The organism is Pseudomonas brassicacearum subsp. brassicacearum, assembly GCF_008801605.1.
Lineage (GTDB): Bacteria > Pseudomonadota > Gammaproteobacteria > Pseudomonadales > Pseudomonadaceae > Aquipseudomonas > Aquipseudomonas brassicacearum.
Map to the genome: position 1 here is coordinate 1 of NZ_VZPJ01000004.1, position 56,711 is coordinate 56,711.

At 61.2% G+C, this 56,711-nt stretch carries 54 protein-coding genes and 2 tRNA genes; 33 read left to right on the forward strand and 23 right to left on the reverse strand.

The features are described from left to right. Nucleotides 1-240 precede the first annotated feature (240 nt). Nucleotides 241-2,037, reverse strand: coding sequence for a methyl-accepting chemotaxis protein (locus F7R20_RS11045; protein ID WP_003201658.1), 1,797 nt, complete (start codon nt 2,035-2,037; stop codon nt 241-243). A gap of 291 nt (nt 2,038-2,328) precedes the next feature. Between F7R20_RS11045 and F7R20_RS11050 the strand changes: the two genes are divergently transcribed. Then, nucleotides 2,329-4,452, forward strand: coding sequence for a TonB-dependent siderophore receptor (locus F7R20_RS11050; RefSeq protein ID WP_003201660.1), 2,124 nt, complete (start codon nt 2,329-2,331; stop codon nt 4,450-4,452). Nucleotides 4,453-4,520: 68 nt separating this feature from the next. Here the strand turns inward: F7R20_RS11050 and F7R20_RS11055 are convergent, their stop codons facing one another. From F7R20_RS11055 to ribBA, 8 genes are all read right to left on the reverse strand, one after another. Beyond that, a complete protein-coding gene (locus F7R20_RS11055; RefSeq protein WP_003201662.1) occupies nt 4,521-5,528 on the reverse strand; it encodes an acyltransferase family protein in 1,008 nt (335 codons plus the stop codon). A 227-nt stretch (nt 5,529-5,755) separates the two neighbouring features. Then, nucleotides 5,756-6,799 (reverse strand): LLM class flavin-dependent oxidoreductase, encoded by a 1,044-nt coding sequence (locus tag F7R20_RS11060; RefSeq protein ID WP_003201664.1) that lies wholly within the window; start codon nt 6,797-6,799, stop codon nt 5,756-5,758. Between the two features lie 29 nt (nt 6,800-6,828). Further along, nucleotides 6,829-7,314 carry a flavin reductase family protein gene (locus F7R20_RS11065; RefSeq protein WP_003201665.1) on the reverse strand — a complete coding sequence of 162 codons (486 nt, stop codon included), beginning with the start codon at nt 7,312-7,314 and terminating at the stop codon, nt 6,829-6,831. Between the two features lie 44 nt (nt 7,315-7,358). Next, on the reverse strand, nt 7,359-8,510 hold the full coding sequence (locus tag F7R20_RS11070) for an ABC transporter ATP-binding protein (protein WP_003201667.1): 1,152 nt from the start codon (nt 8,508-8,510) through the stop codon (nt 7,359-7,361). Nucleotides 8,511-8,527: 17 nt separating this feature from the next. Continuing rightward, nucleotides 8,528-9,337: an ABC transporter permease gene (locus F7R20_RS11075; RefSeq protein WP_003201669.1), complete on the reverse strand. Its 810-nt coding sequence runs from the start codon at nt 9,335-9,337 to the stop codon at nt 8,528-8,530. A gap of 6 nt (nt 9,338-9,343) precedes the next feature. Next, the gene (locus F7R20_RS11080; RefSeq protein WP_013693316.1) at nt 9,344-10,288 is read right to left on the reverse strand and encodes an ABC transporter permease; all 945 of its coding nucleotides are present in this window, start codon (nt 10,286-10,288) and stop codon (nt 9,344-9,346) included. After that, nucleotides 10,273-11,298, reverse strand: a complete 1,026-nt coding sequence (locus tag F7R20_RS11085; RefSeq protein ID WP_003201673.1) for an ABC transporter substrate-binding protein — start codon at nt 11,296-11,298, stop codon at nt 10,273-10,275. The genes F7R20_RS11080 and F7R20_RS11085 overlap by 16 nt, the downstream gene beginning before the upstream one ends. 364 nt (nt 11,299-11,662) lie before the next feature. Continuing rightward, on the reverse strand, nt 11,663-12,772 hold the full coding sequence (gene ribBA / locus F7R20_RS11095; RefSeq protein ID WP_003201676.1) for a bifunctional 3,4-dihydroxy-2-butanone-4-phosphate synthase/GTP cyclohydrolase II: 1,110 nt from the start codon (nt 12,770-12,772) through the stop codon (nt 11,663-11,665). 81 nt (nt 12,773-12,853) lie between these two features. Between ribBA and F7R20_RS11100 the strand changes: the two genes are divergently transcribed. Beyond that, a complete protein-coding gene (locus F7R20_RS11100; RefSeq protein ID WP_003201678.1) occupies nt 12,854-13,147 on the forward strand; it encodes a DUF1330 domain-containing protein in 294 nt (97 codons plus the stop codon). Between the two features lie 6 nt (nt 13,148-13,153). Here F7R20_RS11100 and F7R20_RS11105 read toward each other — a convergent pair whose 3' ends face one another. From F7R20_RS11105 to F7R20_RS11135, 7 genes are all read right to left on the reverse strand, one after another. Then, on the reverse strand, nt 13,154-13,717 hold the full coding sequence (locus tag F7R20_RS11105; protein ID WP_003201681.1) for an NUDIX hydrolase: 564 nt from the start codon (nt 13,715-13,717) through the stop codon (nt 13,154-13,156). Nucleotides 13,718-13,719: 2 nt separating this feature from the next. Continuing rightward, on the reverse strand, nt 13,720-14,472 hold the full coding sequence (locus tag F7R20_RS11110) for a GntR family transcriptional regulator (RefSeq protein ID WP_003201683.1): 753 nt from the start codon (nt 14,470-14,472) through the stop codon (nt 13,720-13,722). A 60-nt stretch (nt 14,473-14,532) separates the two neighbouring features. Further along, complete coding sequence (locus F7R20_RS11115; protein WP_003201685.1) at nt 14,533-14,937, reverse strand: carboxymuconolactone decarboxylase family protein; 405 nt, start codon at nt 14,935-14,937, stop codon at nt 14,533-14,535. A gap of 133 nt (nt 14,938-15,070) precedes the next feature. Beyond that, entirely contained in the window at nt 15,071-15,556 is a 486-nt protein-coding gene (locus F7R20_RS11120) for a flavin reductase family protein (RefSeq protein ID WP_003201687.1), read from the reverse strand. A 12-nt stretch (nt 15,557-15,568) separates the two neighbouring features. Continuing rightward, a complete protein-coding gene (locus tag F7R20_RS11125; protein ID WP_003201689.1) occupies nt 15,569-17,050 on the reverse strand; it encodes an aldehyde dehydrogenase in 1,482 nt (493 codons plus the stop codon). Then, entirely contained in the window at nt 17,047-17,880 is an 834-nt protein-coding gene (locus tag F7R20_RS11130) for an alpha/beta fold hydrolase (protein ID WP_003201690.1), read from the reverse strand. The genes F7R20_RS11125 and F7R20_RS11130 overlap by 4 nt, the downstream gene beginning before the upstream one ends. A 45-nt stretch (nt 17,881-17,925) precedes the next feature. After that, nucleotides 17,926-18,516 carry an amino acid synthesis family protein gene (locus F7R20_RS11135; RefSeq protein WP_003201692.1) on the reverse strand — a complete coding sequence of 197 codons (591 nt, stop codon included), beginning with the start codon at nt 18,514-18,516 and terminating at the stop codon, nt 17,926-17,928. 203 nt (nt 18,517-18,719) lie between these two features. On the opposite strand from F7R20_RS11135, the gene F7R20_RS11140 reads away from it, so the two are divergent. From F7R20_RS11140 to F7R20_RS11155, 4 genes are all read left to right on the forward strand, one after another. Further along, complete coding sequence (locus tag F7R20_RS11140) at nt 18,720-20,207, forward strand: hypothetical protein (protein WP_003201695.1); 1,488 nt, start codon at nt 18,720-18,722, stop codon at nt 20,205-20,207. A 503-nt stretch (nt 20,208-20,710) separates the two neighbouring features. Beyond that, nucleotides 20,711-22,120, forward strand: a complete 1,410-nt coding sequence (locus F7R20_RS11145; protein ID WP_003201697.1) for a circularly permuted type 2 ATP-grasp protein — start codon at nt 20,711-20,713, stop codon at nt 22,118-22,120. Nucleotides 22,121-22,123: 3 nt separating this feature from the next. Continuing rightward, nucleotides 22,124-23,074: an alpha-E domain-containing protein gene (locus F7R20_RS11150; protein ID WP_003201699.1), complete on the forward strand. Its 951-nt coding sequence runs from the start codon at nt 22,124-22,126 to the stop codon at nt 23,072-23,074. Beyond that, complete coding sequence (locus F7R20_RS11155) at nt 23,071-23,868, forward strand: transglutaminase family protein (protein ID WP_003201701.1); 798 nt, start codon at nt 23,071-23,073, stop codon at nt 23,866-23,868. Before F7R20_RS11150 ends, F7R20_RS11155 begins: the two co-directional genes overlap by 4 nt. 203 nt (nt 23,869-24,071) lie before the next feature. Here F7R20_RS11155 and F7R20_RS31625 read toward each other — a convergent pair whose 3' ends face one another. After that, nucleotides 24,072-24,653, reverse strand: a complete 582-nt coding sequence (locus tag F7R20_RS31625; RefSeq protein WP_170291492.1) for a hypothetical protein — start codon at nt 24,651-24,653, stop codon at nt 24,072-24,074. A gap of 116 nt (nt 24,654-24,769) precedes the next feature. Between F7R20_RS31625 and F7R20_RS32290 the strand changes: the two genes are divergently transcribed. The 20 genes from F7R20_RS32290 (at nt 24,770) to nudC (ending at nt 48,613) form a co-directional block, all read left to right on the forward strand. Then, nucleotides 24,770-25,372 (forward strand): transposase, encoded by a 603-nt coding sequence (locus tag F7R20_RS32290; protein ID WP_003201705.1) that lies wholly within the window; start codon nt 24,770-24,772, stop codon nt 25,370-25,372. A 68-nt stretch (nt 25,373-25,440) separates the two neighbouring features. Next, the gene (locus F7R20_RS11170; protein WP_377588945.1) at nt 25,441-27,003 is read left to right on the forward strand and encodes a ShlB/FhaC/HecB family hemolysin secretion/activation protein; all 1,563 of its coding nucleotides are present in this window, start codon (nt 25,441-25,443) and stop codon (nt 27,001-27,003) included. Between the two features lie 17 nt (nt 27,004-27,020). Beyond that, nucleotides 27,021-28,820: a DUF2341 domain-containing protein gene (locus F7R20_RS11175; protein ID WP_003201708.1), complete on the forward strand. Its 1,800-nt coding sequence runs from the start codon at nt 27,021-27,023 to the stop codon at nt 28,818-28,820. Nucleotides 28,821-28,830: 10 nt separating this feature from the next. Beyond that, nucleotides 28,831-29,256: an ExbD/TolR family protein gene (locus F7R20_RS11180; RefSeq protein WP_003201710.1), complete on the forward strand. Its 426-nt coding sequence runs from the start codon at nt 28,831-28,833 to the stop codon at nt 29,254-29,256. Nucleotides 29,257-29,258: 2 nt separating this feature from the next. Beyond that, nucleotides 29,259-29,963 carry an energy transducer TonB family protein gene (locus F7R20_RS11185; protein WP_003201712.1) on the forward strand — a complete coding sequence of 235 codons (705 nt, stop codon included), beginning with the start codon at nt 29,259-29,261 and terminating at the stop codon, nt 29,961-29,963. 38 nt (nt 29,964-30,001) lie between these two features. After that, complete coding sequence (locus F7R20_RS11190) at nt 30,002-31,693, forward strand: putative porin (RefSeq protein ID WP_003201714.1); 1,692 nt, start codon at nt 30,002-30,004, stop codon at nt 31,691-31,693. Nucleotides 31,694-31,708: 15 nt separating this feature from the next. Further along, nucleotides 31,709-32,356 carry a hypothetical protein gene (locus tag F7R20_RS11195; protein WP_013693324.1) on the forward strand — a complete coding sequence of 216 codons (648 nt, stop codon included), beginning with the start codon at nt 31,709-31,711 and terminating at the stop codon, nt 32,354-32,356. Nucleotides 32,357-32,378: 22 nt separating this feature from the next. Continuing rightward, nucleotides 32,379-32,858 carry a YbjN domain-containing protein gene (locus tag F7R20_RS11200; RefSeq protein ID WP_003201719.1) on the forward strand — a complete coding sequence of 160 codons (480 nt, stop codon included), beginning with the start codon at nt 32,379-32,381 and terminating at the stop codon, nt 32,856-32,858. Continuing rightward, nucleotides 32,855-33,799 carry a peptidylprolyl isomerase gene (locus F7R20_RS11205; RefSeq protein ID WP_003201720.1) on the forward strand — a complete coding sequence of 315 codons (945 nt, stop codon included), beginning with the start codon at nt 32,855-32,857 and terminating at the stop codon, nt 33,797-33,799. Before F7R20_RS11200 ends, F7R20_RS11205 begins: the two co-directional genes overlap by 4 nt. Nucleotides 33,800-33,839: 40 nt before the next feature. Next, nucleotides 33,840-34,820 (forward strand): LysR family transcriptional regulator, encoded by a 981-nt coding sequence (locus F7R20_RS11210; RefSeq protein WP_003201721.1) that lies wholly within the window; start codon nt 33,840-33,842, stop codon nt 34,818-34,820. A 153-nt stretch (nt 34,821-34,973) separates the two neighbouring features. Next, nucleotides 34,974-35,471 (forward strand): GNAT family N-acetyltransferase, encoded by a 498-nt coding sequence (locus F7R20_RS11215; protein WP_003201722.1) that lies wholly within the window; start codon nt 34,974-34,976, stop codon nt 35,469-35,471. Nucleotides 35,472-35,570: 99 nt separating this feature from the next. Then, nucleotides 35,571-36,065: a hypothetical protein gene (locus tag F7R20_RS11220; RefSeq protein ID WP_003201724.1), complete on the forward strand. Its 495-nt coding sequence runs from the start codon at nt 35,571-35,573 to the stop codon at nt 36,063-36,065. Between the two features lie 94 nt (nt 36,066-36,159). After that, nucleotides 36,160-36,831 carry a DUF3313 domain-containing protein gene (locus tag F7R20_RS11225; protein WP_003201727.1) on the forward strand — a complete coding sequence of 224 codons (672 nt, stop codon included), beginning with the start codon at nt 36,160-36,162 and terminating at the stop codon, nt 36,829-36,831. A gap of 126 nt (nt 36,832-36,957) precedes the next feature. Further along, on the forward strand, nt 36,958-37,458 hold the full coding sequence (tpx, locus tag F7R20_RS11230; RefSeq protein ID WP_003201729.1) for a thiol peroxidase: 501 nt from the start codon (nt 36,958-36,960) through the stop codon (nt 37,456-37,458). 177 nt (nt 37,459-37,635) lie between these two features. Continuing rightward, complete coding sequence (locus F7R20_RS11235) at nt 37,636-38,952, forward strand: MdtA/MuxA family multidrug efflux RND transporter periplasmic adaptor subunit (RefSeq protein ID WP_003201731.1); 1,317 nt, start codon at nt 37,636-37,638, stop codon at nt 38,950-38,952. Then, complete coding sequence (locus F7R20_RS11240) at nt 38,949-42,044, forward strand: MdtB/MuxB family multidrug efflux RND transporter permease subunit (RefSeq protein WP_003201732.1); 3,096 nt, start codon at nt 38,949-38,951, stop codon at nt 42,042-42,044. Before F7R20_RS11235 ends, F7R20_RS11240 begins: the two co-directional genes overlap by 4 nt. Nucleotides 42,045-42,156: 112 nt before the next feature. Further along, entirely contained in the window at nt 42,157-45,261 is a 3,105-nt protein-coding gene (locus tag F7R20_RS11245) for an efflux RND transporter permease subunit (protein ID WP_003201734.1), read from the forward strand. Next, a complete protein-coding gene (locus F7R20_RS11250) occupies nt 45,258-46,748 on the forward strand; it encodes an efflux transporter outer membrane subunit (protein WP_003201735.1) in 1,491 nt (496 codons plus the stop codon). Before F7R20_RS11245 ends, F7R20_RS11250 begins: the two co-directional genes overlap by 4 nt. Nucleotides 46,749-46,963: 215 nt before the next feature. Next, a complete protein-coding gene (locus tag F7R20_RS11260) occupies nt 46,964-47,776 on the forward strand; it encodes a crotonase/enoyl-CoA hydratase family protein (RefSeq protein WP_003201737.1) in 813 nt (270 codons plus the stop codon). Between the two features lie 6 nt (nt 47,777-47,782). After that, complete coding sequence (gene nudC / locus F7R20_RS11265; protein WP_003201739.1) at nt 47,783-48,613, forward strand: NAD(+) diphosphatase; 831 nt, start codon at nt 47,783-47,785, stop codon at nt 48,611-48,613. Here the strand turns inward: nudC and F7R20_RS11270 are convergent. Continuing rightward, nucleotides 48,581-49,360 carry a TSUP family transporter gene (locus F7R20_RS11270; RefSeq protein WP_003201742.1) on the reverse strand — a complete coding sequence of 260 codons (780 nt, stop codon included), beginning with the start codon at nt 49,358-49,360 and terminating at the stop codon, nt 48,581-48,583. The two genes, nudC and F7R20_RS11270, sit on opposite strands and share 33 nt — an antisense overlap. A gap of 397 nt (nt 49,361-49,757) precedes the next feature. Here F7R20_RS11270 and F7R20_RS11275 point away from each other — a divergent pair. From F7R20_RS11275 to F7R20_RS11285, 3 genes are all read left to right on the forward strand, one after another. Next, nucleotides 49,758-49,831 (forward strand) — tRNA-Cys (locus F7R20_RS11275). Between the two features lie 193 nt (nt 49,832-50,024). Continuing rightward, nucleotides 50,025-50,111: transfer RNA gene (locus F7R20_RS11280), tRNA-Leu, on the forward strand. A gap of 230 nt (nt 50,112-50,341) precedes the next feature. Continuing rightward, on the forward strand, nt 50,342-50,809 hold the full coding sequence (locus F7R20_RS11285; RefSeq protein WP_032833317.1) for a hypothetical protein: 468 nt from the start codon (nt 50,342-50,344) through the stop codon (nt 50,807-50,809). A 128-nt stretch (nt 50,810-50,937) separates the two neighbouring features. Here the strand turns inward: F7R20_RS11285 and F7R20_RS11290 are convergent, their stop codons facing one another. Continuing rightward, complete coding sequence (locus tag F7R20_RS11290) at nt 50,938-51,300, reverse strand: NUDIX hydrolase (protein ID WP_003201745.1); 363 nt, start codon at nt 51,298-51,300, stop codon at nt 50,938-50,940. A gap of 285 nt (nt 51,301-51,585) precedes the next feature. On the opposite strand from F7R20_RS11290, the gene F7R20_RS11295 reads away from it, so the two are divergent. Together F7R20_RS11295 and F7R20_RS11300 are read left to right on the forward strand one after the other, a co-directional pair. Beyond that, nucleotides 51,586-51,771 carry a hypothetical protein gene (locus tag F7R20_RS11295; RefSeq protein WP_003201747.1) on the forward strand — a complete coding sequence of 62 codons (186 nt, stop codon included), beginning with the start codon at nt 51,586-51,588 and terminating at the stop codon, nt 51,769-51,771. A gap of 88 nt (nt 51,772-51,859) precedes the next feature. Continuing rightward, complete coding sequence (locus F7R20_RS11300; protein ID WP_003201749.1) at nt 51,860-52,087, forward strand: PLD nuclease N-terminal domain-containing protein; 228 nt, start codon at nt 51,860-51,862, stop codon at nt 52,085-52,087. A 25-nt stretch (nt 52,088-52,112) separates the two neighbouring features. On the opposite strand, the gene F7R20_RS11305 is transcribed toward F7R20_RS11300, so the two are convergent. The 3 genes from F7R20_RS11305 to F7R20_RS11315 all read right to left on the reverse strand — a co-directional run bounded on the left by F7R20_RS11305 (nt 52,113) and on the right by F7R20_RS11315 (nt 53,298). Then, nucleotides 52,113-52,538 (reverse strand): hypothetical protein, encoded by a 426-nt coding sequence (locus tag F7R20_RS11305; protein WP_003201751.1) that lies wholly within the window; start codon nt 52,536-52,538, stop codon nt 52,113-52,115. A 121-nt stretch (nt 52,539-52,659) separates the two neighbouring features. After that, nucleotides 52,660-52,890 (reverse strand): hypothetical protein, encoded by a 231-nt coding sequence (locus tag F7R20_RS11310; protein ID WP_003201752.1) that lies wholly within the window; start codon nt 52,888-52,890, stop codon nt 52,660-52,662. Nucleotides 52,891-53,043: 153 nt separating this feature from the next. Then, the gene (locus F7R20_RS11315; RefSeq protein WP_003201754.1) at nt 53,044-53,298 is read right to left on the reverse strand and encodes a DUF6555 family protein; all 255 of its coding nucleotides are present in this window, start codon (nt 53,296-53,298) and stop codon (nt 53,044-53,046) included. Nucleotides 53,299-53,528: 230 nt separating this feature from the next. On the opposite strand from F7R20_RS11315, the gene F7R20_RS11320 reads away from it, so the two are divergent. Together F7R20_RS11320 and F7R20_RS31930 are read left to right on the forward strand one after the other, a co-directional pair. Further along, nucleotides 53,529-54,428, forward strand: coding sequence for a polysaccharide deacetylase family protein (locus tag F7R20_RS11320; protein ID WP_003201756.1), 900 nt, complete (start codon nt 53,529-53,531; stop codon nt 54,426-54,428). Between the two features lie 103 nt (nt 54,429-54,531). Further along, complete coding sequence (locus tag F7R20_RS31930) at nt 54,532-54,723, forward strand: hypothetical protein (RefSeq protein WP_013693334.1); 192 nt, start codon at nt 54,532-54,534, stop codon at nt 54,721-54,723. Nucleotides 54,724-54,871: 148 nt separating this feature from the next. Here F7R20_RS31930 and F7R20_RS11330 read toward each other — a convergent pair whose 3' ends face one another. Then, on the reverse strand, nt 54,872-56,668 hold the full coding sequence (locus F7R20_RS11330) for a DAHL domain-containing protein (RefSeq protein ID WP_003201758.1): 1,797 nt from the start codon (nt 56,666-56,668) through the stop codon (nt 54,872-54,874). Nucleotides 56,669-56,711 lie beyond the last annotated feature (43 nt).

The following is a 56,711-nucleotide window of genomic DNA, read 5'->3' on the forward strand; positions in this document are numbered from 1 at the left end:
CGCCAGGAGGCCCGTTACGGTGGCAAGGGTGGGCCCAAGTGCTGTTGAGTTGAGGTAGCCTCGAACCCCATGTGGGAGCGGGCTTGCTCGCGAAGGCGGTGGATCAGCAGCATTGATGTTGACTGACCCACCGCCTTCGCGAGCAGGCTCGCTCCCACAGTTGTTTTTGGGGTGGTCTCAAGATGTGCATACACCACAGATCCCCTTTGGGAGGATCTCAGGAGTCGTGCGAGCGCTTCATCACTCCGCCAACAACACCGCCGCATCGAAGCCCACCCGCAAGTTGCCCCAATGACGGCCGCCGAAGAAGAACGGTACGTCGATCTCGGTCATGATTTCCCCGGTATCGCGCAGGTAGGTCTGCAGCAGGAAACGCTGGACGTTGCCCGCCGCGCGCAGGCCGATCGGGTCGTTGAAGATTCGCTTGTTGCGGCACACCGGCAAATCCACCACCCGGTCGCCGGTTGGCGGCTTGGAGACCCAGCTGTTGTTCACCGGGCAGTAGCCCTTGCTGTCGACAATGAACGAAACCTTGCCACCCGGCGTGCTGCGGGTGAGTTTGTCGCATTCTTCCTGGCAAACCTGGGCAAAGCGTTCGGTGTAGCTGGCCATGTACTGCTTGGGGTCGGTGCCGGGAATCGGTTGGTAATTCTGATCGAACAGATTCAGGCCTTCACCTTGCAGCGCCTCCAGGCGAACCTGGAGCGTGTCGCGGCACTGACTGGCCCGGGTGATGGCGGCATCCAGCTTGCCGTGGCCGAGCACGAAGCGACCCAACAGCGCCTGGACCTTTTCGGCCACGCCGGACAGGTCGCGGGTGGCCGTCGCCGAATGCTGCATGCGCTGGTCGATCAACTGACTGTCGGCGTGAATCTGGGTGACCCGGTCGTTGATCCCCGTGTTGCTGTCGGCGAACTGCTGGATATGGGTCGCGATGTCCGCCAGCTTGCCGTTGGTGGATTCGAAATCACCGATCATGCTTTCAAAATGACCGGAGGCGCGTTCCACCACTTTCTGGGTTTCCCGGGCGCTGTGGCTGATCTGGGTGGTCTGTTCGTGGGTGGAGCTGACTTCATCGAGCATGGCGTCGATGTTGCGTGAGATGTCATCGGTGGCCCGGCTGACGTTTTGTGCCAGAGTCCGCACTTCATCGGCGACCACCGCGAAGCCACGGCCGCTTTCGCCGGCCCGGGCGGCTTCGATGGCGGCATTGAGGGCCAGCAGGTTGGTCTGGGCAGAAATCTGTTGGATCAACCCGACAATCGACTTGATGCTTGAGGAACGCTGGTTCAAGGCGCTCACCAGCGTGGCAAATTCACCGAGGCTGTTGGAGATTTCGCTGATGTTGCCGGTCACTTCCAGCAGCTCGGCGTAGGAGTCGCGGGCCATGCTCAGGTTCTGGGCGGTGGTGCTGGAGATGCCCTGGGTCTGGCGCGAGACTTCTTCGATGCGGCCCACGGCGGTGTTGCTCTGGTCCATCACCTCCTTGGCGAAGCGGGCCTGGTGGGTGGCACTGTCGCTGGAATCGCTGATGTTCTTCAACGAGCGGGCCGATTCGACGGCGATGTGCACGGTCAGTGCCTGGACGTTGCTGATGATCTCCCGCTGCTTGGCCAGGAAACGGTTGCAAGTGCCGGCCAGCACGCGGATCTCGTCGTGAGTCACCAGCGGCAGGTCCTTGGACAGGTCACCTTCGCCGTTGGCGATCTCTTCCAGGGCCTTGGTCATGGCGGTGACGGGGCGCACGATGAGATGGCGGAAATACCAGACCATGAAGCTGATCATGCCCAGCGTCAGGAACGCACCGAAGAGCAGGGCATGGGTGAGGCTGTCGAGCCGGCCTTCGATCTGCCCCAGCAAGGCGCCGTCCAACTGTGCGTCGCGCAACTGCAGCACGATCTCGGCGCGAGCGCTGAGGGCCACCCAGTACAGCAAGCCACTGACCAGCACCAACAGGAAAAGGCTCGACAGTTTTTTGGTGAGGGTATCGAAAAACTGCATCTCGATAGACTCGTACAAGGCCTTCAACGTCTGCATGCCGCTGCTCCTGGGCAAAAAAATCTCTCAATGGAATACATTCGACCGCGCAGGCCAAAGCTTTAGGGTGGTGGGGCGATTTGATATCACCGTTCGCGAAATCCGTGGGCGTGAGCTTGCTCGCGATGGCGGTGGGTCTGTTGCATTGATGTTGGATGTACCGCCGCTATCGCGAGCAAGCTCACTCCCACGGGGGTTTGGGGACGATCAGCATTTGATACAAAAGATTTACTGGGAATGATTCTCAAAGTATATTTGCTCTCATTAACGTCCCTTCTATGAGTGCGCGTCTTGAAACGTTCCACCCCCCTCGCTAATCGCAACGTCTTTATCAAGTGTGTGTTGCCAACGCTGTCCTGCTGCTTCATTGCCAGCCCATTGTGGGCGCAGGACGCTCTCGAACTGCCGGCCACGGACATCCAGGGCAGTCGCGTCACTCAGGAAGAGGGCTATACGACGTCGCAAGCCAGCACGGCGAGCAAGAGCGATGTACCGATCAAGGAAGAAGCGCAATCGATCAACGTGGTGACCCAGCAGACCCTGGCCGACTATCAGGTGCGCTCGCTGAGCGACGCGATGAAGTTCGTCAGCGGCGTCAGCCAGGGCAACACCTTGGGCGGTTCGCGAGACTCGCTGGTCAAGCGCGGGTTTGGCACCAACGACGATGGCTCGATCCTGCGCGACGGCGTGCGCTCGAACCTGGGGCACAACTTCAGCGCTACCACCGAACGGGTCGAAGTGCTCAAGGGCCCGGCCTCGATGCTGTATGGCGCGCTTGAGCCAGGCGGCCTGGTCAACGTCATCAGCAAGAAACCGGAGTACACCCAAAGCACCACGTTGAGCGGCTCGGCCTATAGCGAAGGCGGCGGCACCATGGCCCTGGACACCACTGGGCCGCTGGGCGACACCGGCCTGGCTTATCGCCTGATCGCCGAGCGCGGCCACGAGGACTACTGGCGCAACTACGGGGTCAACGAGAGCACCCTGGTGGCGCCGTCCCTGGCTTGGACGGGGGAGCGGGCTTCGTTGAATCTCAGCTATGAGTACAACGAATATTCCAATCCGTTTGATCGGGGGACGGTGTTCACCAATGGGCATCCGGCCGATATCGATTACGACAAGCGTCTGGATGAGCCGTGGGCCAAGAGCGTGGGGATTCGCGAAACGGCGACGGCGCGGTTTGAGTATGAGTTGAGCGAGGATTGGAAAACTCGCGTGACCTATGGCTGGAACAATGATCGGTATAGCCTTTCGATTGCGCAGCCAAGTCTGTCGAAAACCGGCGTTTTTCAGCGAGCCGCCAACGGCGCTCATTACGATGACGAAACCCGTTACGCCAGCTGGGACTTCATCGGTAAACAGGAGCTGTTCGGCCAGCGCCATGACGTGTTGATCGGTGCTGATAATCAGGTGTCGGACCAATACCGTGGCAAGACCTACCGTGGGGCAGTGCGGGGGGGCTTCGATATCTCTGCGCCGGTGTACGGCGGCCTGGGAGAGCCCAGCGTCATCAGCCCGACCCAAAGCAATCTGAGCAATCAGCTGACTTCCAGCTCGGTCTACCTTAAGGACAACTGGCACCTGAATGATCGTTGGATCCTGGTCTTCGGTGGTCGCTACCAGCATTACGATCAGTTCGCCAAGCAAGGGTTGGTCACCAGGGTGCCGGTCCGCGACGACAACGGCGATGCCTTCGTCCCGTTCCTGGGCCTGGTCTATAAAGCCACCGGGGAGCTGTCGCTGTATGGCAACTACAGTCGTTCGTTCAAGCCTAACGACACCGTGGACGACAACCTCAGTACCTTCAAGCCGGAGGAGGGTCGTAGCTACGAAATTGGCGCCAAGTACGATCCGCTGCCGGGCCTGAACATCAACCTTGCGCTGTTCGATATCGAGAAGAAAAACGTCGTGACGTCCTCTACGGTCAACGGCGTAACGCTGGCAGAAGCCGCGGGCAAGGTCGGCTCCCAAGGCCTCGAACTCGACATCACCGGTCGTCTGGCGGAACGTTGGGATTTGATCGGGACTTATGCTTATACCCACACTGAAATCCTCGATGACCCGAAAAACGAAGGTCACCGCCTGTCCGATGCGCCCAAGCACACCGCCAGCCTGTACTTGTCGCACCACTTGAACGTCCCGGCCGAATTCGGTGCCTGGCACGCCGGTGCCGGTGCGCGTTACGTCGGCGAGCGTGCGGCTAACGCGGCCAACGATTTCTGGCTGAGCAGCTACACCGTCGCCGACGCCTTCCTGCGGTGGGAGTCGCCGGTGCTGGGGCACAAGACTTCGCTGCAACTGAACGTCGACAACCTGTTCGACAAGCAGTACTACCCGTCCTCCACGGGGAGCCAGTTGCAGGTCAACGTCGGCGAGCCGCGTACCGCCAAGCTGAGCGCCAGCGTGACGTTCTGATTCGGCTGCGCTGAAACACAAAATGCCCGGGACCTGCGTTCCGGGCATTTTTGTATGGCAGTCAGAGGCTAAGCCGCCGTGCTGCCAACGGGAGCCTGCGTGGTACCGTATTTAACGCCCGCCCTGAGCGCATGACGAAGCTTCAGCGCCGGTCGCTCGACCGCATAGTACGAAACACCACTCATCGCGAACGACAGCACCAGCACCGCCGTGATGATCAGGGCGCTGAACTCCACCGGCCAGAACGCCCGCAGCACGTACATCACCACAAAGTGATTGAGGAATACGCCGTAGCTGATATTGCCCAGGAATTCATCCAGCCGGTGATGCTTCAACCTACTGAGCAGAAACACCGCTGGCAGGCCCAGGGCAATGCCCAGGGTCACCTCGGCGTTGAACGGCCGACGCGGAATGATCCCCACAACAATGGCGAGAAACATCAATGCTGCAACGAATCCGGTAACGAACGCGATCCACAGCCCCTTGGCCTGGGCCCGATACAGGTAGCTGCCGCAAAGGAAAATGAACAGCACGCCCGGCAGCAGGCGGTAGCCGTAGATGTCGGTGTCGAGGTAGCCCAGCGAGGCGACCATGAACACCGTCACGGACAGCGCAAAGGCTATACCCCGCGTCTTGTAGAGAATCAGGAACGGGATCAGCAGGTAAAAGCACATTTCCAGGCCGAGGGACCAAGCGGGTGGCAGGATCTCGGGCACGGTGATGCCAAACATGTAGAAACCCAACGGCACGATCGGCAGGCTGGTGGCGATGTTTTCGAGGGTCAGGGCGGCTGCCTGGGGCGTTCCCGGCAGAAGGAAATGTATCACCGCGCAGGACAGGACGAAGTACACCAGAAACTGTGGGTACAGCCTGAGCAATCGATCCATGTAGAACAGGCCGATCTGGCCCGGGGTGTTGTAGGTCCTTTCGATCAGCGAGGTCATCACGAAGCCGCTGATGATCAGAAAGGACACCACGGCAACGACGCCGGGGTTAAAACCCATGAACGTCATGCCCATATGAGAAACCGCTACCAGCATGGCCAGCAGCAACCGATAAACTCCCACGCGCATCATCCTTAAACAAATTGCGCGGTAAATTATGTGGCTTTGCGAGCCGTTGATAGCAGTTTGCGGGGCGGCGGCGGGGTAGTGGGGGGAATTGTCACATTTGACACATTTGTTTCAGTTGGATGGCCATCGCGAGCAAGCTTGCTCCCACTGGGCCGTCGGTGCACACAAATATTGCGTACGCCGTGGAACCTATGTGGGAGCGAGCCTGCTCGCGATAGCGATGTCACTGATCACCGAAACGCTGGCACCACCTGCTGGATAAACAGCTCCAGGGATTTTTTCTTCTCGGCATGGGGCAGGCTGTTGTCGCACCAGAAGCTGAACTCATCCACCCCCAGTTCCTGGTAGTACTTGATCCGCTCGATGATTTCCTGCGGGGTGCCGATCATGGTGTTCTTGCGGATGTTCTCCAGTTGGAACTCCGGGCGCTCGGCGAATTTTTCTTCCGGGCTTGGCGCGAGAAAACCGTTGACCGGCACTTGTTTGTTGCCGAACCAGGCATCGAAGGTGCGATAGAACTTCGAGATCGCCTGGGCGCCGACCTTCCAGCCTTCGGGATCATCCACCGCATGCACGTGGGTGTGGCGCAGCACCATCAATTGCGGGCGCGGCACGTCGGGGTTGTTGTCCAGGGCGGCCTGGAACTTGTTCTTCAGGTCCAGGACTTCCTCATCGCCCTTCATCAACGGCGTGACCATCACGTTGCAGCCGTTGGCGACGGCGAAGTTGTGGGAGTCCGGGTCGCGGGCGGCGATCCACATCGGCGGATGAGGTTTGCGGATTGGCTTGGGTACGCTGGTGGAGGCTGGGAATTTCCAGATCTCGCCGTCATGGGCGTAATCGCCTTGCCACAGGGCGCGCACCACCGGGACCATCTCCCGCAGGGCCTGACCGCCAGAGGAAGCCGGCATGCCGCCGGCCATGCGGTCGAACTCCACCTGATAGGCGCCCCGGGCCAGGCCGACTTCCATGCGGCCATTGCTGATCACGTCCAGCAGTGCGCATTCGCCGGCCACCCGCAGCGGGTGCCAGAACGGCGCGATGATGGTGCCAGCGCCCAGGTGGATGGTGGTGGTCTTGCCGGCCAGGTACGCCAGCAGCGGCATCGGGCTTGGCGAAATGGTGTATTCCATGGCGTGGTGTTCGCCGATCCACACGGTGCTGAAACCGCCGGCCTCGGCCAACAGGGTCAGCTCGCTCAGGTCTTCGAACAACTGGCGATGGCTGATGCTTTCGTCCCAGCGCTCCATGTGTACGAACAGGGAAAATTTCATGGCGCTATCTCTTGTAGTTGACGATCGGTTCAGGCGAGGACAGGCAGGGCGCCCATCTTGCCGTGGCAATAAACCAGCGGCCCCGGTGTGTGCTGCGGGACGATCAGGTTCTTTACGGCGCCGACCATGATGGCGTGGTCGCCGCCTTCGTATTCGCGCCACAGTTCGCATTCGATGATGGCGGTGGCATTGCTCAGCAGCGGGTTACCCAACTCGCTCAAGGTCCATTCGATGCCCTGGGCATTGTCCTTGCCTTTGCGGGCGAAGGCATAGGCTTCATTCTGCTGGCCGCCGGAGAGCAGGTGGATGGCGAAGCGCTTGTTCTTGATCAGTACCGGATAGGAGTCGGAGCTGTAGTTGGGGCAGAACAGCACCAGCGCTGGCTCCATCGACAATGAGCTGAACGCGCTGGCGGTGAGGCCGACGATCTGGCCGTCGTCATCGAGGGTGGTGATCACGGTCACGCCGGACGGGAACGAGCCCATGACTTGTTTGTAGACGCTGGCATCGATCATTGGACGATCCTCGGGCTTTATCGGTTGTGGGCGCGCAGTGTTCATCAGTGGGCACCTGCGGCCTTGTTCAGGTCGCTCTCGGCCCATTGGGTGTAGACGCAAGCATCGGCGGTGGCCCAGCGCACACGCACCGGGTCGCCGGCCTTGAGTGGCATGCCGGCGGCGGACAGCGCCTTGACCGTCATGGCCGTGCCGCCAGACGTCACCACGCTGCAGGTCTGGCTTTCACCCAGGAACAGCACTTCGACGACCTTGGCCGAAACCTCATTCCAACCGGCTGCCAAGGGTTCCTGGGCGGCCTGTTCGACGCTCAAGGCGAGGGCTTTTTCCGGGCGCACCATCAGCAGCACGTCCTGGTCCGTTTGCAGGCCGGCGGTCAGGCGGATCGACAGCGACTGGCCTTCGAAGGTCGCCACTGCGTTGCCCTGGGCCTTGAGCTTGAGGAAGTTGGAGTTGCCCAGGAACGAGGCCACGAAGGCGTTTGGCGGGTTCTGGTAGAGGTCATAGCCGCTGCCCAGGCCGACGATCTTGCCGTGGCTGAAAATCGCGATGCGCTGGGACAGACGCATGGCTTCTTCCTGGTCATGGGTGACGTAGACGATGGTGATGCCCAGGCGTCGATGCAATTGGCGCAGTTCATCCTGCAAGTCTTCCCGGAGCTTTTTGTCCAGCGCGCCGAGGGGTTCGTCCATCAGCAGGATGCGTGGTTCGTAGACCAGTGCCCGGGCAATCGCCACGCGCTGCTGCTGGCCGCCCGACAGTTGCGAAGGGCGGCGATGGGCGAACTCTCCCAGTTGCACCAGTTTGAGCATGGCGTCGACCCGACGTTCGCGCTCGGCGCTGGCCAGTTTGCGAATCGCCAGCGGAAAGGCAATGTTGTCGCGCACCGACAGATGGGGGAACAACGAGTAACGCTGGAACACCATGCCGATGTCGCGTTTGTGCGGCGGTACGTTGACCAGGGATTTTCCGCCTACCAGGATCTCGCCGCTGCTGGGGGTTTCAAAGCCGGCCAGCATCGACAGCGTGGTGCTCTTGCCCGAGCCGCTGGAGCCGAGGAAGGTCAGGAATTCGCCGTCCTGGATCTCCAGGGAAATATCGTCCACGGCGGCAAAGTCGCCGTAGTGCTTGTTCAGGTTGCGCAGGCTGACCAGGGTCTTGTTGTTCTGTTGTGCGGGGTCTTTGACGGCACTCATCGTGTTCTCCTAGGCGCTCAGGCGCTGATTTCATTGCGCCGGCGCAGGGCGGCGGCGATCACCATCACCAGGACCGAGAGGCCGATCAGCAGCGTCGAAGCGACGGCGATCACAGGCGTCAGGTCCTGGCGCAGGGTGGTCCACATCTTGACGGGCAAGGTTTGCAGGGTCGGGCTGGCCATCATCACGCTCAGCACCACCTCATCCCACGACACCAGGAACGCGAACAGGGCGCCGGCGACCATGCCTGGGCGAATGGCCGGGAAGGTCACCTTGAACACCGCTTGCAGGCGTGAGGCGCCGCAGATGACCGCTGCGTCCTCGATGGACTGGTCGAACAGCTTGAGCGAGTTGATGATCGAGATGATGGTGAACGGCAGTGCGACGATGACGTGGCTGACCACGAACGCGAACATCGTCCCGGTGTAGCCCAGCTTGAGGAACAGCGCATACACCGCCACGGCGATGATCACCAGTGGCACGATCATCGGCAGGGTGAACAGGCCGTAGAGCATTTCCCGGCCCGGGAAGCGTCCACGTACCAGGGCAAACGCCGTTGGCAGGCCCAGCGCCACGGCGCAGACGGTGGTCAGCACCGCGACCTTGAGGCTGGTCAGTGCCGCGTTCATCCAGTCGGGGTTGGAAAAGAACTGGCCGTACCATTTGAGCGTCCAGCCCGGTGGCGGGAAGACCAGCCATTGGGACGAACCGAACGACAGCAGTACGATGAACACGATCGGCAGCAGCAGGAACAGCGCGATCAGGCCGGTGGTGAAATACAGGCCGAACCGCATGCGCCGGCTCATGGCATTGGGAGTCAGGAGCATGACGGCTTACCTCGCGTTGCTGGCACCCACCGGGGATTCCGGCTGGAGCTTCAGGTAGAAGTAGAACAACACCAGGGTGATCGCCACCAACAAGGCGGCGCCGGCGCTGGCCAGGCCCCAATTGAGGAACGACTGCACCTGCTGGATGATGAATTCAGGCAACATCATGTTCTGCGCGCCGCCCAGCAGTGCCGGGGTCACGTAGTAACCGAGGGACATCACGAACACCATCAGCCCACCGGAGAACAGCCCCGGCCGGCACAGCGGCAGGAATACCCGGAAGAAGTTGGTCCAGGGGCTGGCGCCGCAAATCGAACCGGCCTGCAGGATCATCGGGTCGATGGCCTGCATGGTCGCCTGCAACGGCAGGACGATGAACGGGATCATGATGTAGCTCATGCCGATCACCACGCCGGTGAGGTTGTGCACCATCTCCAGCGGCTGGTCGATGATGCCCAGCGCCATCAACGCCTTGTTCACCACCCCGGAGGCTTGCAGCAGCACCAGCCAGGAGTAGGTGCGGGCCAGCAGGCTGGTCCACATCGACAGCAGCACGATGTTCAGCATCCAGCGCCCCCAGCCACGGGGCACCAGGGTGATGGCCCAGGCCAGGGGGAAACCCAGCAGCAGGCTGAACAACGTCACCAGCCCGGCCACCGAAAAGGTGTTGAACAACACCCGGGCGTAGGCTGAGTTGGCGAACAGTTGCTCGTAGTTGCCCAACCCAGGCACCGGCTCCAACACGCCGCGCAGCAGCAGGCCGATCAGCGGCGCCAGGAAGAACAGGCCGAGGAACAGCAAGGCGGGGAGCAGGTTGCCGGCCCCGCGCCAGCGCTGCATCAGCGACGGCGCTTGTGGCGCAACGGCCTTGGTGGTTACCACACCGGCAGCGCCAGCGGCGCCTCCGGTGTGTCGGGTTGCCGTTGCCGACATTTTTATTTGACCAGCCATTCGTTCCACCGTGTCGCGATGTCCTGACCGTGCTTGGCCCAGTACGCGAAATCAAGCGTGATCTGATCCTTGGCGTAGGCGGTCGGCAGGTTGGGGGCGAGCACCGAATCCAGGCGTGCGACGCTGTCGACGTTGACCGGGGCATAGGCGGTCAGGTTGGAAAAGTCGGCCTGGCCTTTGGCGCTGCTGGCGTTGGCCAGGAATTTCATGGCTGCGGCCTTGTTTTTCGAACCCTTTGGAATGACCAGGATGTCGGCCATGACCAGGTTCTGCTTCCAGCTTACGCCGACGGGTGCGCCGTCCTGTTGCAAGGCATAGATGCGACCGTTCCAGAACTGCCCGATGCTGGCCTCGCCGGAAGCGAGCAACTGCTGGGACTGGGCGCCGCCGCCCCACCAGACGATGTCTTTCTTGATGGTGTCGAGTTTCTTGAAAGCGCGGTCCAGGTCCAGCGGATAGAGCTTGTCTGCCGCGACGCCGTCAGCCAACAGGGCCAGCTCAAGCACACCGGGGCTAGGCCATTTGTACAGGGCGCGTTTGCCGGGGTAGGTCTTGGTATCGAACAGTGCGGTCCAGTCCTGGGGCTTGCCGGAACCGAGCTTGCCTTCGTTGTAGCCGAGGACGAACGAGAAGTAGAACGAGCCGACGCCGTGGTCGGAGACGAAGCGCGGGTCGATCTTGTCGCGCTGGATGACCGAAAAGTCCAGGGGTTCGAGCAGGCCTTCGGCGGCGGCGCGCAGGGCGAAGTCTGCTTCGACGTCGACCACGTCCCACTGCACGTTGCCGCTTTCGACCATGGCCTTGAGCTTGCCATAGTCGGTGGGGCCATCCTGGACCACGGTGATGCCGCTGGCCTTGCTGAACGGGTCGGCCCAGGCCTGCTTCTGCGCGTCCTGGGTGCTGCCGCCCCAACTGACGAAGTTGACGCTTTCAGCGGCCATCGTCGCCTGGCTGGTGACACTCAGCAGGCCGGCAAAAAGAATTGCGGCTGCACTTTTCTTCAACACCATTTTCACGCCCTCATTGTTGTGTTTTTGAGCGGGCTTTTGTCGCCCGCCTATCGGGAGCAGTAGGTCCATCTGGCCTTAAAGGCGACCGTGCCAAGGGCTCTTGTTTGTACTTTCCCTTTCGGGGGCACTTGGCTGAAGTGTTCGGTCTATGGAATATCATATTATGGTATTCCAAACTTTCTGCAAGCATTTTGCCGTACCGGCTATCTGTCTGGGGCGAACTTTTCCCTGTTATTCCTGGGGCGAACTCTGTGGGAGCGAGCTTGCTCGCGATAGCGGTGTGTCAGTCAACATTTAGGTTGGCAGGTCCATTGCTATCGCGAGCAAGCTCGCTCCCACAGGGGATTTGGGTGTTGCCTAGGGTTTATCCGGTGAAGGGAATGCTCTCCACTACCTCCAAGTCATACCCCGTCAACCCCGCGTACTTGAGCGGTGGTCCCAGGTGGCGCAATTTGCCCACCCCCAGGTCCTGCAGAATCTGCGCCCCGGTGCCCACTTCAGAATAGATGCGCGATTGCGACCGGCTGAACTGTCGTGGTGGCTGGGTCAGTTGCGGCACGCGCTCGAGTAGCGCCTGGGAGGATTCGTGGTTGGCCAGCACGACCACCACGCCGCGACCTTCTTCGGCCACCCGCTGCAGGGCCGCCCACAGCGTCCAATTGGAAGGGCCGTTGTATTCGGCCCCGACCAGGTCCCGCAGCGGGTCGATCACATGTACGCGCACCAGCGTCGGCTCATCCCGGCGAATCTCACCCATCACCATCGCCATGTGCACGCCACCTTCGATGCGGTCTTCGAAGGTGAACAGGCGGAAAGTGCCATGCACTGTAGGCAGTTCCCGTTCACCAATGCGCACCACGGTGTGCTCGGTGCTCAAGCGGTAGTGGATCAGGTCGGCGATGGTACCGATCTTGATCCCGTGCTTGCGGGCGAAAATCTCCAGGTCCGGCCGACGGGCCATGGTGCCGTCATCGTTCATCACTTCGACGATCACCGACGCTGGTGTGAAACCTGCCAGGCGCGCCAGATCGCAACCGGCCTCGGTGTGTCCGGCGCGGGTCAGCACACCGCCTTCCTTGGCTCGCAGCGGGAAGATATGCCCCGGCTGCACGATGTCGCTGGGCCCCGCATCGGCGGCCACGGCGGCGGCGACAGTGCGCGCCCGGTCGGCGGCGCAAATACCGGTGGTCACGCCGGCGGCGGCCTCGATGGACACGGTGAACGCAGTGCTGAACACGCTGCCGTTACTCGGCACCATTTGCTCAAGGCCCAAGCGCTGACAGTGTTCGTCGGTCAGGGTCAGGCAAATCAATCCGCGCGCTTCGCGGGCCATGAAGCTGATGGCCTGGGCATTGCAACAGTCGGCGGCCAGCAACAGGTCGCCTTCGTTTTCCCGATCTTCGTCATCCACCAGCAACACCATCTTGCCCAGGCGGTAGTCTTCGATGATTTCCTGAATGCTGTTAAAGGCCATGGCGGGCTCTCTTTGTTTTGATGGGGCTTGCTGGAATGTTGTTGTGGTATACCATAATACAAAACAAACCAAGAGGTCACTATGAAGGCGTACTGGATTGCTCATGTGGATGTCACCGACCCCGATCAATACAGCCAATACACCCAACGGGCGCCGGCGGCGTTTGCCTTGTACGGCGGTCGGATGTTGGCCCGGGGCGGGCGTAGCGAAGCGATGGAGGGCAGGGCCACGCCGCAGCGCAGCGTGGTGATCGAATTCGACTCCTACGAACAGGCGCTGGCCTGCTATCACTCGGCGCAGTATCAGGAAGCCAAGCGCCATCGCGAAGGCGTGGCGCGGGCCGAGGTGATCATTGTCGAGGGTGTGGCGCCCTGAGATACGTCAGCGGATAAAGTGAATCTTGCCGCTGTCGTCGTTGCCCATGTAGATGCCATAGACCCCGGCCTGGCGTTCCTCGATATAACGTTCGAGGATCTGCCGGATGGCCGGGTAGTAGATGCTGTCCCAGGGAATGTCTTCGGGGGCGAAGAATTGGCAGGCGAGGGTTTCCGGGCCGAACTGGCCAGTGATCTCCAGTGCGATGGCGCGGAAGATGATGTACACCTCGCTGATCTTCGGCACGCTGAAGATCGAGTAGGGCGAAACGATTTCGGCGCGTACGCCGGTTTCTTCCCAGACTTCGCGCAGCGCCGCCTGTTCAGTGGTCTCACCGCCTTCCATGAAACCGGCCGGCAGTGTCCAGGTGCCCGGACGCGGCGGGATAGCGCGCTGACACAGCAGGTACTTGCCGTCCTGCTCGATGATGCAGCCGGCAATGATCTTCGGGTTGACGTAGTGGATGTAGCCGCAACCGCCACACATCAGTCGTTCATGGGTATCGCCCGTTGGCAGACGGTGATCGAGGTCACTGCCGCCACACTTTGGACAAAAGCTCGGGCTGAACATGGCTAGCGACCTATGCGCGGTTCTTTGAGGGCGATGGGCGGGATGATCTCGGGGATTTCACCGGTCTCTTCCTGTTTGCGCTTGAGGTAATCCAGGGCGACCTTGGCGGCGGCGCGCACGTGGTCGACGCAGGCCTGGTGGGCCGCCAGGGGATCGCCGCTCTTGATCGCCTCGACCATGCGTTCCATTTCCTGGTTGCTGTCGCCGCGACGGTTTTCCTGGGACACCGAGGTTGCCCGCAAATAGCTGATGCGTGCCTGCAACTGGCGCAACTGGGTGGCGGCGACATGGTTGCCGGAGCCTTCGAGCAATACGTCGTAGAAGCCTTGCACCGAATCGATGACCTGTTGCAGTTCGCCCTCCTTGAGGGCCTTGCGGTTTTCCGCGAGGGCTTTTTCCAGGGCCTTGATGTCCTTGGCCTTGGCCCGCAGGGTGAACAATTGGACGATCAGGCCTTCGAGCACGCAACGCAGCTCATAGATATCCACGGCGTCGGCCAAAGTAATAATGGCGACCCGCGGCCCCTTGGCATCGGCAAACTCCACCAGGCCTTCGGATTCCAGGTGGCGCAGCGCTTCGCGTACCGACGTGCGGCTCACACCCAGGCGATCGCACAGATCGCGTTCGACCAGGCGATCACCCGGCAGAAGCTGGAAGTTCATGATGGCGCTTCGCAGTTTATCCAGCACGATCTCGCGCAGGGTAACGGGGTTGCGATTGACCTTGAAGCTGTCGTCGAGTGGCAGGCGTTTCATGGGGTCCGCTCTGTAATATGGCTGTCCATGCCAAACGGGCAACATCCGTGCACGTTCAGATCAAACAGCCGAGGGTTGACTGGAGGCCTCGGCATCGGCTTCGGCGAAGGCTTCACGGGCAAGCCGGAAACTGTCCACGGCAGCGGGGACGCCGCAATAGATACCGACCTGAAGCAGAATTTCGCGTATTTGCTCACGACTCAGGCCGTTACGCAAGGCGCCGCGCACATGCAGCTTGAGTTCGTGCGGGCGATTGAGCGCCGAGATCATGGCCAGGTTGATCATGCTGCGCTCCTTGAGCGATAAACCCTCGCGACCCCAGACATGGCCCCAGCAATATTCGGTGACCATTTCCTGCAACGGCCGGGTGAAATCGTCGGCGTTCTCGATGGAGCGGTTGACGTAGTCCTGGCCCAGCACCTGGGTGCGGATCTTCAGGCCTTGTTCGTACTTGTCGTTGCTCATGCGGACTCCCTGAAGAAGTGATGAACCTGTGGGAGCGAGCTTGCTCGCGATAGCGGTGGGTCAGTCACAGTAATGTTGGATGTGCTGCCGTCATCGCGAGCAAGCTCGCTCCCACAGGGGATGTGTATGGTCATCAGGCCAGCGCAGGCAGCGGGCCCAGCTTGCCTTTGTGGTAGATCATCGGTGTTACCGGCTGTTCAGGCAGGATCAGGTTCTTCACCGCGCCGACGATGATCGCGTGGTCGCCGCCATCGTATTCGCGCCACAGCTCGCATTCGATGATCGCCGTGGCTTTGCTCAGCAATGGATTGCCCAGGTCGCTCAGGTGCCAATCGATGCCCTTGGCCTTGTCCTTGCCTTTACCGGCAAAGGCATAGGCTTCGGCGGTCTGGTCGGCGGACAGCAAGTGGATTGCGAACTGCTTGCTGTCGCGCAGCACCGGGTAGGTGTCAGAGGCGTAGTTGGGGCAGAACAGCACCAGCGCCGGGTCGATCGACAGCGCGCTGAAGGCGCTGGCGGTGATGCCGACGATATTGCCGTCCGGGTCCAGGGTGGTGACCACCGTGACGCCGGACGGGAAGGAGCTCATGACTTCTTTGTAGATACCGGGTTCGATCATTTCTCAGGACTCCTAGCGCATCACGAACGGATCAGGCATAGGCGCCTGGGACAGGTTGATCCACACCGTTTTCAGTTCGGTATAGGCCAGCACCGAATCGATGCCGCTCTCGCGTCCATAGCCACTGTTCTTGAAACCACCGATGGGCGCCATGGCCGACACTGCACGGTAGGTGTTGACCCAGATGATGCCCGAGCGCACATCCCGCGCCAGGCGATGGGCACGGCCCAGGTCGCGGGTCCAGATGCCGGCGGCGAGTCCGAATTGCGAGTCGTTGGCGATCGCCAGGGCTTCGGCTTCGTCCTTGAAACGAATCACCGAGGCGACCGGGCCGAAGACTTCTTCCTGCATGATCTTCATCGAGTTGCGGTCGCATTCGAACAGTGTCGGCTCATAGAACCAGCCATCCCCGAGATCCTCTGGACGCTTGCCGCCAGTGCGCAGGCGCGCGCCTTCGGCGATGGCGTCGGCGACCAGGCCTTCGACCACGGCCAGTTGCTGCGCGGTGGCCATGGGGCCCATTTCGCTGGCGTCTTCCTGCGGGTTGCCGATGCGGATGCGCTGGGCCCGTTCGACCAGGCGCGAGACGAACTCATCGTAGATTTCGTCCTGCACCAGCAGGCGTGAGCCGGACACGCAGCTCTGGCCGGATGCCGCATAGATCCCGGCAATTGCCCCGTTGATCGCACTGTCCAGGTCGGCGTCGGCAAATATAATGTTTGGCGACTTGCCGCCCAGTTCCAGCGACAGCTTGGCGAAGTTCTCGGCGCTGCTGCGCACCACATGGCGAGCGGTGGCCGCGCCGCCGGTGAAGGCGATCTTGCGCACCAGCGGATGGCGGGTGAGGGCGGCGCCGGTGCTCGGGCCGTAACCGGTGACGACGTTGACCACACCCGGTGGAATGCCCGCTTCCAGGGCGAGGCGAGCCAGCTCGAGAATGGTGGCCGAAGCGTGCTCGGATGGTTTGATCACGATGGTGTTGCCGGCCGCCAGTGCCGGTGCCAATTTGATCGCCGTCAGATACAGCGGGCTGTTCCAGGGAATGATCGCCGCGACCACGCCCATGGCTTCGTGCACGGTGTAGGCAAACAGGTCGGGCTTGTCCAGCGGCAGGGTGCCGCCTTCGAGCTTGTCGGCCAGGCCTGCGGTGTAGTGGAAGAACTCCGGCAGGTAGCCGACCTGGCCGCGGGTTTCACGGATCAGCTTGCCGTTGTCGCGGCTTTCCAACTGGGCCAATTGTTCTTTGTTCTCGGCGATCAGGTCACCAAGGCGACGTAGTAGCTTGCCGCGTGCGGTGGCGGTCAGGCCGCGCCAGGCCGGGCTGTCGAAAGCGCTCTGTGCCGCCTGGACGGCGCGCTCGACATCGGCTTCGTCGGCGTCGGGCAACTCGGCCCAGGGTTGGGCCAGGGCCGGGTTCAGACTTTCGAAGGTCTTGCCGGAGAGGGCATCGACCCATTCACCGCCGATGCACATCGAAAAACGTGCGAGTGTCATGCAACGATCCCCTTTATTTGGTTTTGTCGGGCGTTTGCTGTGTCGAGAAATTCCAGCAACAGCTGGTTGACCAGGCGCGGCGACTCTACCGGCATCATATGCCGCTGCTCGGCGAGTACGGCAACCGTGGCGCCGGGAATTCGCTCGGCCAGTTGCCGGGCCATTTCCGGTGTCGAGCCGGGGTCCAGTTCGCCAGTGGCGATCAGCGTCGGTACCTGAATATTGCCCAGGTCATCGGCGCGGTACATGTCCTGGGTGGCGAACAGTTCATAGGTGGTCAGGTAGCCCTGGGGATCATTCTGCGCCAGGGTCTGGCGCAACGCGGCAATCTGCGCCGGGTTGGCCGCCTGGTATTCACGGCTGAACCAGCGCGACAACGCAGCCTCGGCATTGGCGTCCGGCCCATGCTCGGCGGCCTGGGCCGTGCGGGCGATGACCCCGGCGCGCTGTTCGGCGCTGCGGTTGAACACACTGTTGAGCACCACCAGGCCTTGCAGGCGTTGCGGGTAATGCAAGGCAAACGCACGGGCTACCAGCCCGCCCATGGAAAAGCCGATCACCGTCGCCTGGGGCAGTTGCAAATGATCGAGCAACTCCAGCAACTGGTCGGCGTAGCCCAGCAGCGCGGTACCGCTTTGCGGACGCGGGCTGGCGCCATGGCCGAGCATGTCGTAGGCAATCACACGGTATTGCGTGGCCAGGCCAACGACCTGGCCGCCCCACATTTCTTTGTTCAGGCCCACACCATGGATCAAGACCACGGGTTGGCCTTGGCCGGTTGCCAGGTAGCTGGTGCCGGCCGGGGTGAGTTCAGCGGTGAGCCGAATCATGGAGCGCTCCTGCATGCCTTTTTTATTGTGGTTACCGAGGCTGGATTACTGCGCATTCTCGGCGGCCAGTTCTTCCAGGTCGATGTAGCGGTTGCCGATGCGCGGGTGCAGGCGGCCGCCATCGGCGCAGCCCAGCACCACGACGATTTCGTCGGCGCGCGGGGCGTCTTCAATTTGCATTTCCAGGGTGATGTAGTGCGAACGCAGGCCTTCGTCGTCCTTGTGCATCATCGGGATCTGAATCGAGGTGCCAGGGCCGCCGCGCTTGTTGGTGAAGCTCAGGTAGCTCTTGGCCTTGACCGCTTCGCGGTAATGGTTGCCGAAGCGCAGGGTGTGGATCACGGCGGAGGCGTGCTCGATTTCGCCGTCGGCGCCCACCACAGCGGCCTTGCCATAAGCTTCGATCTTCTCGGCGCCGCCGATGATGCTCACCAGGCGCTCGACCATCAGCGCGCCGAGGTCGGAGCAGTTGGCGCGGATTTCCGGCTTCAGGTCTTCGACGAAACCGCGACCCAGCCAAGGGTTTTTCATTACCACCGCCAACCCGACCATGGTCACCGGTTTGTCGGTGGCCTTGCCGCCTTCGATAAAGGTTTCTTCGACATAGCTGACGATCTTGCGAATTTCGAAACTCATGAGCTGCTCCCTGGGTGGGTGATTAGGTCTTTGCGTATGATGGTATACCATAATACTGAAGGCGCAAATCCCCACGGCGAGTTTGTGTTCGGGAGGCGACCGAAGGCAGCTTGCCCGCGACCCAAGGGGAATTGGTCTACGCTTGGTGCGCGGACACCCGATTGTTTTCGGATAACCCTGCAACGTGTCCCGGGGGAGGAAGGATGCCCTTCGAAGTCGCCGATATCTCAATCACCGCCTGGTCGTTGATGAGCCCAACTTACGAGACGCTCAAACCCCACGAAGCCCTTATCAAGCGTTTCCTGGGGAGCGATCTGCAGGTTCGCTTTCCGACGACCCAGGCGGCCGCGCAGGCGCTGGCGCAGCCCGCTCAGGCCTTTCCCCTCAAGTGGCGGGTGGGGGCCACTCCATTGGCCGAGGCCAATCAAAGCATCAACCAGTGTCTGGATGCCCTGGCGCTTTATTTGCGGGACCAGGACAAACGCAAGTACCAGGACATGCTGGACGAGGCGAATGCCACAGGTGGCTCGCTGTTCACCGATGCGCGGAAAAACACACCGGCGCAATTCGTCGGCCAGAAGTGCACTTATTACTACCAGGGCGCGTACATGTCGGGTGATCAGTTCGCTGTCGGCGCGGCGTTGCGCCATGACCCCAGCTCACGACTGATCTTGCTCTACGCGGCCGCTGACGAGGCGGCGGCCAAGCGGCTGGTCAAGTTCTATGGCACTTCCTGTGGGGTAAAGGCCGCTCGGTTGCTGCCGGTGTTGGTCACCGATGCCAAGGCTGCCTGCGAGACGTGTCGCCTGGTGGTCGACGCCAGGATCAATAAAAGTGCGCTGCCACCCTTCACCGACGCGGTACTGGGATTCCTGGCCGGCGTCGCCAACGGTGCAAAATTGTGCCCCGTGGGCGGCGCCACCACCGATGTCGCAGCGTCGGTGCTCAGTGGCGACGGCAAGGGCAGCATCGCCAAGTGGGACAATGTCGATCCAAATACCAATCGCTACTGGGCGTATCGCCTCGACAAGTTCCTGGGGCTCAAAGGGGTGGTCAAGGGCCAGAGCTACGTCATTGTCTGGACCCGCTTCAGCGGCAAGGACGGCGGTGCCCATCCGGAGTTGGACGACAGTTGGACGGGGTTGGGGCAGGTGTGTCACCGGCTGTTGAAAAAAGGTCGGAACGTCATCGTGGTCGGACGCCCGAGGACCAACCGGGACCTCAACGTGAAGCTGACGACCCACCTGGGTCAACTCGACCAAGCTGACGGTCTCGTGTCCCGAGCCAATCTTCAGGTCTGGGGTGAGTATTGGAAGTTGGACAACGGCAACCCCAACCAGAAAATCATCGGGCCGAACCGTGCTGCCGAATATGCCATTTTCCTGCGCATGAAAAGTGCCGAATGGAATTGCAAACTGGTGCACCTGGGCATGCGCAGCGGTGCGATGGATGCCGCGGCCTTGCTGGGCATGCGCACTCGATTCATCGAAAACGCCGGCAACGAGCAGATCGCGCGAACGACCAAATGGACCGGGGCGACCAATACCAATCTTCTCTACCAGCGCATCCCGGTGGCCGAACTGCCTACCTGGAGGGCGCGAGGCCGAGAGGAAAACCTGGTGGTCAAGCGAGGTTACCTGCCCACAGACCTGGAGATGATCGTCGCCAGTGTCGAGGGCGCATTGGCTTGAGGTGAACGGCCGTGCTGCTTCAAGCTGGGGCGGCGGGTATGAATCCGTGCATTTTCCTGCAACGTTGCAGTGCGTTCAGGTTTTCACTGCCTGGGGTTGAGCGCGGCGCGTGAAGGGTCAGCCGTGGATGAATGAGTAAAAACTTCCCTCTTGTGGGGCAAGGCTGTCCCATTCCACCCGCTCAAGAACCGTTCAAGCCGCGTTCGAGAGAAAGGGCGCCCGCATTTATGGTCGTTAATGTCGCTAGATCGAAAAATAATTTCGCCTTTTAGTGGTTTTGCAATACTTTTTCTATTCAGGGTGTGACGCCGTGACGCTTAGGCACACCCTTTGCTAAGCATTGAAAAGCCGGCCTCCCAGGCCTGGACACACCATCCATGAAGAAACAGAGGGGAATCCCAGGACCGCACTCAATAAAGCAGGGCTCAAAGCAAGGCAAGGCCGAACCGTCGGAATGACGAAGTGATAAGAAATGCCGTGTAGAACGCGGCTGGGAGTTGGCTATGCCCCACGCTTTTTTTAATGAAATGTATGACGCCAAGGGTGACTGCCGCCCGCATTACCAAGCCTTCTCGCGCTGGCTGGCGGATACACCGCTCGAGCTGCTAGAGCAACGCCGCCGCGAAGCCGACCTGCTGTTCCATCGAGCCGGTATCACTTTCACCCTCTACGGGGACGAGCAGGGCACCGAGCGGTTGATTCCGTTCGACATCATCCCGCGCAGCATCAAGGCCAGCGAATGGCAGATGGTCGAGCGTGGCTGCATTCAGCGGGTCCAGGCCCTGAACATGTTCCTGGCCGACATCTACCATGGGCAGCACATCCTCAAGGAAGGCATCATTCCTCCCGAACAGGTGCTCGCCAACGAGGGGTATCAGATTGCGATGCAGGGCCTGAACCTGCACCGCGGCATTTACGCCCATATCGCCGGTGTCGACCTGGTTCGCGACGGTGACGGCAGCTACTACGTGCTGGAGGACAACCTGCGTACCCCCAGCGGCGTGAGCTACATGCTCGAAGACCGCAAGATGATGATGCGCCTGTTCCCCGAGCTCTTCGCCGCCCAACGCGTGGCTCCCATCGATCATTACCCGAACCTGCTGCTCGACACTCTCAAGAGCTCAAGCCCCCTCGAGAACCCCACCGCCGTGGTGCTGACCCCGGGGCGCTTCAACAGTGCCTATTTCGAGCACGCGTTCCTGGCCCGTGAAATGGGCGTGGAGCTGGTAGAGGGCGCGGACCTGTTCGTGCGTGACGACCATGTCTACATGCGCACCACCGCCGGCCCACGGCAGGTGGACGTGATTTATCGTCGTCTCGACGATGCCTACCTCGACCCGCTGTCGTTCAACCCCGATTCGATGCTGGGCGTGCCCGGGCTGATCGCTGTGTACCGCGCGGGCAATGTGGTGCTGGCGAACGCGGTCGGCACGGGCGTGGCTGATGACAAATCGATCTACCCCTACGTTGACGAGATGATCCGCTTCTACCTCACCGAAGAACCGATCCTGAAGAACGTGCCCACCTGGCAGTGTCGCAAGCCTCAGGACCTGTCCCATGTGCTGGCCAACCTGCCGGATCTGGTGGTCAAGGAAACCCAGGGCTCCGGCGGCTACGGCATGCTGGTCGGGCCGGCCGCCAGCGCGGCGGAGATCGAAGATTTCCGCGCACGCCTCAAGGCCCGTCCTGAAGCCTACATCGCCCAGCCAACCTTGAGCCTGTCCACGTGCCCGACCTTTGTCGAGAGCGGCATCGCGCCGCGCCACATCGACCTGCGTCCGTTCGTGCTGTCGGGCAAGGAAACGCGCCTGGTGCCCGGCGGGCTGACCCGCGTGGCGCTGCGCGAAGGCTCGCTGGTGGTGAACTCGTCCCAGGGCGGTGGCACCAAAGACACTTGGGTAGTGGAGGACTAAGACATGCTTTCAAGAACTGCTTCGGACCTCTATTGGATGTCCCGCTACCTGGAGCGCGCCGAGAACCTGGCGCGCATGCTCGAAGTCAGCTATTCGTTGTCGCTGATGCCCCAGGCCGGGCGCAGCGATGGCCATGCCGAGCTGGCGATGTCGCTGCTGGCGGCCGGTACGCTGGACGATTACAACGCCCGTTATGACGCGCTCAACACCGAGCGCATGCTGCATTTCTTCGCGCTGGATGAAACCAACCCCGGCAGTATCTACAGCTGCCTGCGGGCCGCGCGGACCAATGCCCATGCCGTGCGCGGGCGCATCACCGCCGACATGTGGGAGAACATCAACGCCACCTGGCTGGAAATGCGCAACATCGCCAGCAACGGCCTGGGGCGCTACGGCATCAGCCATTTCTGCGAGTGGGTCAAGGAGCGCTCGCACCTGTTCCGTGGCGCGACGTCGGGCACGATCATGCGCAACGATGCCTATTGCTTCATTCGCCTGGGCACCTTTATCGAGCGGGCCGACAACACGCTGCGCCTGCTGGACGCCCGCTACGAAATGTTCGGCGAGGAATCGGAGGAGGTCAGCGACAACTCGGCCCGTGGTTATTACCAGTGGAGTGCCTTGTTGCGCGCGTTGTCTTCGTTCGAGGCGTTCAACGAGATCTACCGCAATGCGCCCAATGCCGAGCAGGTTTCCGAGATGTTGCTGTTGCGTGCTGACGTCCCACGCTCGCTGCATGCCTGCATCGAGGAGCTGGACCATATTCTCGCCAGCTTGCCGGGCAACAACGGCCGGCCAGCGCAACGCCTGGCCGCCGAGCTGAATGCGCGCCTGCGTTATTCGGGGATCGATGAGATCCTGGCGTCGGGCCTGCATCAATGGTTGACCGACTTGATTGGGCAGATCCGCCACTTGGGCCAGACCGTCCATGAGTCTTACCTGGAGGTCGTATGAAACTATCCATACGCCATGACACGACCTACAGCTACGCCGATGAAGTCTGCACCAGCATCCAGTTCCTGCGCCTGACGCCCCGGGACACTCAGCGCCAGCGCATCCTGGAATGGCACCTGGAGCTGCCGCGACTGGTACGCAGCCAGATTGATCCCTATGGCAACATCTTGCATGTGATGACCATGGACGAGCCCCACGGCGCCTTGGTACTGACGGCTTATGGCGAGGTGGAAATCCATCAGTCCATCGCGATGGAACCGGACAACCAGTCGCCGCTGCCTTTCTTGCGCACCAGTCGCCTGACCCAGGCGGATGAGACCCTCAGCGCCTTCGCCGTCGAGCAATGCGCTGGCCGGCGCGATCGTTCGGCCTTGACCGATCTGATGAATGGTTTGGCGGCGCGGATGCCCTACAGCCCCGGCACGACGGCGGTCAACAGCACCGCTGCCGAGGCGTTTGCCGGTGGAACGGGGGTGTGCCAGGACCATACTCACGCATTCCTCGCCTGCGCCCGCAGCCTGGGCATTCCTGCGCGCTATGTTTCCGGCTATTTGTGCACCGAAGATGAAAGCCACCTGGCGAGCCACGCCTGGGCGGAAGCCTGGCTGGACGATGGCTGGTACAGCTTCGACGTGACCAACCGCCTGACCCTTCCCGACCGCCACCTGAAACTGGCGGTCGGCCTGGACTACCTCGACGCCTGCCCGGTACGCGGCATGCGCCGGGGTGGCGGAGCGGAACAGATGCAGGCGAGGGTGCAGGTAAGCTCGATGGTGCAGGTGCAGCACCAATAACGGCAGGCTTCATCGCCACCACCCGCTCCCACATGGAATCTGGTGGTAGACAGCAAACCTTGTATCCACTCGAGAACCTCTGTGGGAGCAAGGCTTGCCCGCGATGGCGGCAGCCCATCCAACATCGATGCAAACTGACCCACCGTCTTCGCGAGCAGGCTCGCTCCCACATGGAATCTGGTGGTGGACAGCAAACCTTGTATCTACCCGAGAACCTCTGTGGGAGCAAGGCTTGCCCGCGATGGCGGCAGCCCATCCAACATCGATGCAAACAGATCCACCGCTTTCGCGAGCAAGCCCGCTCCCACATGGAATCTGGTGGTGGACAGCAAACCTTGTATCCACCCGAGAACCCCTGTGGGAGCAAGGCTTGCCCGCGATGGCGGCAGCCCATCCAACATCGATGCAAACAGATCCATCGCTTTCGCGAGCAAGCTCGCTCCCACATGGAATCTGGTGGTGGACAGCAAACCTTGTATCCACCCGAGAACCCCTGTGGGAGCAAGGCTTGCCCGCGATGGCGGCAGCCCATCCAACATCGATGCAAACAGATCCATCGCTTTCGCGAGCAAGCTCGCTCCCACATGGAATCTGGTGGTGGACAGCAAACCTTGTATCCACCCGAGAACCCCTGTGGGAGCAAGGCTTGCCCGCGATGGCGGCAGCCCATCCAACATCGATGCAAACAGATCCATCGCTTTCGCGAGCAAGCCCGCTCCCACAAAAATCCTCCAGTCGCCCCAAGTCTGGGCATCTCCCTGGTCTCTCCAAAATGAAGCTTTCATGACAAAAGTTCGGTAGCACATCGCCATTCCCGTCATGCCTGTGTGACGTGTTCAAGGGGGCCTGCAAGGTCGTTTTGGAGCCGGGGCGCGAAGCCGGGAGTGAGGCGATGGGGACTATGGAACGTTATTCGAAAGTGGGCATGCAGGAGCTTGACCAGCGGCTGTCGAAGATCGTCGAGGCGGCGCGCAAGCAGCCGGTCTCGGTGTATCGCTACGGCGCGCCGTGGGTCTGGATCGTTTCCCAGGATGACTGGCAAGGCGCGCTCAAGGAAGTGTCCAGCTACATTCCGCAAGGCCATTCACTGGTCTTGCTGCGTCCGCAGATCGACGACCTGCTGGATGACCATCGCGATGTGTTGCAGGGCCTCAACGCTGGTGCCCAGATGTTGATCGCACCGCAAACCGCCATGCATATCCTCCTGCTGCAACTGCTCTATTCGGTGCCCAGCGAGCAGCAACTCTACGAACAACTCAACTACAACCTGCTGTTCCGCTGGTTCGTCGGCCTGGACCTGAACCAGAAGGTCTGGAGCTTCAACGTCCTGAGCAAAGACCTCGCCACACTGCTGGGCGACGCGCGGGCGGTGCGGCTCATCCAGAAAATCATCGGTGAAGTGTTCTGTGGCGCCTTGCTGCAAATGCCGGAGTTCTCCTTGAACTTCGCGCTGCTGCACACCTGGCTGGCCCGGCACGCCACGACATCGATCGCAAGCAATTGAGCCGTATTTTGAATTCAGGGGGTGGTGTGGAGCATTTCTTCAAATCGCGGCCGGCGCTGTGGGGCTGGTTGCTGCTGGCGGTCGGGGGGCCGTCGGCGTTCGCCGCCGAAGGAGGGCAGGAGGCCGAAGCGGCGCCGGCGCGCCTGGTGGACGTGAACGAGTATTTCGTGCGGGGCAACACCGTGCTCGATGCCCGGGCCATCGAGGAAGCGGTGTACCCGTTCCTCGGCCCGCAAAAGGCCTTGAGCGACATCGAAGGCGCCCGGGAGGCCTTGCAAAAGGTCTATCAGGCCCGGGGTTATCAATCGGTGTTCGTTGAGTTGCCAGAGCAAAAAGTCGAAGACGGCATCGTCTACCTGCAAGTCAGCGAAACCAAGATCGGCCGGGTACGGGTGGTGGGGGCCAAGCATTATTCACCCGTCGAAATCCGTGATGACGTGCCGGCGCTCAAGGAAGGCGAGGTGCCTGATTTCGCCCAGGTCCAGGCAGAACTGGCGCTGCTGAACAAAACCCCGGGGCGCCAGGTCATGCCGCTGGTGCGTGAAGGCCAGCGCCCCGGGACGATGGACGTGGATTTGCAGGTCGAAGACCAGGACCCCTGGCAGGCCAGCCTGGGGCTGAACAACGACTACAGTGCCGACACCGAGAAGCTGCGCACGGTCGCCAGCCTGGGTTACAACAACCTCTGGCAACTGGGCCACAGCGTTTCGCTGACCTTCTTCACCGCACCCCAGGACACCGAAAACGCCAAGGTCTGGTCGGGCTCCTATACCGCGCCGCTGAGCGAACGCTGGAGTGTGCAGTTCTCGGGTTACCAATCCGACAGCAACGTAGCGACGGTTGGCGGCAGCAACGTGTTGGGCAAAGGTCATTCCTACGGGGTGTCGGCGATCTACAGCCTGCCGTCCAGTGGGGCATGGGCCAACAGTTTTTCGGTCGGGGTGGATTTCAAGGATTTCGAAGAAGAGCTCAACCTCGGTGGTGCCAGCGATAAGGCACCGCTCAAGTACGCGCCGTTCACCTTCGCCTACAACGGCTTTCGCTACACCGAACACAGCCAGTTGGGCCTCGGCCTGAGCCTGGTGGCGGGTACCCGCAGCCTGCTGGGCTATGGCAGCTCCGACGAAGAATTCGACTACAAGCGCTATCGCGCCAGCCCCAGCTTCGCCGTGCTCAAGGGCGACGGCAATTACACCTTCACCTTCGGCAATGATTGGCAGACCGCCTCCAAGGCCGCCTTCCAACTCGCCTCCGGGCCGCTGGTTTCCAACGAACAATTCTCTGCCGGTGGCGCCACCTCGGTGCGTGGCTACCTGGCCGCCGAGCGCACCGGTGATGACGGCTACTTGCTGTCCCAGGAGCTGCGCACACCGTCCCTGGCCAAGTTTCTCGGCAGTTATGTCCAGGAGTGGCGCTTCTATGCCTTCGCCGAAGGCGCGCAGTTGTACTTGCGCGACGAACTGCCCGACCAGGAGGCCGACTACAGCCTCGCCAGCGTCGGCCTCGGCACCCGCGCCAGCCTGAGCAAATGGCTGTCCGGCAGCCTCGACTGGGGCTATCCGCTGCTCGAAGGGCCGAACACCTCGAAACAGGAATCGCGCCTGCATTTCAACCTGCAAGCGACGTTTTGAACCCAGGAGTCATGTCCATGCAACGCTTATTGTTATCCCTGTTTATCTGCCTGGGGCTGGTGCTTCCGGCGACCGCCAACGCCTGGTGGCAGGATGATTGGCACTACCGCAAACAGATTTCCGTGGACACCACGCCCCAGGGCGCCGCCATCGCCCAGGCCTTGGGTCGCACCGCGTTGCTGGTGCGCCTGCACACCGGCAATTTCACCTTCGACGGCGTCAAGGACGACGGCTCGGACCTGCGTTTCGTCAGTGCCGACGACAAGACCGTGCTCAATCACCAGATCGAAAGCTTCGACCCGTTGATGGGCATGGCGCTGATATGGGTTGATGTGCCGAGCGTGGAGGGTGGCCAGCGTCAGGACGTGTGGATGTATTACGGAAACCAGAAGGCGCCGGCCACGGGCAGCGGCCAGTTGACCTTCGACCCGGACTACACCGCGTTGTACCACTTTGACGGCGCCACCGGCGTACCGCCCCGGGACACCACGGCCTACGGCAACAATGCCCAGGGCGCGGCCGGTGTCAGCATCGACGGCGTGATCGGGCGTGCCTTGCAGTTCAACGGCCAGCCGCTGTTGTTGCCGGCCAGCCCTTCGTTGCAACACAGTGCCGGTGCAGCGTTCACCTTCAGCACCTGGCTGCGCCAGGACCAGGCCAGTGGCGAACAGATCATCCTGGCCCGTCGCGAAGCCGTTACCAGCCTGTTGGTTGGCGTCAACCAGGGTGTGCCGTTCGTAGCGATCAATGACCAGCGTGCGGTCTCGACCCAGCCACTGAACCCTGGCCAGTGGCAGCACCTGGCGTTGACCGCCTCGGGCGACCGGGTCGTGCTGTACGTCAATGGGCGTGAAACCGCGAGCCTGGCGGTGGCGATGCCAGCGTTCAATTCGCCGATAGCCCTGGGGGCCGACCTTTCCGCAGGTGCCTTCGCGCCATTTGGCGGGGCCATGGACGAAGCGCGCCTGTCCAAGGTCGCCCGTCCGGCGCCGCTGTTGTTGGCTGACGCCAATGCCCAGGGCGCCGAGTCGAAACTGGTGGCCTACGGTGTCGATGAAGAACAGTCCGGTTTCGGCTTTGGCAGCCTGGGTTTCCTGCTCAAGGCCGTGCCGATGGACGCCTGGGTGATCATCGGGGTACTGGTGCTGATGATGTTCCAGTCGTGGATCATCATGATCCGCAAGAACCGCATGGTCAGCCGTCTCAGCGCGGCCAACGATGCCTTCCGCGAACAGTTCGCCCAGATCGGCACACGCCTGGAAATGTTCGCCGACGACCAGGGCCTCGCCCAGCGCCTGCAACATTCGTCGCTGTGGCGTTTGTACCTGGTGGCCGTCAAGGAGATCCGCACCCGCCGCGAGCAGGGCGCTGACACTTCGTCGGTGTCGGCGGCCACCATCGAAGCGATCCGCTGTTCCATGGACGGCGTGCGCACCCGGGAAAACCAAGCACTGAGTTCGAAGCTCTCGACCCTGTCCAACGCCATCGCCGGCGGTCCGTACATCGGCCTGCTCGGCACCGTGCTGGGGATCATGGTGGTGTTCCTCGGCACGGCCATGGCCGGTGACGTGAACATCAACGCCATTGCCCCGGGCATGGCCGCGGCATTGCTCGCCACCGCCATGGGCCTGTTCGTCGCGATCCCGGCGCTGTTTGGCTACAACCGCCTGATCACCCGCAACAAGGAAGTCAGCGCCGACATGCGGGTCTTCGTCGACGAGTTCATTACGCGCCTGGCGGAGATGCACGGCGAAGGCCAGTCCGGTGAAGCGGCGCATCGCCGTAATCATCACGTCCAATCGTCCGTACCGGCCTGAGGGAATCGCCATGGCTAGCGTAAACGCTTCACACGATGACGACGATGACGCGGCGGTCGACAGCATCAACATCACGCCGCTGGTGGACGTGCTCATGGTGGTGCTGGTGATGTTCATCCTCACGGCCACGGCCCAGGTGTCGGGTATCCAGATCAACCTGCCCAAGGCCAGTGCCTCGGTGTCGTTGTCCGAAGCCAAGACCAAGGCGATTTCGGTGAACGACGGCGGGCAGGTCTTCCTCGATGCCTATCCGGTGACCCTGGCCGAGCTGGAAGAGCGCCTGCGCATCGAAAAGGCCCAGAGCCCGGACTTCCCGGTGATCGTGCGCGGCGACGCGACGGTGCAGTACCAGAAAGTCATAGAAGTGCTGGACCTGCTGCGGCGCCTGGAACTGTCCCAGGTCGGTCTGGTGACCGGCAAACCGAGCCAGGGCTGACCATGACCGCCAGACTTCCCATCGATCCGCCCCCGGTGAAGACCTCGCCGTTGCGCCTGCTCAAATGGGCCGCCGGCCTGGCGCTGGGTGCCGTGGCGGCCTGGCTGCTGTGGCAGTGGGCCAATGACATGAGTGGCGTGCGCCGCGAAGCGCCGAAGGTGCCGACCATTATCCCGCTGCCGCCTCCGCCCCCACCACCGCCGGAGAAACCCAAGGAGCCGGAACCCCAGGTCGAGGAGAAGGTGGTCGAGCCAGAGCCGACCCCGGAACCCGAAGAGGTCAAGCCCGAGGAAGAGGCACCGCCGTCGCCGGTCGATGACCTGGCGAACCCGATGCAGATGGACGGCGATGCCCAATCCGGCAACGACGCCTTCAACATCGGCGCGGGCAAGGGCGGCGGCATGGCTGGGGCAGGGGGCGGGCGCCTGGGCAATGGCACTTACAGCCAGTTCCTGGCATTCACCTTCCAGCGCTTGCTGCGAGAAAACCCCGACTTGCGCAGCCTGGCGTTCTCGCTGCAGGCCGATGTCTGGCTCAGTGCCGTGGGCGAAATCACCCGGGTCGAGTTGGTCAAGTCCAGCGGCAACCCGCAAGTGGACGAACAAGTTATTTCCGCCCTGCGTGCCGCGCCCCATTTGAGTGAACGGCCACCGGCCTCCCTGACTTTACCCGTGCGCTTGTCCTTGCAGGGACGGCGGCCGGGTTAACCGACTATTTGAAAGTTTGCCAAAGGAGTTGTGTGCAGATGATTTCCAATGTGAATCGATTATCGTGGGCGATCGGCCTGGTGGTCCTGAGCCTGGCCGGGCACGCGGCCGCCGCCCCAGCGCCCTCGGAAAACGCCACGATCAATCTGATCCGCCTGCTGGTGCAGCAGGGCGTGTTGAAACAGGATCAGGCCGATGGCTTGATCGCCCAGGCTGAACGGGAAGCCGTGCAGGCCCGCCAGGCAGCCACGGCGGTTGCCGCAACGCCGGCCGGCGCGCCGGGGGACGTGCGGGTGCAATACGTGCCGAACATCGTGCGTGAGCAGATCCGCGACCAGGTCAAGGCTGAAGTCATGGCCACCGCCAAGCAGGAAAACTGGGCCCAGCCCAACACCTTCCCGGATTGGGTCTCGCGCATCAGTTTCGATGGCGACATTCGCCTGCGGGATGAGTCGCGCTATTACTCGGGCACCAACAGCAACGAAATCGTCGACTTCGCCCGGCTCAATGACAAGGGCCCCTACGACGTCAACCCCAACAGCAGCTCCAGCCTGCCGCCGTTGCTCAACACCCGTGAAGACCGCGAGAACCTGTTCCGCCTGCGCGCACGCCTGGGCATGAAGGCCGTGATTGCCCCGCAATGGACCGCGGGCATCCGCATCGGTACCGGCTCCGACAACAACCCGGTGTCCACCACCCAGACCCTCGGTGGTGGTTTTGGCAAGAAAGACATCTGGCTCGACCAGGGCTACCTGACCTGGAAGCCATCGGACGAATTGACCCTGACCGGCGGGCGTTTCGCCAACCCGTTTTTCTCCACCGACCTGTTGTATTCCGGTGACCTGAACTTCGACGGTGTGGCGGCGAACTTCAACCACAAGCTCAATCAGGACTGGGGCGTGTTCGGTACTGTTGGCGCGTTCCCGGTGGAGTACACCAACGACACCAGCACCAGCAACGGCAGCGACAAGGAGGAGAGCGACAACAAGTGGTTGTACGGTGCGCAACTGGGGGCCAACTGGGCCATCAACGACAGCAACCGGATCAAGGGGGCCATGGCCTATTACCGCTTCGACGACATCGAAGGCCAGCGCTCTTCGTCGTGCCAGCCTTGGGCCGGTGATCCAGGCTGCGACAGCGACGGTTCACGCGTGGCGTTCATGCAAAAGGGCAACACCGTGTTCCTGCTGCGCGACATCGCGCCCAATCCTCTCAACCCCTCCACCACGCCACAGCCGCAATACGTCGGCCTGGCCTCGGAATTCAATCTGCTGGACCTGAACCTGGCGTGGGACACCGATCTGCCCGAAGACCTGAAGCTGCGCAGCCAGGCCCACTACGTCCACAACCTGGGCTACGACGAAGGCGAGATGCGCAAGCGCTCCGCCGGGCAATTCGCCAACAACCTGGACAGCGATGGCGAGGTGGAAAGTGGCGCCAACGCCTGGATGCTCCAGTTCACCCTGGGTAACTCCCTGGAGCTCAAGCGCGAGGGCGACTGGAACCTGTTCGCCGGCTACAAGTACATCCAGCCCGATGCCTTGCCGGACGGCTTCAACGATTCGTCATTCCACTTGGGCGGTACCAATGCCAAGGGTTATTTCCTGGGCGGCAACTATGGCCTGGCGAGCAACGTCTTCGCCACCGGTCGCTGGTTGAGTTCCGAAGCGGTGTACGGCGCGCCGTACGACATCGATGTCTTGCAGCTTGAAATCAACACGCGCTTCTAAGCGCAGGGAGACCTCATGAAAAGGCGAGCCAAATACCCATGCCCGGCTGCGTTGCTGATGCTGGGTCTGCTGCTCAGTGGCTTGGCGCACGGCGAAGGCCTGGAAGAGCGGCTGCGGGCACAGCTGCGCAGTACCACCGCCCAGTTGCAGGCCCTGCAAAGCGAGCAGGCCCAGGCCAGCGCCGCTCGTCAGGCTGCCGAGAGCCAGGCCAAGGAGGCCCAGGCGCAGATCAAGCAATTGACCGCACAACTGAGCAAGGCCCAAGCCCTGGCCGAGCAGTTGGCCGGACATCAGCAAAACCTGCAAAACCAGGCCCAGGCCCAGGTGGCGGCGAGCAACGAGCAAATCGGCAAATTCAAGAAAGCCTATGAAGAACTGTTGACCCTGGCCCGTGGCAAAGAGACCGAGCGCGCCCGCCTGGAGGCGCAATTGACCGAGCGTGACACACAAGTGCAGCAATGTTCGGTCAAGAATCAGCAAATGTACGAAGTCGCCAAGACGCTGCTGCATGCCTACGAAACCATTGATGTGACCGACATCATGAAGATCCGCCAGCCGTTCGCGGCCAAGGCCCGGGTGCGTTTCGAAGAGCTGGCCCAGGGCTTTGGCGATGATCTCTACAAGAACCGTTTCGATGCGCCCCAGGCCTCGATCACTCACTGAACAGAACAAGGAAGAAGCGAGCATGACCTCAATGATTGAATACGTCGGTGCAAAATCCCTGACCGAGTGGTTGCAGGCTGCGGGTTATCGGGTCAACGAAACCGAGCAGAACGGCATCGTGCAACTGCTCAGTGCCAGCCAGGGCATCGGCTTTGCGGTGCGTTTGGGTAATCCTGCGCCGACAGCGGGCCAATACCTGGACTTCACCTTCAGCTGCGCCTTGCGGGTACAGGGCGAGTTGCCAGCTGGGTTGGTGGAGTTGTGGAACGCCTCGCGCCGCTTTGCCCGGTTGTCGCTGCAGGGTGAGTTCCTGGTGATGGAAATGGACGTGGTGGTCGCGGCAGGCGTGAGCGCCGATCATTTGCGCAGCCACCTGGAACTGTGGGATCGCCTGTTGCAGGAGTTCATTGTCTACCTGCGTGAGTACAGCCAGAACGCGGCGCGCCTGCAAACCCCGGCCGAGCCCGTCGAGGCGCCATCGGAGGAGGCCGTCGCATCGTGAAAAAGCCGACCTTCGTCATCAGCGCCGCAGCGCTGGGCCTGCTCGCCGTGGCGCTGGTGCTGGGTCTGCGGCCGGGAAGCGATCCGGTCGCCGCGGTACAGACCGTAAGCGTTGCTACGGCCGACTCGCCGAGCCTGGCGCGCTTGGGCAACCAGCACGTCAGCCCCGATGAACTCAAGGCATTGCTGGCCGCGCTGGCTCCTGAAGTTCGCCAGCAAATGCGTGGCAATCGGGCTGCGCTGGAAGGCTGGATTCGTGCCCGCCTGGCGGAAAAGGCCGTGTTGGAGCAGGCCGACGCCCAGGGCTGGCGCGAGCGGCCCGAGGTGGAGCGCCAGACCCGGGCGGCGGCTGAGCAGATTGTGTTTCGCGACTACTTGCGGTCGGTCAGCCAGGTGCCCGCCGGGTATCCCAGTGAAGACGAGTTGAAGCAGGCTTATGACGCCGGGAAAGCCAACTGGACCGCACCGGCGTTGTACCGCGTCAGCCAGATTTTCCTGGCAGCCACCGAGCCGCAAACCGTAGAGGCGGTGCGCCGGCAAGCGCTGGAGTTGAGCAAGAAGGCCCAGGCCTCGCCCGCTGAATTCGGCGCCCTGGCCAGTCGTTTTTCCCAGGACCGCAGCAGTGCCGAGCGCGGCGGTGACAGTGGTTTCCAGCCCTTGCAGCAACTGGTCCCGCCGGTGCGTGAGGCGGTGGCGCGCCTGAAGGTCGGCGCGGTGTCGGACCCGGTGCAAAGTCCGGCGGGGTTTCATGTCATCAAGCTCACCGAACAACAGCCGGCCCGGGAAGCGACCCTGGACGACGTCCGCGAACGCCTGACCCAGGCCCTGCGCGCCCAGCGCCAGGAACAGATCGCCAAGGCCTACCTGGACGGCATGCTCGACACGGCCACGTTGAGCATCGATGGCGCGCAGTTGAGCAAGGTGCTGGAGGAGGGGCTTTAGGCCGGCCCAAATAATTCGTACAACCGACAGGGAGTCACCCATGACCTTCACCGAGCCCGCAGGACGCCAGGCTGTCACCGCATACCGCACACCGTTGCGTGTCCCCGATCCCTGGCTGACATTGGCCGGCGGTATTGAACCGCAGGTGGCGCAGTGTTTCCTGGTCAGTGCCCGTTGCGGCTGCTTCATGCAAGCGGCTCGTAGCCTCAACGTCAAGGCAACCTGGCTGCGCAAGCAGTTGGCGCAGTTGGAGACGCGCCTGCAACGCTCGCTGTTCAGCTTCCAGGGCAGCGCCTTGACCCTCACTCGTGAAGGCCGGCAGTTGCAGGCGCGATTGATCACCCTGGCCCACGAAAGTGCGCCGCCGCTGAACGATCAACCCTTGATTCGCCTCGCCGTGGCCGAGTCGATTCTGCATGACATCCTGGGACGCGACCTGATCTCGTTGCTACGGCGCAACGCCAGCGTGCGACTGCAGATCATCACCCTGGACAGTGAACTGGCACTGCAAGCCGTCAGCGCCGACCTGGTGCTCTGGTTGAGTGATGCCCAGGTGTCGGTGCCAGGGCCGAGCTTCGCCACGTTGCCCGCGGATCGACTGGCGCGGATGGACTATGTGCCGCACATCGCCAAGCGCTATTCACGACCGGCCACGCGCCCGGATTGCCTGGAGGACCTGAACGACTACATGCTGGTGCAATGGCAGGCGGACCGACACGTGGATGGCTTCGCCCCGTGGAATGCCCTGATAGAACAGCGCCGGGCCGGCGTGGTGCAGGTGCAATCCTACGAATTGATGCTGGAAATGATTCGCTGCAGCGCCTGCATCGGTCTGTTGCCGCAGTACATGAGCCGTTTCGACCGAGGCCTGGTGGCATTGCCGCAAGTGTTCGGCCCGTCGATGCAACGGTACTTGTGGATGGCCGTCAATGCCCAGGCCGAAGGCTCGCCAGAGGTGCAGATGCTTCGTGAGCTGATCCATCACACGCTGGATGAGCGCCGGGATTGGTTCCAGACCTAGCTGGTAGCACGATAATCCTGTGGGAGCGAGCTTGCTCGCGATAGCGGTGTATCCGTCAACGCGGATGCCAAAACCACCGCTCCCGCAGGTTCCCCATAACGCCTGGCGCGGCTTATAGTGATCGGCCTTGTCACGCCTCCAGGGAGGAGCTGCATGTCCGAATCATCGATCACCCTCGTACGCTTCACTGAAGCCCACATCGCCGGTGTCACCGCGCTCTACAACGATCCGGCGGTGACTCGCCAAGTTCTGCAAATGCCTTTCCAGTCCACCGAAGTCTGGCGTAAGCGTCTGGCAATGGACGACGAGCGTTTATTGAAACTGGTGGCCCTGCACGAGGGTGAAGTCATCGGCAACCTGGGACTGGAGCAGTTTTCGCGCGTGCGCCGTGCCCATTGCGGCAGTCTCGGCATGGGCGTGGCTGTCGCCTGGCAGGGCAAAGGCGTGGGGTCGATGCTGCTCGCGGCCGCGCTGGAGGTTGCGGACAACTGGATGAACCTGCGGCGGGTCGAGTTGACGGTGTACGCTGACAACGAAGCGGCCATTGGGCTGTACCGCAAGTTCGGCTTCGAAACCGAAGGCCTGATGCGCGACTACGCCGTGCGTGACGGTCGCTGGGTGGATACCCTGGCGATGGCGCGGTTGCGCTGAAGAGCCCAGCGCGCAGGCAAAGAGGGCTTTTACGTACGCCAACGTCTTGAACCTGTCATCATCGCGCTTCGCAGTACTCCCTTAATCGAGGACCGGCCCATGGACGATGTACAGCAATTGGGCGAGATGCTTCGTCACTACGCCGACAGCGAAGCGCACAAGAAACAACTGCACCAGGCCCAGGCAGCGGTCTGGGCCGAACAGATCAAGGCGTTGTACGGGCAAATCGAGCAATGGCTGGCGCCCGTCATGGCGCTCGGCCTGCTGGAACTTAGCCGTGAGACCTATGTGGCGCACGGGCCGAGCGCTCCCGTAGAGACGTCCGGTTTCAAGACTGAAAAACTGACCTTGACCATCACCGGTAGACCGGTGGAATTCGTTCCGGAGGTGATGGGCGTAGGTGGGCTGATTTCTTTGTCGATCATTGGCCTGGCGGCGACCCGTCACGGCAGTATTTCGCTGGTTTGCCAACCGCCATCGGTGCAATGGCAATGGCGCCGGACCAACGGCTTGAAGGACCCCGACACATTTGCCTTCGATGCCAACTTCCTCGCACAACAGTTGCAGAGCCTGATACCGCGTGAACGCGGCTGAATCACGCACGCGCTTCTCAGCGCAGGCAAAAACCTGTCCATTGGCTATACCTGTAGTTCCGGCCCCGCCTCGTGTGGCTTACAGGAGTGACAGCATGAAGTTTTCGTCGATGATCGGCACTGTTTGCATTGCCTCGCTCGCCTTGGCGGGTTGCTCCAGCAAAGTCACCCAGCCGGATGAGTACTCCGGGTTCCTGGGGGATTACAGCCGGCTCAAGGAAGAGAAGTCGCCGTCGGGGGCCGAGGTGATGCGTTGGGTCGATCCGAAGATCGACCCGGGCAAGTACACCAGTCTCTATATCGAGCCGACACAGCTTTACCCCAAGCCGCAGCCGACCGTGAAGATCCCCCAGGCCACGCTGTCCGGTATCACCGCTTATTACGATCAGGCCCTCAAGCGGGAAGCGGGAAAGTCCTTGCCCCTGGCGACAGCTCCTGGGCCGGGTGTATTGGTGATGCGGGCGGCCATCACGGCTGTCGGCAGCAAGACCGAAGGCTTGAAACCTTATGAGGTGATCCCGATTGCGCTGGTGGCGGCCGCTGTCAGCACGGCCAGCGGCATTCGCGACCAGGAAACCACCCTGGGCACCGAAGCGGTTTTTCTCGATGGTGGCAACAACGCGGTGGTCGCCCAGGTGGTGCGCAAAGGCACGGGCAAGCCGTTGTCCAACGAGTCCCAGGTGATGAAGCCCGATGACGTCAAAGGGGTCATCGATGGCTGGGCGTCGGATTTGCATCAGTCGTTTCTGAAATTCAAGGCTAAATAACCACCGCCGTTACCTCACGCGCCGGCGTCCAAACCACGACTTTTTATGTCCAACCATAGGTCGCGCAAGCATTTCGTGGTTAACTCCGGCCTCACCATTTTCAAACCTGTCAGAAGGAATCCGTTCATGGCTCAAGTCACCCTCAAAGGCAACCCGGTCCAAGTCAACGGCCAGTTGCCACAAGCCGGTTCCAAGGCGCCAGCCTTTTCCCTGGTTGCCGGCAATCTGTCGGACGTTTCCCTGAAGGACTTCGCCGGCAAGCGCAAAGTGCTGAACATTTTCCCAAGTGTCGACACGCCGACCTGCGCCACCTCCGTGCGCAAGTTCAATGCCCAGGCCAACGGCCTGACCAACACTGTGGTGCTGTGCGTCTCCGCCGACCTGCCGTTTGCCCAGGCGCGTTTCTGCGGTGCCGAAGGCCTGGAAAACGTCCAGAACCTGTCGACCCTGCGCGGTGCCGAGTTCATCCAGGACTACGGCGTGGCAATCGCTGATGGCCCGCTCAAAGGCCTGACCGCCCGTGCCGTGGTGGTGCTGGACGAAAACGACACCGTGCTGCACAGCGAGCTGGTCAAGGAAATCGGTGAAGAGCCAAACTACGACGCTGCGTTGGCCGTTCTGAAATAAGGTATTTATTACAATTGTTAACGGCCTGGCCCTGTCCAGGCCGTTTTCTTTTGTGCTTCAAGGCGTTAGCCGACTATGTGCCAGGTAAGCCCAACGTAAATTGCCGGTAAAGGCGCTTTGCTAAACACCCGCCAGTGCTTATCGTTCAGCCTCCCGTAAAAGAAGTCCACGCGCCCAATGGTTGATCACTCCATGCAATCCTCTGTTTCCCGCAATTCCCGTCGCTGGTTGTTCGGCCTGTTCATCGTATTGGTGGTCGCGGCGCTGGCCTGGAAGTTCTGGCCCAGTGGCTCGGCGCAGAAGCCTGGGGCAGGGGATAAAGCCGCGGCGGGGCACATGGGGCGCTCGGGTGGCATGCGGCCAGGGTTCGGTGGGGCTACGGGGCCGATTCCGGTGCGGGTGGCGCCGGCGGTGACCGGGGATTTCCCGCTGTACTACAAGGCGCTGGGCACGGTCACGGCCCTCAATACCATCAACGTGCGCAGCCGCGTGGGTGGCGAACTGGTCAAGATCGCTTTCGAAGAAGGGCAGATGGTCAAGGCCGGGGACCTGCTGGCCGAGATCGACCCGCGTCCGTACCAGAACGCCTTGCTCCAGGCCGAAGGCACGCTGTTGCAGAACCAGGCCCAGTTGAAAAATGCCCAGGTAGACTTTGAGCGGTATCGCGGCCTGTACGCTGAAGACAGTATTGCCAAGCAGACCCTCGACACCGCCGCGGCGCTGGTGGGCCAGTACCAGGGCACGGTCAAGACCAACCAGGCGGCGGTCAACGACGCCAAGCTCAACCTCGAATTCACCAAGATCCGCGCGCCCATCTCCGGGCGGGTCGGCTTGCGGCAACTGGATATCGGCAACCTGGTGGCGGCCAACGACACCACGGCCCTGGCAGTCATCACCCAGACCCAACCCATCAGCGTCGTGTTCACCTTGCCGGAAAACAACCTCGACACGGTGCTCGCCCGTTATCGCAGCGGGGCGAAACTGCCAGTCGAAGCCTGGGACCGGGGCGATGTGAAGCTGCAGGCCAGCGGCGTGCTGCAAAGCCTGGACAACCAGATCGATGTCACCACCGGCACCTTGAAGTTCAAGGCCCGCTACGAGAACCGCGACCAGTCGCTGTTCCCCAACCAGTTCGTCAATGTCCGCCTGCTGGCCGACACCCTCAAAGGTGTGACCCTGGCACCGACGGCGGCCATTCAGTTCGGCACCAATGGCACCTTCGTCTATGCCCTGGATGGCGACAAGAAGGTCACCATCAAAAAGCTGAAGATCGGCGCCAGCGACGGTGCGAACACCGTGGTCACCGAAGGCCTGGTCGCCGGTGACCGGGTGGTGCTCGAAGGCACCGATCGCTTGAAGGAAGGCAGTGAAGTGGAAGTGGTCAGCGACAGCCAGGAAGTGCCCACCACGCCGACCGAGCACCTGCAGGGCAAGTCCGCAGCGGTGCCCGCTGAGCCGGTTGCGGCCGACAAGGCGAAAAAGGGCGGCGCATGAATCTCTCGCGGCTGTTCATCCTTCGCCCGGTCGCCACCACCCTGAGCATGCTGGCGATCATCCTGGCCGGCCTGATCGCCTATCGGCTGCTGCCGGTGTCGGCATTGCCCCAGGTCGATTACCCGACCATCCGTGTGATGACCTTGTACCCGGGCGCCAGTCCCGATGTGATGACCAGCGCGGTGACCGCGCCCCTGGAGCGCCAGTTCGGACAGATGCCGGGCCTGACGCAAATGGCCTCCACCAGTTCCGGTGGTGCGTCGGTGATTACCCTGCGCTTCAACCTCGACATCAACATGGACGTCGCCGAGCAGCAGGTGCAGGCCGCGATCAATGCGGCCACCAACCTGCTGCCCAAGGACCTGCCGGCACCGCCGGTGTACAACAAGGTCAACCCGGCCGATACCCCGGTGCTGACCCTGGCTATCACCTCCAAGACCATGCTGCTGCCCAAGCTCAATGACTTGGTGGACACCCGCATGGCGCAGAAAATCGCCCAGATCAGCGGCGTCGGCATGGTCACCATCGCCGGTGGCCAGCGCCAGGCCGTGCGAATCAAGGTCAATCCCGAGGCCCTGGCGGCCAACGGCCTGAACCTGGCGGATGTGCGCACATTGATCGGCGCCTCCAACGTCAACCAGCCCAAGGGCAACTTCGACGGCCCGACCCGGGTCTCGATGCTCGACGCCAACGACCAGTTGACCTCGCCCAAGGATTACGCCGAACTGATCCTGGCCTACGCCAACGGTGCGCCGTTGCGGCTCAAGGACGTCGCGCAGATCGTCGATGGCGCCGAAAACGAACGCCTTGCCGCCTGGGCCAACGAAAACCAGGCCGTGCTGCTGAACATCCAGCGTCAGCCGGGGGCCAACGTCATCGAAGTGGTGGACCGGATCAAGGCCCTGCTGCCGAGCATCACCGACAACCTGCCGGCCGGCCTGGATGTCACCGTGCTGACCGACCGCACCCAGACCATCCGCGCATCGGTCACCGACGTGCAGCATGAGTTGCTGATCGCCATCGTGCTGGTGGTCATGGTGACCTTCCTGTTCCTGCGTCGCGTCAGTGCCACGATCATTCCGTCGGTGGCTGTGCCGTTGTCGCTGATCGGCACCTTTGGCGTGATGTACCTGGCCGGTTTTTCCATCAACAACCTGACCCTGATGGCCCTGACGATTGCCACCGGTTTCGTGGTGGACGATGCCATCGTCATGCTGGAGAACATCGCTCGCTTCATCGAGGAGGGCGACAGCCCGCTGCAGGCAGCACTCAAGGGCGCGAAGCAGATCGGCTTCACGCTGATATCCCTGACGCTGTCGCTGATCGCCGTGCTGATCCCGCTGCTGTTCATGGCCGATGTCGTGGGACGGCTGTTTCGCGAGTTCGCCATCACCCTGGCGGTGGCGATCCTGATTTCCCTGGTGGTGTCCCTGACCCTGACGCCGATGATGTGCGCCCGCTTGCTCAAGCGTGAGCCCAAGGAAGCAGAGCAGGGCCGTTTCTACCGAGCCAGCGGCGCCTGGATCGACTGGTTGATCGCCGCCTACGGACGCAAGTTGCAATGGGTGCTCAAGCACCAACCGCTGACCCTGCTGGTGGCGGTGGGCACCCTGGTGTTGACGGTGGTGCTGTACCTGGCCGTGCCCAAGGGGTTCTTTCCGGTGCAGGACACCGGGGTGATCCAGGGCATTTCCGAGGCGCCACAATCGATCTCCTTTGCCGCCATGAGCGAGCGCCAGCAGCAATTGGCGAAAGTGATCCTGGCGGACCCGGCGGTGGAGAGCCTGTCGTCCTACATCGGCGTGGACGGCGACAACGCCACGCTCAACAGCGGGCGCCTGCTGATCAACCTCAAGCCCCACAGCGAACGGGATGACAGCGCCACCGAGATCATTGCCCGCCTGCAGCCGCAACTGGATCGGCTGGTGGGCATTCGCCTGTTCATGCAGCCGGTGCAGGACCTGACCATCGAAGACCGGGTCAGCCGGACCCAATACCAGTTCAGCCTGTCGTCGCCGGACGCCGAATTGCTCAGCCTCTGGAGCGGGCGGCTGGTCGAAGCCCTGGCCCAACAGGCGGAGTTGACCGATGTGGCCAGCGACCTGCAGGACAAGGGTTTGCAGGTCTACCTGGTGATCGACCGCGACGCAGCCTCTCGCCTGGGCGTCTCGGTGTCGAACATCACCGATGCGCTCTATGACGCCTTCGGCCAGCGGCAGATTTCCACTATCTACACCCAGGCCAGCCAGTACCGCGTAGTGTTGCAGGCCCAGGCCGGGGAGCGGATCGGGCCGCAGGCGCTGGACCAGATTCACGTCAAGACCACCGACGGCGGGCAGGTGCGGCTGTCGAGCCTGGCCCGGGTCGAAGAACGCCAGGCGCAACTGGCGATTGCCCACATTGGCCAGTTCCCGGCGGTGATGATGTCGTTCAACCTGGCACCGGGCGTGGCCCTGGGGCATGCGGTGGACGTAATCGAAAAGGTCCAGCGGGACATCGGCATGCCGGTGGGCGTGCAGACCGAGTTCCAGGGCGCGGCCCAGGCATTCCAGGCCTCGCTGTCGAGTACCTTGCTGCTGATCCTGGCGGCGGTGGTGACCATGTACATCGTCCTGGGCGTGCTGTACGAAAGCTACATTCACCCGATCACCATTCTTTCCACCTTGCCCTCGGCGGCCATCGGCGCCTTGCTGGCCTTGATTCTCAGCGGCAATGACCTGGGCATGATCGCGATCATCGGCATCATCCTGCTGATCGGCATCGTCAAGAAAAACGCGATCATGATGATCGACTTCGCCCTCGACGCCGAACGCAACCGGGGCGTCGACCCGCAGACGGCGATCTATCAGGCTGCATTACTGCGCTTCCGTCCGATCCTGATGACCACCCTGGCGGCCTTGTTCGGTGCAATACCGCTGATGTTCGCCACCGGTTCCGGCGCCGAACTGCGCCAGCCTCTGGGGTTGGTGATGGTCGGTGGGTTGTTGGTGAGCCAGGTGCTGACGTTGTTCACTACCCCGGTGATCTACCTGTATTTCGATCGACTGGGGCGCCGGTTTGCCAGGCCCGATGGGAAAGAGGTGCAGGTATGACTGCGACGCCCGAAATCCTGGGGCATTTGTGGCGAGGGAGCTTGCTCCCACATAGCGGGAGCAAGCTCCCTCGCCACAACAGCCTGCTCATTGAAGCCTGGAGCGGCTGCTGATGAACCTGTCCGGTCCATTCATCAAGCGTCCGGTCGCGACCATGCTCCTGAGCTTCGCCATCATGCTGCTCGGTGGTGTGAGCTTCGGCCTGCTGCCGGTTTCGCCGCTGCCGCAAATGGATTTCCCGGTGATCGTGGTCCAGGCCAACCTGCCAGGGGCCAGCCCCGAGGTGATGGCTTCAACGGTGGCTACGCCCCTGGAGCGTTCCTTCGGCGCTATCGCCGGGGTCAACACCATGAGCAGCCGTTCCAGCCAGGGTTCTACCCGCGTCATCCTGCAATTCGACCTGGACCGTGACATCAACGGTGCCGCCCGGGAAGTGCAGGCGGCCATCAATGCGTCGCGCAACCTGTTGCCCAGCGGCATGCGCAGCATGCCGACCTATAAGAAGGTCAACCCGTCCCAGGCGCCGATCATGGTGCTGTCGCTGACCTCGGATGTGTTGAAAAAGGGCCAGCTCTACGACCTGGCCTCGACCATCCTGTCCCAGAGCCTGTCCCAGGTCTCGGGCGTCGGCGAGGTACAGATCGGCGGCAGCTCGTTGCCGGCGGTGCGCATCGAACTGGAGCCGCATCTGCTCAACCAGTACGGCGTGGCCCTCGATGACGTGCGCACCGCTGTTGCCGATAGCAACGTGCGCCGGCCCAAGGGGTCGGTGGAGGACGATCAGCGCATGTGGCAGGTCCAGGCCAACGATCAACTGGAGAAGGCCAAGGACTACGAAACGCTGATCATCCGTTACCAGGATGGCTCGGTACTGCGGCTCAAGGACGTGGCGAAAGTCACCGACAGCGTCGAGGATCGCTACAACAGCGGTTTCTTCAACAACGATGCCGCCGTGTTGCTGGTGATCAACCGCCAGGCCGGGGCCAACATCATCGAGACGGTCAACGAGATCAAGGCGCAACTGCCGGCGTTGCAGGCCGTGCTGCCGGCCAGCGTCAAGCTGAACCTGGCCATGGACCGCTCGCCGGTGATCAAGGCCACTCTGCATGAAGCGGAAATGACCTTGCTGATCGCCGTGGCCCTGGTGGTGCTGGTGGTGTTCCTGTTCCTCGGCAACTTCCGCGCCTCGCTGATCCCGACCCTGGCGGTGCCGGTGTCGCTGGTGGGCACGTTCGCGGTGATGTACCTGTACGGTTTCTCCCTGAACAACCTGTCGTTGATGGCGTTGATCCTGGCGACCGGGTTGGTGGTGGACGATGCCATCGTGGTGCTGGAGAACATCTCCCGGCATATCGACGAAGGCGTGCCGCCGATGAAGGCCGCGTACCGGGGAGCCGAGGAGGTGGGTTTCACCTTGCTGTCGATGAACGTCTCGCTGGTGGCGGTGTTCCTGTCGATCCTGTTCATGGGCGGCATCATCGAGAGCCTGTTTCGCGAATTTTCCATCACGCTGGCGGCGTCCATCGTCGTTTCGCTGGTGGTCTCGCTGACCCTCACGCCGATGCTCTGCGCCCGTTGGCTCAAGCCTCACGTGCCAGGGCAGGAAAACCGCTTGCAGCGCTGGAGCCAGCGGCTCAATGAGCGCATGGTCCGTGGTTACGCCATCAGCCTGGACTGGGTGCTGCACCATCGGCGCCTGACCTTGTTGAGCCTGCTGGTGACCATCGGCGTGAACGTCGCGTTGTACGTGGTGGTGCCGAAAACCTTCATGCCGCAGCAGGACACCGGCCAGTTGATCGGTTTCGTGCGTGGCGACGACGGGCTGTCGTTCAACGTGATGCAGCCGAAGATGGAGATCTTCCGCCGCGCCGTGCTCAAGGACGAGGCGGTGCAAAGCGTCGCCGGTTTCATCGGTGGTAACAACGGCACCAACAACGCCTTCATGCTGGTGCGCCTCAAGCCGATCAAGGAGCGTAATATTTCTGCACAAAAGGTCATCGAGCGCCTTCGTAAAGAAATGCCCAAGGTTCCCGGCGCTCAGTTGATGTTGATGGCCGACCAGGACCTGCAGTTCGGTGGTGGTCGCGAGCAGACCACCTCGCAGTATTCCTACATCCTGCAAAGCGCCGACCTGGCGTCGCTGCGCGCGTGGTATCCCAAGGTCGTGGCGGCCTTCCGGGCCTTGCCGGAACTCACCGCCATCGATGCCCGTGACGGTGGTGGGGCGCAGCAGGTGACGCTGGTGGTGGACCGCGACCAGGCCAAGCGCCTGGGCATCGACATGGACATGGTCACCGCGGTGCTCAACAACGCCTACAGCCAGCGGCAGATCTCGACCATCTACGACAGCCTCAACCAGTATCAGGTGGTGATGGAGGTCAATCCCAAGTACGCCCAGGACCCGAGCACCCTCGAGCAGGTTCAGGTGATCACCGCCGATGGCGCGCGCGTACCGCTGTCGGCCATTGCCCACTACGAGAATAGCCTGGAGGACGACCGGGTCAGCCATGAAGGCCAGTTCGCGTCCGAGGGCATTTCCTTCGACATGGCCGAAGGTGTCACGGTGGCGCAGGGCACCGCGGCCATCGAGCGGGCACTTGCCAAGCTTGGATTGCCCGAGGATGTCATTGCGAAAATGGCCGGCACCGCCGATGCGTTCGCCGCCACCCAGAAGAGCCAGCCGTTCATGATCCTCGGGGCGTTGCTGGCGGTGTACCTGGTGTTGGGTGTGCTCTATGAAAGCTACATCCATCCGCTGACCATCCTGTCTACGTTGCCATCGGCCGGGGTCGGCGCATTGCTGTCGATCTACGCGCTGGGTGGCGAGTTCAGCCTGATCTCACTGTTGGGGCTGTTCCTGCTGATCGGCGTGGTGAAGAAAAACGCCATCCTGATGATCGATCTGGCGCTGCAACTGGAACGTGCCGGGCAGACGCCGCTGGAGTCGATCCGCAGCGCTTGCCTGCTGCGGTTGCGGCCAATCCTGATGACCACGCTGGCGGCGATCCTTGGCGCCTTGCCGTTGCTGCTCGGTGCTGCCGAGGGCTCGGAAATGCGCCGGCCATTGGGCCTGACCATCATCGGTGGGTTGGTGTTCAGCCAGGTACTGACGCTCTACACCACCCCGGTGGTTTACCTATATCTCGACAAACTGCGCCATCGCTTCAATCGCTGGCGCGGCGTGCGCACTGATGCAGCCCTGGAAACTCCGCTATGACCGATCGTTCGCCTTTCAATCTTGTCGCAACACTGGCGACTGCCCGTGGCTCGCGGGTGCTGAGCCTGGTGCTGTGCGTGGCGATGCTCAGTGCCTGCGCCGTCGGCCCGGATTATCAACGTCCCCAGGCTGCCGCCCCGGTGCAATACAAGGAGGCCCAGGGCTGGCGCCAGGCCAATCCCAGCGATGCGATGGCCAGGGGCGCCTGGTGGGAGCTGTACGGCGATGCGCAACTCAATGGCCTGGTGAACCAGCTCAATGCGTCCAACCAGACCGTGGCCCAGGCCGACGCCCAGTACCGGCAGGCCCGGGCACTGGTGCGCAATGCCCGTGGCGCATTTTTCCCTACCGTGGACCTGACCGTTGGCAAGACCCGCTCCAGCCAGGGCACCGGTAGCAGCAGTTCGAGCCTGAGCAGTTCGTCCAGCGGCATTCGCGATACCTATAACGCCCAGGCCGGCGTCAGTTGGGAGGCGGACGTGTGGGGCAAGTTGCGCCGCACCCTGGAAGCCGACGAGGCGAGCGCGCAAGCCAGTTTTGCCGACCTGGCGGCGATGCGTCTGAGCCAGCAATCGGAACTGGTGCAGAATTACTTGCAGTTGCGGGTGATCGATGAACAGAAACGCTTGTTGCAGACCACCGTCGACAACTATCAGCGCTCCCTGAAAATGACCGAAAACCAGTACCGCGCCGGGGTGTCCGGCAAGGACGCGGTGGCCCAGGCGCAAACCCAGCTCAAGACCACCCAGGGCGACCTGATCGACCTGATCTGGCAACGGGCCCAGTTTGAAAACGCCATCGCCGTGCTGATCGGCCTGCCGCCCGCCGAATTCAACCTGGCCGAGACCCAGGACATCCCGTCATTGCCGCAAATTCCGGTGGCGCTGCCTTCGCAGTTACTCGAGCGCCGGCCGGATATCGCCTCGGCAGAACGCTCGGTGATGGCCGCCAACGCCAACATCGGGGTCGCCAAGGCCGCGTATTACCCGGACCTGACCCTGAGCCTCAGTGGCGGCTACAGCAGCAGCACCTACGACAACTGGGTGAGCGTGCCGAACCGCTTCTGGTCGGTAGGGCCACAACTGGCGATGACGCTGTTCGATGGCGGCCAGCGTTCGGCAGAGGTCGACCGTACCGTCGCGGCGTATGACCAGACCGTCGCCACCTATCGCCAGACCGTGCTCGACGGCTTGCGCGAGGTGGAAAACTATATGATCCAGCTCAAGGTGCTGGAAGACGAAGCCCGCGTGCGCCAGGAGGCTCTGGACGCCGCCCGGGAATCCCTGCGCCTGACGCAGAACCAGTACAAGGCCGGGTTGATTGCCTACCTCGATGTGGTGACCGTCCAGGCCACGGCCTTGAGCAATGAACGCAGTGTGCTGAGCTTGCAGCAGAGCCGCCTGATCGCCAGCGTGCAATTGATTGCCGCATTGGGCGGGGGGTGGGACGGGCAGCTGCAGGCTAGCGAACAGGCTGCCGAGAACTGATACCCAACACTGTCCCTGTGGGAGCGAGCTTGCTCGCGAAAGCGGTGTTTCGGCTTGCAGAAATGTTGACTGAACTACCGCCATCGCGAGCAAGCTCGCTCCCACAACGACTTGCGGTGAGGTCAGTCCCGCTTTTGGCCGATGCACTGTCTACGTCCTGTCGCGATGGCTTGTTATAGTTCAAGCCTCTTTTCAGCCGGTAAAGGATCACTGCCATGTCGCAATACCAAGCGTTCAACGTCGAACTTGCAGACAACATTGCCCATGTGCAGATCAATCGCCCGGAAAAGATCAACTCGATGAACGCTGCGTTCTGGAGCGAGATCATCGAGATCTTCCAGTGGATCGACGACACCGATGCCGCACGGGTGGTGGTGCTGAGCGGTGCCGGCAAGCATTTCTCCTCGGGGATAGACCTGATGATGCTGGCGGGCGTGGCCAACGAGTTGGGCAAGGACGTAGGGCGCAATGCACGCCTGCTGCGGCGCAAGATCCTGCAACTGCAAGCCTCGTTCAACGCCGTGGACAACTGCCGCAAACCCGTGCTCGCGGCTATCCAGGGCTATTGCCTGGGCGGGGCCATCGACCTGATTGCCGCCTGCGACATGCGTTACGCGGCCGAGGACGCCCAGTTCTCCATCAAGGAGATCGATATCGGCATGGCCGCCGATGTTGGCACATTGCAACGCTTGCCCCGGATCATCGGGGACGGCATGCTGCGTGAACTCGCTTATACGGGGCGCACTTTTGGTGCCGACGAAGCGCGCAGCATCGGCCTGGTCAATCGTGTCTACAGTGACACCGCCAGCCTGCTCGACGGCGTGATGGGCATCGCCCGGGAAATCGCCGCCAAGTCGCCGATTGCCGTGACCGGCACCAAGGAAATGATCAGCTACATGCGCGACCACCGCATCGACGACGGTTTGGAATACGTCGCCACCTGGAACGCCGCCATGTTGCAATCGACCGACCTGCGCGTGGCCATGGCCGCCCATATGAGCAAACAGAAACCTGAATTTCAGGATTGATTGACCATGATTTCACGCTGGACCACCGCAGTACTCGATACCGCTCTTGCTGGCGGCTGGGCCGTCGCCCGCAGCCCTGAGGGCTTTCTGTTCGATGACAACGGCGCGCTGTTTCCCCGCGAATGGCTCAAGCGCCAAGACCTGTCGATCCTCGCCGAGCATGGCATCGGTCACCTGGATGGCGAGCCCGTCTACCTGCTGGAATTGCACAGCCTGCTGGACATCCCTGGCTGCAACTGGAAAGGCCTGCGGGCGTTCATGCTCGAGGATGACCACACGCTGTACAAAGTGTTGGGCTATGCCGCGCAGATCGGCACCTGGGCCCGCGAGCATCGTTTCTGTGGCAGTTGCGGCAAGCGCATGGGCCAGATTCCGTTGGAACGGGCCATGTATTGCGATGCCTGTGAGCTGCGGCACTATCCGCGGATTTCTCCGAGCATGATCGTGTTGATCACTCGCGGCGATGAAGTCCTGCTGGCCCGTTCGCCGCGTTTCGTCCCGGGCGTCTACAGCACCCTGGCGGGGTTTGCCGAGCCTGGCGAGTCGGCCGAGGATTGCCTGGTGCGCGAGGTTCGCGAGGAAGTCAGCATCGAGGTGAAGAACATCCAGTACATGGGCAGCCAGTGCTGGCCATTCCCCCATTCGATGATGCTCGGTTTCCACGCTGAATATGCCGGTGGCGACATCGTGCCCCAGGAAGATGAAATCGAGGACGCGCAGTGGTTCAACATCCATGACCTGCCACCGTTGCCGGCTTCGCGCTCCATCGCCCGCTACCTGATCGACCTGTATGTGGCGCGGCGCCTAGGCCACGCTGAACCAGTGCTGCCAGGCTAGGCGCACGGTCAAGCCCAGCACCACGGTGATGAACACCGGTCGGATGAACTTCGCGCCGCCGCTGATGGCGGTGCGAGCGCCGAAGAACGCACCGACCATCACAGACACACCCATGCTCAGGCCGATGACCCAGTCCACTTGTCCGGAAAAGATGAACACCGACAGCGCCGCGATGTTGCTGACGAAGTTCATGCTACGGGCCACGCCGCTGGCCTTGACCAGGTCGATGGGGTAGAGCAGCAGGCTGCTCACAGTCCAGAACGCCCCCGTACCCGGCCCGGCCACGCCGTCATAGAAACCCAGGCTGAAGCCTTGGGGCGACTGCCATGTCTTCTTGATCGGTGCGTCGCTGTCCAGCGGTGCCTTGGGCGTGCCGCCGAACAACAGGTACAGGCCACAGGCGAAGACGATCACCGGCAGCATCTTGTTCAGCCACTCGGCGGGCAAGTAATGGGCGACGATGGCGCCGGTCAGGGCCCCGACCAAGGTGCCGACGAGGGCATGAGTCCACTGCCTTGGGTGGAACAGCTTGCGCTTGTAGAAGGTGAAGCTGGCCGTCGCCGAGCCGAAGGTCGAGCTGAGTTTGTTGGTCCCCAGGACCAGATGAGGCGGCAAGCCTGCCGTCAGCAGGGCTGGCGTGGTCAGCAACCCACCGCCACCGGCAATGGCATCGATGAAACCGGCAATGAACGCGACAACAGCAAGGATAGCGAGGGTAGTGAGGTCAACGCTGAGTTCAAAAGGCATGGAATAGGCTTATTTAGCAGGTCGCAGAAGGGCTGCGGGGAGGGCCGGTATGTTACCCATAATGGTGCAGGGCTGCGACAGCCGGTTGGGGCGTTGCACTGTAAGATCCCACAACCCCGCAAATCGCCCGTGGCGTGGGAGCATGCTCTCGCTGGGCTGCGCAGCAGTCCCAAAAGGCTTCCTGATATCTGCCTGGCACACCGAGACCGCTGGACAATTTTTTTTTGAAATCAAGGGGTTGTCAGCCTGGGCAAATGAGTACATAATTGCGCCCATCGAACGCACTGGGACGTAAAAAATCTCAATGTTTTCAAGGAGATAGCGGCGCCTAGATGCCCTGTATCCTGATCAGGTTTGTACCGCGGTTGATGTGGCAGCATTGCATCAAACGTTCTGAGGCCGAATAGCAAAATGGTTATGCAGTGGATTGCAAATCCACCTACGCCGGTTCGATTCCGACTTCGGCCTCCACTTTTAAAAAGCTCTGTAGATCTATGATTTACGGAGCTTTTTTATTTTCGAAGCATTGAAAGCTTTTGTATTGAAAAGGACATGAGCTACCTTGCTTCGCAGAGGAGGGATGTATATATTCCCCCTCTTGCTGCACCAGCCAGAACATCGGCCACTGGATTTTGCCGACGTTCCCATGGCTAACCGCGCTACCGCCCGAATGGCGAAACTGGTAGACGCATGGGACTTAAAATCCCCCGCTCGTAAGGGCGTGCCGGTTCGATTCCGGCTTCGGGCACCATCTAAAATCAAGGGTTTGCGAGCGAAAGCTAATGCAAACCCTTGTTCGTTTCCGCTTCTGAAAACTGCTGCGGAAACGGAGCCCAAGCCTGCGGGTATTTTCAAGCGCAAGCCTCTACACTCGGCGTTGAGATTAGCAAGGTGAGTGGCTGGTGGTTACGTCCTCCAGCCCTTGCCCAGTACGCTAATCCTTTGACCATGGAGAGGTAACGAGTGAAAACGATCGCAACGATGAGTCTGTTGGCCTTGATGAGCAGCAGCGCTGTATGCGCTGGGGAGACAACCTCCGTTGATGGGAAAACGCTAGCCGTGAACTTTGGCGAGCCGACCGTCAAGCAGGTTCTGCACTATCGGAAAATGTACGATAAGAAGCCCTTTCCCGACGCGGAAATTTATTACTACAGCAACGGTTTGTACAAAATCATCTCTCAGGGAGAAAATCATTACGGTGTCTACGTCTTGCAGGGCCAGCACACCGACGAGACATACACTGTGAAGTTCATCTCCCTGCCTTCCCCTGACTGGGGCAATAAAACGGCGTATCACCAGCTCACCTTTATTCGAGGTGATGCACAAAACGTATTTATCCAGAACGCAATTGTCGACACCGGCGAGGCGATAGCCCAGCAGAACGGGACCTATACGCAGGAAGAAAATACCGTGGTCAACCCGATCAGTACCGCCTGGCAGAAAAAGTGAGCCCGTTGCCCTCAGCGGCTTGATGGCAGATTTCTGGCAATTTTGTGATCATCTAGTATTTATAAAACAATAGGTTGCATGATATTTCTCATGCAACCTATCCGGTATTGGTCTTCAGTACCGGTGCCTCACAACCGTCGCCGAAACGCCTCGAGAATGTCCCGCGTCCCCTTTTTCATTTGCAACTGGGCAATAGCGTCCAGCGGATGCCAGAGGCAATCGCTGATTTCATTCTGTGGCTTGGCCGCCGTCGAGTCGCTGACTGATGCTTCGAACACATGATGTTCGGTCTGCCCGTCACTGATTCGCATCAAGTAGAGCAGATTCTCGACGTCCAGGCCGGTTTCCTCTGCCAATTCCCGAATGGCTGCGCCGGCATGGGTTTCGCCGCGCTCGACGGTACCGCCCGGCAACGCCCAGCGGCTATTGGCTTTGCGAACCAGGAGGATGTGGCGATTTTCCTCGCAGATGACGGTCGCTCGAATTTTCATGGCCGTGCTCGATCTGTGACTGTCATTAAAGTGAAATATAACTGCAATATTTGCGCCTGGCATTAGCTGCTTCGTTCAAATGTCGAGTTTTTCAAGGTCTTATCCACTACGACCGCGACGGAGCGGGAAAGACTGAGCTTATTTGTGCCTGTCATCGCTTCGCTCCATCTCTGCGACCGCTAGCACTAGGTTTTCGACCGGTTATCGCCTCAAATGAATCAGCTTCAAAAAAATGAATCCATGTTGGGTGCATTGGCCGGCCCCGATAGGGGAAGGAAGCGAGAAATGACCACCGTTGAAGACTTCAAGATCAAATCCCATGAGCTCCTGGTAGAGCTCGATACGGCAACGTCGGAAATGATGAAGCTCATATGTGTTCATCAAATGAGTGGATCGACCTGGGATGAGGCAGTCCAGCGTCAACATGAAGCTTATGAGCAGTGGGTCGCTTATCTGAACGAGCGGGGATAGCTGCCAATGCGCGTCCCGAGGGTGCAAATTCTTTGAACGGCGCCTCAACGGCTCTGCCTAATCCTTGAACCGACAAGAGGATTAGGTCATGTCTGAATTAGCCAGTTATTTCTGGATCGCTGTTGCGGTGCTTTTGCTGCTCGTCGATTTGTGGGCGATCGTCAGTGTCTTTCGAAGCGACAAGTCGGTCGGGACCAAGGCGGGCTGGGCCCTGCTGCTGATCGTTTTGCCAGTGCTGGGCCTGGTCATCTGGGGCGTAGCCGGGCCTCGCGGAGTCAAGGAAGGTCCGTCATCGCCGGAGCACAGCAAGGGCTAGCCAGGAAGCGGCTGTGACAGCCACCTCACTGGTTTATCCAATTGCCGCCGGTGGTTTCGCAGTCTTCCCGGGCCTGCTGCAACTGCTCGACGCCGTAGTAGTACCACGTCACTTTTGCATCATCGGGAAGGGTGGCCGACCCACCGCGCTTTTCCTTGCTGGTTGAGTGCGGGTTGGCCAACGCTTCCTGGGTCGGCTTCGCCTGGCATGTCGCCACGTATCCCTCGGCACAACGCTCGACTCTACGCTTTTGAGTCGTGAGCGTTCCCTTGCTTTCATTGCTGCAAGACCAATCGAGGGCTTCGGCGGGCATGCCTTTGTATTCGTAGCAGCTATGGCTTTCGATCACTGGAACGGCCTGGCTCTGGGATCGTGTGATGACGTCGCAGCCTTGGGCCAAGACGGCGGCGGGGCTTGCACAAACGATCAATAGCAGGATTCTGGCATTCATGAGTTTCTCCCTTTGCGGTTTCTGCACCGGTGCCTATCAATTTCGAGGTGCAAAAAAAGCCCACGTTCCATCAGTTTTCCAACCGGTAGAACTCAGGGAGAAACGGGGCTGGCGCAGCGCGTCAGCGGAACTTGGGTAGAGGGGGTTCAGCAGGCTTGAGCGACGTTAGCGCGCTTTGGATCGACGGAGCGTCTTTGTCGATGTCGTTGAGCCGGTCCCGGATGCGCACTGCGGTGGGGTGCCCGCCTTGGTGGTCGACCCAGTCGGCGATTTCCTTGCAGGCTGCCGTGAGCCTGGCTTGACGCGATTCGAGCAAGGTGAGCAGGGTGGTGATGGACTCTTTTTCGGACATGTCACACCTCCATTCAGGGGTTGATGAGGCAGCACAAAACCCGCCAGGGGGCGGGCTGCGCCGTGGTTTAAGCGTAGTTGAGTTATTTCAGGTCTGTCGAAGAATCCGGCGTCCGGCTAGACAGCCGGTGCGCCGGAAACAATGCGAGTAGTGTCAGCTGGACTCCTTGACCCAGGACGGCGTGACGCTTGCCCGCCAGCGTACGTCGGTAATACCGTATTTTTCAGCAAGGGGCTTGGAGACCCGCTTGACCTTTTCTCTCCCGAATTTCGGTATGCGCCCGACCCCCGCGTCGCAACTGGCCCAATGCCAAGCCTCGGAGTTATTCATCACTTCCGCGCGAATAATGAATGACTTGGGTTCGCCATGGAGTATGTAGTCAATGATGTAAAGCGATGGCCCGCCCATAAATCCTCCCTAATTAGTCCTATACGGATGGATACAAAGGCATTCGGAAAATTCCATCGAATTTCCAGACGGTCAAATTAATACCGCTCAGGCTCGTGCACCGAGCAGCGGCAAAACAGCCGGAACTCACGGCAAGGAACCAAACCCGGTTACCCTTCTCCAAGGTGAGCTTCAACACCATAGGCCAGGGATCAAAGGCGACGCAGTGCGGCATCAACAAAAGGCAAAACATGAAAAACATCGCCAGGGTGCTGTTCATCGCAGCCCTCGCCATCGGTTTGTCGGGCTGCATTGGCGCCCCCATCGAACTGACGCCGCAAACCGAGCAACGCTTGCGCGAACAACCCCCGATCCGTTTCCTGCTGACATTCGATGATGGGCCCAGCGCCTCGTCTATCTGGAACCCTAGCCTGGAGGTGCTCGACGCACTCGCAGACAATCCGCTACAGCCCGGCATCAAGGCGGTGTTTTTCCTGCAGACCCGCTCACCACGTGCCGGTGGCAGTGATATTGGCCGCTCGGTAATGCGCCGTGAACAGCAGGAAGGCCATGTGCTGGCCTTTCATACGGCGACCCACTGGCACACCAATCACCGGTCGCTGAGCCCTGATGAGCTGGAGCAATCGCTCAGCAATGGTGGGAGCGATATCGCCGCCATTAGCGGCGCGGCGCCGATCTTGGTGAGGCCGCCATTCTGGAGCTTCGACAAGCGCACTGCGGCCGCCTACCGACAGCATGGCCTGCACATTTTGTTGACCGATCTGAGCGCAAATGACGGCAAAGTCTGGGGCATCACGATGAGCCCGCGGCGGCGGATCAACCTGATCCGACAACTTTCCGAAGTGCGCGAGCGCATCGCCGCCGGGCAACTGCCAGCGGTGGACGGAGTTATTCCGGTGGTGGTGACGTTTCACGACATCAATCGTTATACCGCCCGGCATGCTCGTGAATACCTGCAAATCCTGCTCGACAGTGCCAAGGCTACCGGGGTGAGGACCGACGCCAAGCCGTTCTATGATGACCACCAGGCGCTGGAGCGAGCGGCCTTGGCTCGGACGGTCGATCACAGCACTGAACCCGTGCATTTACCGGGGTTGTGGGACTGGTTGTGGGATTCGGATTCCCACTGAGGGCGCCACGAATGCGGCGGGTGTCGCGACGTTCGGTTGGCCGCCCGGCGCAATCAGCGTGTATGGTAGGCCGTGCACCCTTGGTTGAAGTCGGAGGTGACCAATGAGCACTGCGATGCTGACGAAAATGCACATCAACGGTTATGACGTGCTTAGCGTAAACAGCGGCCCGTGGAGGGTCTGTACCCAGGCTGACCGGTTGGGTTCCTTTGCTTCCCGCGAGGAAGCGCTGGCCTATGCCGCCGCGTTGCCGACCCGAAGAGCCCGTAGCGGCCGGCCTGTAAACACGAAATAGGTGGGGCCGGTACAGCCAACCTCTCGGTGACAGGTAGACCGCTATCGCTAGCAAGCTCGCTCCCACAGTTTTTCCGGGTATTCACCAATAATCCCCTGTGGGAGCTTGCTCGCGATGGCGGCGGGTCAGCGTGCGCCCGTCACGGTGATCAGGCACGGGCCAATTCCAGCGGGACTTCCAGGGTAAACAGAGCGCCTTGCCCCGGTCCGTCGCTATGGACATAGAGGCGGCCATTCATTTCAACCGCCGCCAGGGCGCAGCTGTGCAAGCCAAACCCATGGCCGTCCTTGCGGGTCGTGAAGCCGTGATTGAAGATGCGGGCCAGGTTCTCCGGGGAAATGCCTTCGCCTCGGTCCTTGACGCTCAGGCTCAGCGTCGTTTCGTCTAGGATGCGGATCCCCAGGGTTATCTCCCGTGGGTGCTCACTGATGTGCGACATCGCGAATTTGGCGTTGCTGATCAGGTTGATCAGGATCAGCAACAACCTGTGCTTGTCCCCCATGATCGCAGGAACTTCCTGATATTCCTTGATGACGGTGACGTGATGCCGACTGAGCGCACCCGAATTCATGCGTAGCGCATCTTCGAACAGATCGCTGACATTGAGCGGTTCGATCAACCTGGCGGCCCCTGCATAGGTTTGTTGAGTGGTGACGATTTCCTTGATGTGATCGATGCTCTTGGTCAACTGCGCCAGCTCATCGATAAGCACTGCCTGTTCCGCGGCGATGGAGTCGACCAGTTCGTTGAAATAACGCGGCAGCAACCGGCCTTTTTCATCATGGGTGATGAACTGGCCAAGATCCTCGGCATGTTCATTCATCATTTTGACCGCCTTGGTGAGCCCGAGCGTCTTGCTGTTCCTCAACTTGCGGGTCACGAGCTCGGCCGAAATGTTCACGCTGTTGAGCACATTCCCGACGTTGTGCAATACATTCGTGGCTATTTCGGCCATGCCCGCCATCCGGGCTGCATCCACCAGTTCGCGTTCGGCCTCCATCAGCTCGCGAGTGCGCTCCTGCACGCGCTCCTCGAGCCGTTCATTGGACGTTTGCAGTTGCTGGTTGATCTGGTTGATAACGGCGTAACTGCGAACCAGGCGTACCGCCAGGTAGATCATCAATAGCGCCATGAGGCTGGCACACGCGCCCAGGTAGATATGGTATTGACGGTCCGCAGCGGCTGTCCTGCGCTGTGTCTCGTTCAATAGCTCGTTGATGCTGTCCAATTCCTGGGCCACCGGAATCACGCTGATGCGGTCCAGCAGATCATTGACGATTGGTTGCTCCTGGATAATGGATTTGACGTGCTGGGTCAGGGCAATGAAGAGGGGCTGGTTGGTCGCGGGCAGTTGGTCGACATATTTTTCCAGATCACTCAATTGGCGCTGCACTTCCTCGGCTTTGTCTGAGGTGACATAAAGTGCGTACTCCAGCGTTGTCAGTGTCAGCTCACGAACATTGGAGGCTGTTGCCAGGCGTCCCGTAGAGCTTTCGGTGCTCATCTCTGCTAGCAACGTTTGAATACCGTCCTCGACCATCGGCAACGCATCCAGGGCGATGCGTAGATTGGCGTTGTGTTGCTGGAATTGATCGACCAGTACTGTTTTGTTCTTGACCGCATCCACATAACCGTTGCGTCTGGATGCCCAAAGGGCCGCCAGGGGACCAGCGTTATTGAGCTGCTCCAACTGCTCCCATCGACTGTTGGCCTCAAGCGGCGGCGCCAGCGACAGGTTATTGTTCACGCCGATCTTTTTCCTGAGGATCTTGACGTTCCAGTTAGCGTCGGCCTGCTTGAGCTGGCGAATGAAGTCGCGGGATTCGAAGTAGGTCGATGAGTCGTACGTGTATGACTTGATCAAAAAGAATATCAGTGCAGCAAACACAATCAGCGCGACGGCCAATAGGGCGGGCCATTTATATTTTTTGATAATAGTGGTCACGCTATTCTCCTGCTCAAGGCGCTTATCGAAGGAGTTGGTGAAT

Coding starts and splice junctions, on each gene's coding strand:
- F7R20_RS11250 (WP_003201735.1), top strand. CDS start 45,258: ATGACCGATCGTTCGCCTTTCAATCTTGTCGCAACACTGGCGACTGCC.
- F7R20_RS11295 (WP_003201747.1), top strand. CDS start 51,586: ATGACCACCGTTGAAGACTTCAAGATCAAATCCCATGAGCTCCTGGTA.
- F7R20_RS11070 (WP_003201667.1), bottom strand. CDS start 8,510: ATGAGTGCCGTCAAAGACCCCGCACAACAGAACAACAAGACCCTGGTC.
- F7R20_RS11315 (WP_003201754.1), bottom strand. CDS start 53,298: ATGGGCGGGCCATCGCTTTACATCATTGACTACATACTCCATGGCGAA.
- F7R20_RS11235 (WP_003201731.1), top strand. CDS start 37,636: ATGGTTGATCACTCCATGCAATCCTCTGTTTCCCGCAATTCCCGTCGC.
- F7R20_RS11220 (WP_003201724.1), top strand. CDS start 35,571: ATGGACGATGTACAGCAATTGGGCGAGATGCTTCGTCACTACGCCGAC.
- F7R20_RS32290 (WP_003201705.1), top strand. CDS start 24,770: ATGGAACGTTATTCGAAAGTGGGCATGCAGGAGCTTGACCAGCGGCTG.
- F7R20_RS11240 (WP_003201732.1), top strand. CDS start 38,949: ATGAATCTCTCGCGGCTGTTCATCCTTCGCCCGGTCGCCACCACCCTG.
- F7R20_RS11175 (WP_003201708.1), top strand. CDS start 27,021: ATGCAACGCTTATTGTTATCCCTGTTTATCTGCCTGGGGCTGGTGCTT.
- F7R20_RS11150 (WP_003201699.1), top strand. CDS start 22,124: ATGCTTTCAAGAACTGCTTCGGACCTCTATTGGATGTCCCGCTACCTG.
- F7R20_RS11310 (WP_003201752.1), bottom strand. CDS start 52,890: ATGTCCGAAAAAGAGTCCATCACCACCCTGCTCACCTTGCTCGAATCG.
- F7R20_RS11115 (WP_003201685.1), bottom strand. CDS start 14,937: ATGAGCAACGACAAGTACGAACAAGGCCTGAAGATCCGCACCCAGGTG.
- F7R20_RS11120 (WP_003201687.1), bottom strand. CDS start 15,556: ATGATCGAACCCGGTATCTACAAAGAAGTCATGAGCTCCTTCCCGTCC.
- F7R20_RS31625 (WP_170291492.1), bottom strand. CDS start 24,653: ATGAAAGCTTCATTTTGGAGAGACCAGGGAGATGCCCAGACTTGGGGC.
- F7R20_RS11045 (WP_003201658.1), bottom strand. CDS start 2,037: ATGCAGACGTTGAAGGCCTTGTACGAGTCTATCGAGATGCAGTTTTTC.
- F7R20_RS11065 (WP_003201665.1), bottom strand. CDS start 7,314: ATGATCGATGCCAGCGTCTACAAACAAGTCATGGGCTCGTTCCCGTCC.
- F7R20_RS11200 (WP_003201719.1), top strand. CDS start 32,379: ATGACCTCAATGATTGAATACGTCGGTGCAAAATCCCTGACCGAGTGG.
- F7R20_RS11100 (WP_003201678.1), top strand. CDS start 12,854: ATGAAGGCGTACTGGATTGCTCATGTGGATGTCACCGACCCCGATCAA.
- nudC (WP_003201739.1), top strand. CDS start 47,783: ATGATTTCACGCTGGACCACCGCAGTACTCGATACCGCTCTTGCTGGC.
- F7R20_RS11125 (WP_003201689.1), bottom strand. CDS start 17,050: ATGACACTCGCACGTTTTTCGATGTGCATCGGCGGTGAATGGGTCGAT.
- F7R20_RS31930 (WP_013693334.1), top strand. CDS start 54,532: ATGAGCACTGCGATGCTGACGAAAATGCACATCAACGGTTATGACGTG.
- F7R20_RS11060 (WP_003201664.1), bottom strand. CDS start 6,799: ATGAAATTTTCCCTGTTCGTACACATGGAGCGCTGGGACGAAAGCATC.
- F7R20_RS11110 (WP_003201683.1), bottom strand. CDS start 14,472: ATGAAACGCCTGCCACTCGACGACAGCTTCAAGGTCAATCGCAACCCC.
- ribBA (WP_003201676.1), bottom strand. CDS start 12,772: ATGGCCTTTAACAGCATTCAGGAAATCATCGAAGACTACCGCCTGGGC.
- F7R20_RS11225 (WP_003201727.1), top strand. CDS start 36,160: ATGAAGTTTTCGTCGATGATCGGCACTGTTTGCATTGCCTCGCTCGCC.
- F7R20_RS11180 (WP_003201710.1), top strand. CDS start 28,831: ATGGCTAGCGTAAACGCTTCACACGATGACGACGATGACGCGGCGGTC.
- F7R20_RS11075 (WP_003201669.1), bottom strand. CDS start 9,337: ATGCTCCTGACTCCCAATGCCATGAGCCGGCGCATGCGGTTCGGCCTG.
- F7R20_RS11185 (WP_003201712.1), top strand. CDS start 29,259: ATGACCGCCAGACTTCCCATCGATCCGCCCCCGGTGAAGACCTCGCCG.
- F7R20_RS11135 (WP_003201692.1), bottom strand. CDS start 18,516: ATGAGTTTCGAAATTCGCAAGATCGTCAGCTATGTCGAAGAAACCTTT.
- F7R20_RS11270 (WP_003201742.1), bottom strand. CDS start 49,360: ATGCCTTTTGAACTCAGCGTTGACCTCACTACCCTCGCTATCCTTGCT.
- F7R20_RS11300 (WP_003201749.1), top strand. CDS start 51,860: ATGTCTGAATTAGCCAGTTATTTCTGGATCGCTGTTGCGGTGCTTTTG.
- tpx (WP_003201729.1), top strand. CDS start 36,958: ATGGCTCAAGTCACCCTCAAAGGCAACCCGGTCCAAGTCAACGGCCAG.
- F7R20_RS11105 (WP_003201681.1), bottom strand. CDS start 13,717: ATGTTCAGCCCGAGCTTTTGTCCAAAGTGTGGCGGCAGTGACCTCGAT.
- F7R20_RS11155 (WP_003201701.1), top strand. CDS start 23,071: ATGAAACTATCCATACGCCATGACACGACCTACAGCTACGCCGATGAA.
- F7R20_RS11305 (WP_003201751.1), bottom strand. CDS start 52,538: ATGAATGCCAGAATCCTGCTATTGATCGTTTGTGCAAGCCCCGCCGCC.
- F7R20_RS11145 (WP_003201697.1), top strand. CDS start 20,711: ATGCCCCACGCTTTTTTTAATGAAATGTATGACGCCAAGGGTGACTGC.
- F7R20_RS11215 (WP_003201722.1), top strand. CDS start 34,974: ATGTCCGAATCATCGATCACCCTCGTACGCTTCACTGAAGCCCACATC.
- F7R20_RS11245 (WP_003201734.1), top strand. CDS start 42,157: ATGAACCTGTCCGGTCCATTCATCAAGCGTCCGGTCGCGACCATGCTC.
- F7R20_RS11290 (WP_003201745.1), bottom strand. CDS start 51,300: ATGAAAATTCGAGCGACCGTCATCTGCGAGGAAAATCGCCACATCCTC.
- F7R20_RS11320 (WP_003201756.1), top strand. CDS start 53,529: ATGAAAAACATCGCCAGGGTGCTGTTCATCGCAGCCCTCGCCATCGGT.
- F7R20_RS11285 (WP_032833317.1), top strand. CDS start 50,342: ATGAGTCTGTTGGCCTTGATGAGCAGCAGCGCTGTATGCGCTGGGGAG.
- F7R20_RS11055 (WP_003201662.1), bottom strand. CDS start 5,528: ATGATGCGCGTGGGAGTTTATCGGTTGCTGCTGGCCATGCTGGTAGCG.
- F7R20_RS11080 (WP_013693316.1), bottom strand. CDS start 10,288: ATGGCTGGTCAAATAAAAATGTCGGCAACGGCAACCCGACACACCGGA.
- F7R20_RS11260 (WP_003201737.1), top strand. CDS start 46,964: ATGTCGCAATACCAAGCGTTCAACGTCGAACTTGCAGACAACATTGCC.
- F7R20_RS11130 (WP_003201690.1), bottom strand. CDS start 17,880: ATGATTCGGCTCACCGCTGAACTCACCCCGGCCGGCACCAGCTACCTG.
- F7R20_RS11195 (WP_013693324.1), top strand. CDS start 31,709: ATGAAAAGGCGAGCCAAATACCCATGCCCGGCTGCGTTGCTGATGCTG.
- F7R20_RS11085 (WP_003201673.1), bottom strand. CDS start 11,298: ATGGTGTTGAAGAAAAGTGCAGCCGCAATTCTTTTTGCCGGCCTGCTG.
- F7R20_RS11140 (WP_003201695.1), top strand. CDS start 18,720: ATGCCCTTCGAAGTCGCCGATATCTCAATCACCGCCTGGTCGTTGATG.
- F7R20_RS11190 (WP_003201714.1), top strand. CDS start 30,002: ATGATTTCCAATGTGAATCGATTATCGTGGGCGATCGGCCTGGTGGTC.
- F7R20_RS11210 (WP_003201721.1), top strand. CDS start 33,840: ATGACCTTCACCGAGCCCGCAGGACGCCAGGCTGTCACCGCATACCGC.